Below are 57,671 nucleotides of genomic sequence, written 5' to 3'. Positions count from 1 at the left end.
ACTCGCAGCACTTCTCACCGCATAACCAATAGTTGAACAGGTCGGCGATCATCAGATAGGTGGCTGCAGACTCGAGCAGCGGCGACCTCTCCAGCACCATAGAGTAGACCTGAAACAGGGTGTTGTGCTGCATGAACTGGACGCCCGTCCGGTCATAGATATCCTCGCGCGGCATCTTCTGGAAGCACTTTTCCATCACGCCGTCGGTGCGGGGGTCTCGGTAGCTGTGCGGGTCCTCCACAAGTTCGCCGGTGGAATTCAGCAGGCAGAAGTCGTTGCCCCAGGCATCCAGGCCGACCGAAACCAGCCGGGCGGTACCGGCTGCCATGCCCAAACCCCACTTGACCTCCTCAAAGAGCCGGCGCACGTCCCAGTAGATATGCCGACCCGCCTGTATCGGGCCGTTGGGAAATCGGTAAATCTCCTCCAGTGTGATCCGGGAGCCGTCGAAGCGCCCCAGCATGACCTTGCCTCCCGAGGCGCCCAGGTCGACAGCGGCGCAGTTGACGGTCTTTTTCATGGTATGCCCAGGACAAATCGTATATTTAGTTCAGCGGAAGACGGCTTCACGTATGATCTTCATCGCTCTGGCCGGGTTGCCCTCCCGCATCATGTTTTCAATGGATGTGTCCCCGATACGCTCAAGCGCGCGGCGCATCGTCCGTATCCACTCGATGCTCTCCCGTATTGCCTCCACCGTATCCATGCGGGCCGGCCAGATATCCAGGGTATAATACCCGTCGTAACTCGTTTTGTCGGCCCAGTAGAGCCACTCCAGTGTATCCAGAAAGTGCACCGAGCCCACGTTGAGGTCCCAGTCCCAGTCGGGTCGCGTATCGTTGATATGCAGCAAAAACAGCCGGTCGCCGAACATCCTGGCCAGCGCCAGCGACTCGGCGGCATTCTCGTAGGCCAGTATAGCGTGACCGATATCCAGTATCACTCCCACATTGGGCCTGTCGACCGCCTGGCAAAGCAGCAGTGATTTGGCCACGGTGGAGATGTAGCTGTGAACGCGCGGCTCCTTGAACTTGTACTCCAGTCCCAGCCTGACCGCCGGATCGTAATCGGCCGCTTCCTGCAGCAACTCGATCATCAGCCCCCATGCCTTGAGATAATCGGACTCGAAAGGGTAATCGTAGCCGTCCTGCCCCGGCCAGATATTGACCAGGCTCCCGCCCAGTTTTTTAGTGATGTCGATGGTCCGGCGAATCTCGGCCGCCGCCGCCTTCGCCGTCGACTGGTCACGGCTGGATATCGACCCCTTGATAAACTCCTTGCGGCCGAAAAGGTTGGGCAATACATCGCAGCACTTAAGCCCATGCTTTTCCATATAGCCTTTTATCTCGTCGACATTCTCGTCCGTAACGTCCCTCCCGTAGACGAATTCCAGCCCGCTAATACCTGCTTCGGCGGCCAGGGCAAACATCTCAGCGGCGGAACGGTCCTCCTTATAGCCGGACATAAAACGGTCGCCGGGATTGCCCAGCGCAGAGATGGCGGCGGCGAATTTGATATCCTTTTTCATTTCTTCTCCAGGTGATTTAAGCCCGCGCCCTTTCGATCTCGGCCCTCTCCTTCAACTGGTTACGCAAGTCCTGAAGGTCTTTGGGCACCAGGTAAGCAGCAATGGAAATAAAGATGAAACACAGGGTCCACGCAGAAACACAGATGATCAGTATGGCGTTCTGCAAAGATGACATATCGGCGATGATACCTGCGGCCAGGGGCGCGATGGATGAGCCTATCTGCTCGAAGAAGTTCTGCAGCGCGTTGGCCGTGCTGCGCACCTCGGGCAGCGTCATATCATAGATTGTGGTCACCACGTTGGGCGAAGCGAAGGGCATAAAGATGCAGGTGAATGCCAGCAGGAATCCGAACAGGTAAATCTGGTTGTAGGGAACCATGATGGCGAATATCAGCAATACCAGGGCAATCAGTATGCCCGCCGCGCTGACCAACAGGCGTCCGCGCTGGTTGCGCTTGAAAAAATAGTCTCCCAGTATACCGCCGATGGGGTATCCCGCAGCCAGCATCAATACTGCCACCACCATAGTAATGAGCACCGTGGTGGAATCGTAGCCGCGCCCGGTCTCAAGATAGCGGAAGAACCAGAAGGTCAGCACCTGCCAGGGAAAGACACCTGTGAAACAGTTGAGAAAGATGAAGAGCAGTGATTTCTTCTTGAAAAGGCCCATCGCGGTCTTCCAGTTGAACTTGTAATCGCCCTTCTGGTCTATGCCTTGCAACTCGGGTTCGGTGCTGCCGCGCTGCGGTTCCTTTACACCGAAGAAAATTACGATGGCCAGCACAAAGCCCACCGCGCCGGTGACATAGAATACACCGCGCCAGCCTATTATGCTGCCCAGGATGAGCGCCAGTACCATGCCAACGAGGTAGCCCATCGGCTGCGCAATCTGCAGCAGCCCCATGATCTTGCCCCGCTCCTTGGGCACGAAATAATCATTGGTTATGTTGTAGAGGCCGGGATAGCTTGAGTCGGCGATACCCGTGGACGAGCGTGTTACCACGAAGAGCGGGAAAGTGCGCACGGCCGCGCTCAGCCACGTGGTTGCGCCCCAGATAAGGGCCGCCAGCGCCAGCAGCCTGGTACGGGCGAAGCGGTCATACAGATAGCCCCACACAGGGTAAAGTATGGCGCCCACCAGCAGTGCGCCGGAGAAGACCAGTCCCATCTGCGCCTGATTTATCTGGAACTCCTCCATAATAGGTGTGGTCAGCGGGCCGATAACCAGCCGTTCGGCCTGTTGGAACAACATGAAGGCAAAGAACGTCCCGAATACGAACCATGGATATTTAGACTTGGTCATGCAGGCGGTCCTCCTATTCCCACTGTATTTTTATCACGGCGCGTCCCCGGAAATCCAGGTCAAGCCTGTATATATCATCGTTTGCCTTTTCGAAGTTCGCGGCAGTGTTCCCGCAGCTTGCAGAAACGAGCCTGCCCGGCGTACTCAGCCAGAGAGAGCCGTGCGCTCTGCGCCCCATGTCGATCGTGCTTATCTCCAGGGCCTTGCCCGCAACTTGCCAGGACTCGATCTCGCAGCCCTGCGTGATATGAAGTGTATCTCCCACCAGCGTGGGAGCTTCCCCCTCGCGACAGATGCGCAGCATCCGGCAGCCGTGTGAGGGAATTGCCCCCAGCCCGATCCTGCCGGTCTGTTCCAGGCTGTGCTTCTTCCGCCAGAAATCAAAGACGTGCAGCCTCTGTCCGGTCTCGTATCCCAGACGGGTCAGGTCCAGGCTGCGCTCTGCCGCGCTCTTGCTCCAGTTGAAGACCGCAACGTCCTGCCATCTCATGCCGTTCTTGTTAAGAGGCAACCAGTACAGCTCTGCCATCTCCCTCTCAAGCAGGTCAAGCGGACGGCCGCTCACTCCCATCAGCGGTGTGAGCAGAGCCACCAGCTTCTGTCTCTCCACGGGCAGGCGGGTCAGGTCGTCGCTGCTTATCAGCAATCCGCCTGACAGCCCCACCAGGCTGAGGTTGCTGATAACCTCATCGTCGCTCAGTGTCGTATCGTAGTTGCGTACCATAAGGCAGTCGGGATCGTTCCACCACCATTGCTGGTGCAACGTGCTTAAATTGAGCGTGTGCCGGATATTATTGCACAGCGAACCGATGGATTTCTCGCTTTTTATGATGGGTGTTGCCCATTTGACGCTCCACAGGTAGGGAGTCCAGTTGGGAGCGGTATCGGGACCGATGCGCATGGCATCGACAATGCCCACCGCCGGCCCGAAGGGGCACCCGCAGCCCAGCAGAAAGGTATCTTCCCCAATGCCGGCCCTTACGGCCTCCATCCCTTTGCGGAAGGCCTGCGCGCGCGTAATCTTGGGATTTTGCCGAACACCCGGCAATGCGCCGGAGTAAACGAAATCGGTCTTGACGAAGCCGTAGCCCCACTTTCGGGCGATGGTCTCCAGCAGCGAACGCACGTGCTCCAGCACATCAGGCTGCGTCAGGTCCAGGGCATGCCCGTAAAAATCATAGAAATATCCGCTTACGATCGGCTTGCCTTTCTTATCCTTGACCAGCCATTCAGGATGCTCCTGCGCCGTCTTTGAGCGCGGATCAACCACGAACGGCGCCAGCCATAATCCTGAAGTGAACCCTTTCTTCTTGATATTGTCGGACAGATGCGCCAGTCCACGCGGGAATTTGACGTTGCAGGTGGTCCAGTCGCCCCAGGCCGATTGATAGCCGTCATCGAGTTGCACAATTTTAAAGGGGATGGTCTCCCTGATGCTGTCGATAGTGTTCAGGTTAGCGATAAAAAGGTCGGCAGTGATGGACTGGAAGAAATGGTACCAGTGCGTCCACTGCGCCGGCGGGGGAACGGCCGGGACGCGCGCCTTCATCTGCCTCGCCACAGCCTGAACGTAATCGGCCGCCGGGTCCGCACAGGGCAGATCGATGAATTGCAGATATCCCCATTCGGACTTGAATGTCTCGCCCGGCTCCAATAAAACGCCATCCGCCTGCGCCGTTAATGTCAGCTCCGCTGCGCCACTCCTGCAATTAACGTGCAGAACACCGAACTGATCGGCTGTTGAGGCGAACCCCGCCAGCAAGGCCGACCTCTGATCGGTCAGCAGACCCCAGCCGTCACCCCAGAATTCACCCTTCCTCCTGCCTATGGGCAGGGCCGGATTATACAGCTGCTTGCTGATAAACGGCCGCATAATCAGCAGCGAATTCACATCCCGTTCCTTACTCTGTCGTAAACCCGAGTACACCCAGTCATGCCATCCCACTTTAAAGAAATTCAATGTCCCGCCGCCTGCGAAATCCACTCTCCCACCGCAGGCTGTTTCAGCCTGCAGCAGATGCATATCGTGCAGGCAGATATCTGACCGGCTGCTGTTGGTTACCTCCAGTCGCATTAAAAGAAAAGGCCTGTCATCGTACAGATTGATCAGGTAACCCAGCTCCAGCCCATCCATGCGGCCGGAGCTGGTGAAACGGTATTGCCTGCCCCTGCCGTGGACGTCTTCCAGCGGCTGACCGGCGCTTTCGGTTTTCCCCCCGGCAAAGCCGGCAGTACGTTTATTTCCGTCCGGAGTGGCATAGCTGAGTCCGATGAGGGCGCCGGCAACCGAGAGGGCGGTATTATCACGACGGTCTGCGCTGATCCTGCCGCTTCTCATGTCGAAAGAGATACGCCAGAGCTGATTTTCGACTACTTGTCCTTTATCTTCCATCGCTGTCAACCTTAAGTCTTATTTTTATCACCATATATCATCGCCGCGGGATTATCCTCATGGTATGTATCTCGCGCTCTGCGCTATGTGTATATATAAGCAACTGGTTGTCGGCGTCTCTCACGATTGAGCCGTCCGACAGTTTGACATCGTAACCACCGGGATATTGATAATCGGGGACAAAGACCTCCGTCGGCTTAACAACTGTCGGATCGTGGCGGAACTCGAACTCGAAAATTCGCTTCTTTATATCGAAGGATATTCGCAGCGGCCGGCCGGTGGTAGCCCGTGGATAAGGCCTGACCACTGCCTGCAGCGCACGGCCTCCCGAATTGATATCGGAGGGATCCTTGCGCTGGTCCAGCCCGTAAATGGAAAAGTTTTCCAGGTTCCAGTGGTCGCCGTATTTGTTGTCGTTGAAAGCGTCATAGGTCCAGAGATTGTAGCTGAGCAGGTTGGCATCCAGCGCCTTAAACAGCCGGTCCCACTCCTTGATGTGCGCACTGTAATCCCCGGTCCCAAAGGCTTCCCTCTTATTCATGTCGTAACAGATGCCTATCTCTCCGATGACCGTCGGCACGCCCCCGCACAATCCGTTCCCCAACTCCTTGATACGCCGCATCTGATCGTTGAATGACCTTTGCACCATTCCGGGCGTCCCTATCACGGCTCTGCCGGTCAGCTTATCGTGGCCCACCAGCGCATTAGGGAAGAAGTGATATGCCTTTGTAATCCAGTGCACGTCGTCATACCAGTGCGGTTTATACACGATATGCCGGCTGTTGTCGGCGCCCATATTCGGCGGACGATAATCCACGTTGGGTGGAGTTATAAGTATCATAGCCCGGGGATCAACCGTGTGAATCGTGTCGGCAAAGCGTTCAAAATAAGGCTTCTGGTAGTCATCGGTAAAGTTCACTTTCCTGCCGTTTTTGATGGAGAAATAATCAGGTTGCAGCAGGACCGGTTTGCCTGATTTATCGATGTCCCAGACCCCGTTGGCTTTCCAGATGCAATCCCTGCCCTCTTTCCATGCCCTTACACCACGGGGATTAAGCATTCTAGTGCCGAGCAGCTTGGGCAAGAAAGACTTCCAGATTTCTACCTCCATCGAGATTCCGTCGGCCAGTAACATGCCCTGATACGCAGTGGGTGTATCGCCTTTCTTATATTGATACCAGTCTGTAGAATTCAGGTCACTGCAGGCGATATAGCCGCGATAGGGTTCGTTCATCGTATCATAGCCCAGCACAGCAGGCAGACCTTTCAACCTTTCAGCTACTTTTTTATAGGCGTTCAGCAGATGACCCTGCAGGTATTCCTGCACAGGCTGGCCGTCCACCTTTGTTGACGGCGCAAAATCGTCCCCGCCGAAGAAAAGTGTGAACATGGTGGCCGCCGCCATTTTGAATCCGTTGGTGGCCCAGATCTGGGGCGAGTAATCCGAGCCGTATTCCTGGTGTGTGATGGCAGCGCCGGTCTCCTTAAATTTGGTTATATCGAGGCCGACGACATCGAATGTCCATCCCGGCGCCCCGCAGCCCCCTGTAAAGCGGCTCCAGATGTCCTGGCGCGTCTCTATATACAGCAGCAGACCATGTTCACCCGCCTTTTCAACTATTTTATACAGGTAATCGAGATACTCCTCATCGTAAATGCCCGGACCGGCGTGCTCAAGGGCTTCCCAGGGCACCAGAAAACGATAGAAGGTCAGTCCCCAGCGCTTCAGTCTACTGAAATGCTCGTCTGCTTCAGCCAGAGGGAAGGGGCGTCCCACGAATGATACGTTGCGATGGTCGAAGAAACCTTCCCTGATATGTGTGGAGCCGTCCGGCTTAAACGGAACCTTGGCATCCAGGTTAACGCCGCGCAGTATGACCGTCCGGTCGAACTCATCCTTGAAGTTGACGCCTTCTATCCTGATCATTATTGCTTCTTGCCTCCCTGCATATCAGGTTGTACGTCCTGATCACATAATCAGGGTTCCTTATTTGTAAGGGATTTTTTCTCGATAGCCAGGAGCTTGTTAAGCCGGCGCTGATGTTTATCCTCACCGCCGAACTTAGCATTAAGAAAGGCTGTAACTATCTCTGCGGCCAGCTCGATGCCTATTATCCGGGCGCCCAGGCAGAGCACATTCATATCGACATGCTCCACGCCCTGGTGTGCCGAAAAAGTGTCATGGCATACGCAGGCTCGCACGCCCGCCACCTTATTGGCGGTGATACACACCCCTACGCCGCTGCCGCATATAAGAACGCCGCGCCAAACCTTTCCCGACGCTACAGCCTTTGCCGTCGCGCCGGCGTAATCAGGATAATCGTCGGCAGCATCATAGGCCAGCGGACCGACATCCATAATATCGTACCTGCCCCGCAGACGCCTGATAAGTTCACCCTTCATCTCAAAGCCGACATGGTCTGAACCAAAGGCAACAACCTGTTTCATCTTTGTTTTTCCTCCGCCGGCGTAAATTTATTTTGATTTCTCCAGTATCAGGGCCTCATAGGGAAATACTTCAAAACTCCCGCTGCCGATTGAAGTGCCGCCGCTGCGGTACGTACCCAGCAGCACGCTCCACTGGCCGGCCGGTGTACAGGTATGCGAGAGCCTGTTTGCCGAGAAATTCAGCATAACATAAACCTTATTGTTCCGGTAGGTCCTGCAATAGGACATTATATCTTTATGCGAGGGCGATTTCTCGAAGCTGCCCATTTGCAATACAGCCTTTTCCCGTCTGAGCGCCGTCAATCGCCTGTAAAAATTCAGCACCGAGGTGGGCTCCTGCAACTGAATATCTACGTTGATCTCCGCATAGTCGTCATTGAGGGGCAACCAGGGCTTGACTTCCGAGAACCCGGCGTGAGGACCCCCGTTCCACTGCATGGGATTTCGTTCGCCGTCTCTGCCTTTGACGATAGGCCAGTACATCTTGCCTATGGTGTCCATTACATCCTTTCTGGTGATCCGGCTGTTGGGCATGCCGATCTCCTCACCGTAATATAGAAAAGGCGTGCCCCATATGGTGAGCAGCATAGCCGCCAGCACTTTCGCTCGTTTAACAGTATCCTCGCCGGCGGCGTAGCGTGTCACCGCTCGCGGCCGGTCATGATTGGAGAGCACGTTGCAGGGCCAGCCCTTTGGCGGGATGAGTGAATACCAGTTCGTCAGGGCGTCCGAGAATCTGTGCGCGCCCCATTTCGAGAATACCATAGAGAACTCGAACGACAGGTGGGCGAGCTCACCTTCATCACCCAGGTAGGCGGCGGCCATGGACGGGCCTTCCTCGGCAACGAAGACCTCTCCCACCATCATGCGGTCCTGGTACTCATCCAGTACGGCACGCATCTCCTTGAGTATGTCATACATGCCGGGCTGGTTCCTGGTGTAAAGGTGCTTCTGAAAGCCGTTGAAGGGCCCTGCTGCCAGTGAGATCGGATTGTTACGCAACTCGTCGTCCTTGAGGAAATAATTGAGAATGTCGTAGCGGAAGCCGTCCACCCCTTTATCCAGCCAGAACCTCATAGTATCGTATATCTCTTTTTTAACCACCGGGTTACGCCAGTTAAGGTCGGGCTGCGTCTTGAGAAACGAATGCAGGTAATATTGCCCGGTGGTTTTATCCCACTCCCAGGTGCTGCCGCCCACCAGCGCCTTCCAGTTAGTTGGGGGCCCGCCCCCTTTTTTATCATGCCAGATATACCAGTCCCGCCTGGGGTTGTCCCTTGACGAGCGGGACTCTTTGAACCAGGCGTGCTGATCGGAAGTGTGGTTTACCACCAGGTCCATGATGATGCGTATACGGTGGTTATGAGCCTCACACAGCAGTTCCTCGAAATCCTTCATGCTTCCATAGAGAGGATTTATCGTGCGGTAATCGGCTACATCGTAGCCCGAATCGACCATGGGGGAGGCATTGATGGGACCCAGCCAGATGCCGTCGATGCCCAGATCGGCCAGGTAATCCAGCTTTGCAGTTATACCTTTTAAATCCCCTGAGCCATCTTTGTTGGTATCGTAATAGCTGCGCGGCCAGATTTCACACATGACGCCATGCTTCCACCAGACATAGCCGCCTTCACCCTGCATGCTTGCACCCCCTTAATAAAAATCATTTGATGTAAATATTGAATGTGGATCTTATATAAATTCACAGATAACGGCGCCGCGGAGGCTATTATTACACTGCGGGCCTTGGATACGCAACCCACAGCGGCGGCGGCAATTCAGACCGGAGAAGCAATAGGCCGATCGAAGGCTCCGCACCGCATGATTAATATAGAACATGATAGAATGTCCCATGCTCTCCGGAGGAGGCCATTACCAGACAGGGGGCTGGAAGGCACACTGGATACTAATAGTATGCCTGCTTCTATATACGCTCAGCTACATGGACCGCGTGGTGCTGACGGTGGTGCTGCAGCCTATGAAGCTCGAGATGGGGTGGAGCGATACGCAACTCGGCGCCATACAGACCGTCTATATGTTGAGCTACGGCGCACTGGCTATACCCACCGCTTACCTGGTCGACCGCTGGAGCAGAAAGAAGTCCATAGGTGTGCTGGCGCTCATGCTGAACGCCTTCAGCGGTCTGACCGGCCTGGCCTGGAATTTTTTGTCCGTGATAATACCCAGGATCTTTTGCGGCGCAGGCGCCAGCGGTGTGGTAACCGGCAGCATCGCCATGGTCACCGCAGCCTATCCCAAGATCAGGCACGGCAGGGCTATGGGCATTTTCAACATGGGAATACCCCTGGGCATTGCGCTCGGCGCCATCGTGGGGGGAGTAATGGCGCACCATTTCGGCTGGCGCTCCCCTTTCCTGTTGCTGGGCGGGATCGGCCTTTTATTATCGCTGGCCGCATTCTTCCTCAGGGACTATAAAACAGTTAAAGAAGGGGTAACGGTCAGCCTGGGAGGACTGTGGCAATCCATTGTAGCGTTGCTCAAGATCCCCACGCTGCGCTGGTATTATCTGGGGTATGCAATGATGCTGGTCACCAGCCTGGCCCAGATCAACTGGATGCCCACCTACCTGATCCGCCAGTTCAACATGGGCACCGATACCGCAGGTTACCTGACCTGCATCATCAGCCTGGTAGCCATCATCGGCGCTCCCCTGGGCGGTGTACTCTCCGACTTCTGGTATAAAAGAAACAGGAAGGGCAGGCTCTGGCTGCCTGCCTTATCTTCCTCAGTATCTGCTCTCATCATGGCGGCCTCGTTCCTGGCCTTCAGCATCAATTTTGCGCTCGGCCTGATCTTGATCTTCATTTTCGGCATCATAAACATGACCGCCATACCGGCATTAAGCGTTATATCACAGGACGTTGTGCCGGTGGCGCACAAGGGACTTTCCCACGGAGTCGCCGCGTTATGCATGTACGCCCTGGGCGGCGCCTGGGCGCCGGTGCTGGTCGGAAGCATCTCGGATGCCCTGGGGGGTGGCGCCGCCGGCCTGATGTGGGCTGTGGTCATCGCCTGCTCGGGGGGACTGCTGGCCTGCATTTGCTTCGTAATAGGAGCAAGACACTATATTGCGGATGAGGACAGGGTTAGAGGTTCTCTGCTCAGTTCGGACTAATAATCGACCTCCTGCGCGGCAGACCGTGCTCCGTTACAGTACTAAAGTCGTATAGCATTTATCACCTGACCATGTATAATGGTTTTAATACTATTGGGAAGCCCTGCCCCGGTTAAGTATCGTAACGGAGACTTTGATGTCTGCCAGAGATAAAGGCGAGAGTGCCAAAAAGAGCAAGAAGGCGACTGTCAAGAAAACCACTCGCAAAAAGGCCGGCGCCGGCAGTGCCGCACATCAGCTCGTATTTGTCTCGGCAGACGAGACACGCTACAGCGAACTCTTCAACCACATGAGCAGCGGGGTGGCCGTTTACGAGGCGGTGGATGACGGGGAAGACTTTATCATCAAAGACTTCAACCCTGCCGCCGAGAGAATCGAGCGCATAAGCCGCGATGAAGTGCTTGGCCAGCGCGTTACCGAGGTCTTCCCGGGCGTTAAAGACCTCGGTCTGCTGGAAGTATTACAGAAGGTCTGGCGCAAGGGCGAATCCCAGTATCTACCCGATAGTATATACCGCGATAGTCGCGATCCCGGCTCATGGCGCGAGCACTGGGTATACCGCATGCAAAGCGGCGAAATCGTTTCGATCTATAACGACATTACCGAGCGCAGGCTGGCCGAACACGCTCTGCGCCAGTCCGAGGTCAGGATGAACAGCATCCTCTCAGCCATGACTGAGCTGGTATTTGTCCTTGATGACGAGGGCAGGTTTGTGAGCTACCACGGCGCATCTCAGGAGCTTTACGCCGATCCCGACGCCTTCATGGGCAAAAAATACAGCGACATTATGCCTCCTCATTTCAATGAGCTAGCCGCTGATGCCATCGCCCGAAACAGGGCGGGAGAAACCTTACGTATGGAATACAGCCTCCAGATGCCGGTCGGCTTACAGCATTACGCCGCGACCATGTCTCCTATTATGATCGACGGCAGGTATAACGGATCCGTGCTGGTGGCGCGCAATGTAACGGAGAGCCGACTATCTTTAGAGGCGCTGAGCGCCAGCGAGGAGAAATTCCGCACGCTGGTTGAGAATATCAATGATTTAATGTACACGCTGGACGCTGAGGGTCATGTCACCTACGCCAGCCCAGCCGTTGAGCGCTTCACCAAGTATAAGGTCGCCGAGCTGATCGGGCAGCCGTTCATGCCCTTGATTCACCCGGATGATTTGCCGGGCCTGCTTGGAAGCTTCGACCGTTTGCTCTCGGGCCAGCTTGAGCCCTGGGAATTTCGTGTCCTGGATAAAGACGGCCGTATTATCTGGGTCCGCTCCTCCAGCCGTCCTGTCTATAACGAGGGCAAAATAGTTGAGATCAATGCTCTGATGACCGACATAACGGAACATAAGCAGACCGAATTTGCGTTGCGGGAGAGCGATGAGCGCCTCAAACTAACGCTGGAGGCGGTCAACGAAGGCGTGTTTGACTGGACCATCCCGGAAAACAAAGCAGTCTACAGCCCCAGCAACTATACCATGCTCGGCTACGAGCCGTACGAGTTCCCCCAGGATCCCCAGGCATGGAAGGACCTGGTCCACCCTGACGACGTCGATGAAGGGGAGAGGGAGGTCCGCGATCATATAGAGATCGGAGAGGGTTATTCGGTTGAGGTTCGCATGCGTGCCAAATCGGGTGAGTGGCACTGGATACTGATACGCGGCAGGGTGGTGGAAAAGGATGCGGGAGGAAAGGCCATCAGGATAGTAGGGACGCATTCAGACATAACCAGTCGCAAACAGGCGGAGCAACTGCTGAGCAGGCAGCGGGAGGAATACCGCACTATCCTGGACTCGGTGCCGCTGATAATAACCTATATTGACAGGAACGGACGCATTATCCGTATTAACAAAGCGGGCGCGGATGCTCTGGGAATGCCACCCAGAGAGGTGGTGGGCAAAACGTTTAAGGACTTCTTCCCCCCAGATCAGGCGGAGCGCTTCCTGACGCTCAGTCGCCAGGTAATGGAAACCAAAATACACTTGGTTGGCAGGGTGGGCAGCACCATACTGCCTTCACAGAAGGTTATCTGGACTCATACTGATATCGTGCCCTATCTTGACAGTAACGACAATGCGATAGGCAGTATCAATGTCGTGATGGATATCACCGGGCGTAAGCTGGCGGAAGATGCGCTTCAGGAGAGCGGGGAACGCTTCAGGAACATGGCCAACCTGCTGCCCCAGACGATTTTCGAGACCGACGAGAAAGGCAATTTCACCTTCGTCAGCAGCCAGGGATACCAGACATTCGGCTATACCGAGGCGGACGTCGCCGCAGGTATGCACGTGCTTCAGACCATTATTCCCGAGGACCACGCAAGGGCAGTAGAAAGTATAGCGAGGAGGATCGGCGGGGAAAAGTTCCCTCCCAACGAGTACACGGCCATAACAAAAGATGGAAGAACATTCCCGGTCCTTGTTTATGCGGACCCCATTCTTAAAGCAGGCGTCTATGCCGGCATGCGCGGTATGCTGATCGACATTACCGAGCGCAAGCAAATGGAGCAAAACCTCAAGGAGAGCATCGAAAGGCTGCACAAGACACTGGGTGACGCAGTAGTAACCATGGGCGCCATAGTCGAGATGAAAGACCCCTATACGGCCGGCCATCAGCTGCAAGTAGCCCGGCTGGCGGCAGCCATCGCGCAGGAGATGGGGCTGCAAGAGGAGCAGGTGAATATTATCCGGACCGCTGCAGCCATACACGACATCGGCAAAATCTATGTCCCCTCGGATATACTGGCCAAGCCCGGCAAGCTGGGCGCACTCGAGGTTTCCATCATCAGGACCCATGCCCAGGGCAGCTATGACATCTTGAAGAACATCGACTTCGGTGGTCCGGTTGCCCAGATAGCCCTGCAGCATCACGAGAGGCTGGACGGCTCGGGCTATCCGCACGGGCTGAAGGAGAGCGGGATCATGCTTGAGGCCAGAATCCTGGCCGTTGCCGACGTGGTGGAGGCCATTTCATCGCACCGCCCCTACCGGCCCTCTCTGGGCATCGAAAACGCCCTCGCGGAGATACAACAGAACAGGGGCAAGCTCTACGATCCCGGCGCAGTCGATGCCTGCCTCAGAATATTCAACGAGCACCGCTTTCAATTTGAGTGATACACACAAGTCATTGCCTTTATCCGATGCAACTGATATCCTGTTCCGCGAGGGGGTGGAACCGAAGAAATGAGATGGCCTGATCTTAACCGCCTGGATGGCTATCTTCCTCCGGAGCTTGAAAAGGCATATCGCCAGCAATATCTCAAAAGCGATGTCAAGGTGGCCGCTTTATCCATGCTGCTACTGGCGATCTTTCTCATTGGCTTTGCCTACAACGACTATGTGCTCTTCGGATTTACTTCCACATTTTATTTCCTCATCGCGTTGCGGGGCATCTATTTAATCTATTTCGGCATCCTGGTGTCTTACCTTTGGAGGAACCAGGATGCCGTGAAATACGACTGGAATATATTCCTGTGGCTGATGCTGAGCATGATACTGGTGATCATCATCAACCTGAGCCGTCCGGCCGGATACTCCGGGAATATTCCGGTCGATGTCATACTTATCCTCGTGGTCTATCTGGCCATGCCCATGCGGCTGCTGTTCAGGACGTTGGGCGCATTGATCTTTACCTTAAGCGATATATTTATATTTTTCATCCTTCGGCATGCGACATCGTCGGTGGGCGAATATGCCGCCATTTTTTCACTGGTGATGGCGAATGTGATCGGTATTTACGCATCGGCCCGCCTGTACTCCTTCAGGAGGAGTTCGTTTAAAGCCAGCCATGAAGAGCGAATCGCCCGCAATGAGATTAAAAAGGATGCCGAGATCTGGCAGGCGACCTTCGATTCAATCAGAGACCTGGTATCAATACAGGATTCTCAGTACCGCCTGGTGCGGGTCAATAAGGCCTACAGGGAAGCCTTCGGGCAAACACCGGGCGTGCCGATAGGAAGCCATTGCTACGAGGTGGTGCACGGCACTTCCGAACCTATCGCTACCTGCCCCCACCGGCAGGTGTTGCAGACAGGTAAGTCGGCAACTACCGAGATTTTCGAGCCGCGACTGGGCGTCTACCTCGAGATCTCATGTTCGCCTATCATCCGTGAGGACGGTACACTCGAAGGCACAGTGCACATTGCCAAAGACATCACCGCGCGTAAAAGGCTGGAGGAGAAGCTGACTCAGATGGCGACCATGGATAACCTGACCGGCCTGCCCAACAGGGCATTACTCAACGACCGCTTCGACATCGCCCTGGCCAATGCCCGGCGTAAGAATGAGTCTATGGCCTTTATGATACTGGACCTCGACCGCTTTAAAAATATCAACGACTCATTCGGGCATGCCGTCGGCGATATGCTGCTGGTGGCGGTCGCCGGCAGGCTGACCGCGCTGCTGCGTAAAGGCGATACGGTGGCCCGAATAGGCGGGGACGAGTTCGCCGTGCTGCTGCCCGAGATAAAAAGAGCAGAGGACGCCACCCAGCTCGCGCAGAAGATCATTGAAGCTTTCCATGAGCCCTTCAGCCTCGACGGCAGACAACTGTCGGTAACCACCAGTATAGGTATCGCCGGATATCCCGCCGACGGCGAGGACCTGGAGACCCTGGCAAAAAATGCCGATACCGCCATGTATCAGGCCAAGGAAAAAGGCCGCAATATCTATAAAATGTACGAAGGCTATTAGAAAGGGACGCGCCAAACGTTTCGTCTCTTTACCTGCTGACGAGCTCTAAATAGCAGCAGGGCGACCGCCAGCTTCACTTCATCAGGCCGTACCGGGCATAGGATAGTTCCCGTATTTACGGGCCGCCCTGACCAGGGCTACGTAGTTCTCCCCCTTGCAGCCCGGATGGATGGTGTTGGATGAGCTGATGATGTAACCTCCGCCGGGCGCGGCGACTGCAATAGTCTTTTTCACAGCCTCGTCCACCTCTTCTTCAGTTCCGAAAGGCAACAGTATCTCGCAATCGATATTGCCCAGCAGGCAGAAGCGATTGCCGTAGCGGGCTTTGGCCTCGGCTATATCCATGCACTGCGGCTGTATGGGGTGCATGCCATTGAAGCCGGCTTCAGCCATCCTGTCCATGATGCGCCACAGCTTGCCGTCCGAATGCTTGATCACCTTCAGGCCGCGCTTGTGCACGAAATCATTGATCTCTTTATGGTATGGATAGAGATACTCCTCATAATGCGCGGGGGACATCATGGTGGCATAATTATGCGCCAGGTCGCTCACCAGTGCTATGGCATCCGCCCCCAAACCAATGGCGCGATCTATTGCCTCCAAAATATAATCCGTGCAGATACGCGCCAGGTCCTTAACGAACGAAGGGTCCTCAACATAAAAATACAACAGCTTCTGCATACCACCCATCATCGCCCAGCTCTCGCGGAATGGCCCCGTCATGTGAAAAACATGGGCGATATCCGGTCCCAGCTTCTCCCGCGACAGCATCAGCATGAGAAATTCGGTGTCCTGCGGGTGGGCGATTTTCAGCTTTTTAAGGTCTCCGGGGCCGGCTACCGGTCCTTCGACGGGTATACCGTCACCCTCCCTGTCCACATAAAGTACCCTTCCCCAGGCGTCTTTGATATGCTTCTCGTCGATCGGCTCCCGCGTGTACAGGTGGATGGATGTCAGCGCGTCCAACTCCAGCCTGCGGGCAACCAGGTAAAGCAGGTTGAGCAGCCTTAGCTTCTCTTCCAGCGTCATCTGGTGCACCAGTTTCACAGGAGGAACGTCGTCGGTAAAGAGCCGCCCGATCTTGATGATGGACTCCTCATTGAAGGCCAGTTCCCATACGGGAACCCTGTCAGGTTGACCTCCCGATAGAGCCGTTAGAAAACGTTCTTTACCGTTCATAATCCGATAATAGACATTAAAGCGGATGTGTTATCTGCCTCGCTATTGCGAGGCCGCATGAAATATATACGGCAGGTAAGGCTTTGTCAAGGAATGCACTCGCTTCAGTTCCACGGGCATAAACTCATATCGGTTTCACTTTAATCCCCGGGCAGGCCGGAAATTGACCGGATATCAACCCACAACTATAATTCCTTAAGGCAGGGAGGTATTTGAGAATGCTTAAGCATACTGCCGGGCCGGTCTGCCTGGCGATCTTTTTATTGCTCACGGGATGTATCCAACCTGCAGGCACGGTAGAAACGGTGCTACTACAGCCGGGCGCGCCGCAGAAGGTTATTGCAGTGGTGGACCTGGAACAGGAGACCAACGCATTTTCGCCCGTCAAAACTACGCTTAAAGATTTTCAGGCGCGCGACCTTTATTACGGCGATGCCATGATAGCTCCCAGCCTGGAGCAGAGAGACCAGGTGGCGGGGTTCCTGCAGGCGGTCGAAGACTTTGGCAAAGGCAATATCAGAATTGTACCTATCATGGAAGCCAAGGCGGCGTCCGGCGGGCCCGTAGAAAAAGAGGTATATGCCGGCTTTAAAAACGAGATAATGTCGCGGCTGCGCGATGCTGGAAAGCTGGACGGCATCTATCTCTCTCTGCACGGCTCAATGGAGGTGGAGGGGCTGGTCGATCCCGAAGGCGATCTTCTGCAGGCCATCAGAGACGAGTTCGGCGATCAAATCCCCGTAGGTACCTCATATGACCAGCATGCCAATATGACAGAGAAAAAAGCCACGCTGGCCACGTTCATTGTGGGATACAAGACCAACCCGCACAGGGATTTCTTTAACACCGGATACACCAGCGGCAAAATCCTTGTGCAGACCGTTCTGGGGGAGGTAAGCCCCACCATGGTTGTGAACAAACTACGGCTGCTGCGAGGCGGCGGCACCATGATGGATTTCCTGGCCCCCATGGACCGCATCTTCGGCCGTATGAAGCAAATGGAGCAGTCTCCAAACGTGCTCTGCGTATCCAATTTCCTGGTTCACCCCTTCCTGGATGAGCCGGAACTGGGATGGAGCACGGTGGCGGTCACAAACAACAACCCGGAGCTGGCAAACAGGCTGGCGGATGAGATCGCCGACCTCGACTGGTCCGTACGCGGTTATAAAGTCACGCAGAAGATATTATCGCCATCTGAGGCGGTCAGGGCCGCGCGCGACAGCTGGCTGGAGCGGCTGCTGGGGACTACCATGTTCTGCGATCTTTCCGACACGGTGGGCACCGGAAGCCCGGGCGAGAATACCTGGATACTCAAAGCGCTGGCGGAAGAGGGCCCTGATCTGGTCTCCTATGTTACCGTACGGGACGCCGAAGTAGTGCAACAGCTCCGGGACACACCACTCAATCAAGAAGTCACGGTCTCGGTCGGGGGCAAGCTGGAAAAGGTGTACAACAGGCCTTACACATTTAGCGGACAGCTTATCTTCAGGGGAGAAAGCAGGGACGGCACCAAATCCAGCGGCAGGGCTGTCGTAATCAGGAACCGGGGCACGCACCTGATTGTAACCGAGGAGGCCCCCAATACTTACTTCCCCAGCTTCTTCACCAGCCTGGGCCTGGATTTGATGAAAGCGGACGTTGTCGTGGCCAAGAACCTTTTCCCCTTCCGCATCAGGTTCCTGCAATACAATCGCAAGACCTTCAACGTGGTCAGCGCCGGTACGACCAATATCGACGTTTTCCAGATCGACTATACAAAGATCACCCGTCCCATTTATCCGCTTGATGAAGTTGATTCCTGGCAGTGGAAGAAATGGGAAAATCCGCCGGCCAAATAAATAACAGTGAATTAAGAGGATATCATCATGACAGATATGAAAGTCGATGCAAAGGGGACCGCAGCGCCGGTCGCAACCGGGAGGTGGAACTGGGGCGCCTTCCTCATGACCTGGATCTGGGGCCTGTGCAACGGCACTTACATCGCCCTGCTGGCATTGCTACCCGTAGTGAACATTGTTATGGCCGTCATCCTGGGCATTAAAGGCGGAAGGTGGGCCTGGAAGAACAGGCGGTGGGAGAATGTCGAGCAATTCACCAGGGTGCAGGGGCTGTGGGCGGCATTCGGATTCGGGCTGCTGGCGGGATGTGTGCTCGTACTGGCTATCGTAGTTGTCCTGCTCATGGTAACCTTCAATAACGTTTTCATGTAGTAAAATAATGGTCGGGAAATGAACGATCGTGAAATGCCCGGTATGTAAGATAACCACGACTGCGGTCGAGTTCGATAAAATCGAGCTCGATTACTGTGCGGCCTGCCGCGGCATATGGTTCGATAGAGGTGAACTGGAGCTGTTGCTGGATACGCTGACCAGGGAAACTGCGCGGGACCTGGTAGACAGCCTGATGCAGAGGCCTGCGCTGAATGCATCGGAAAAAAGCAGGAGATGCCCTATCTGCCGGAGAACGATGAGAAAGATCGATATCGGATCAGGCCGGGAGATACTCATAGATGTATGTAATTACGGCCACGGGCTGTGGTTCGACGGCGGGGAATCGGGCGCCCTGATCGAGCAATTGAAAATTGATCAACCTGATACGGCGGATCCGCTGTATATGGCTCTTTTCTATATCAGGGATACTCTTCAGGGCAAATCATAAGATCGGAGGTAAAAATAATGCTGATTGCTATCTTCGTAATAATCGCCGTTGCCATTATCATAGTCCTGGTAATCGCAGGTATTTACAACGGGCTGGTGGGCGCGCGGAACCAGGTTAAAAACGCCTGGGCGCAGATCGATGTACAGCTCAAAAGGCGGCATGATCTCATACCCAACCTGACCGAGACGGTAAAGGGCTATATGCAGCACGAAAGAGGCACGCTTGAGGCAGTGACCAATGCCAGGAACATGGCCATCAAGGCAGTGGACAGCGGCGTGGCCGCGCAGGCCAGGGCGGAAGGCGTGCTGAGCCAGGCTCTGGGCAGGCTGTTTGCCGTGGCCGAGAATTATCCCGACCTCAAAGCCAGCCAGAATTTCCTGGCCCTGCAGGAGGAGCTGACCTCCACTGAGAACAAGATCAGCTTCTCGCGGCAGTTCTACAACGACTCCGTGATGCAATATAACAACAAGATAGAGATGTTCCCCTCCAATATCATAGCTTCCATGGGAAACTTCAAAGCAAGCGAGTCCTTTGAAGTCACCGATGCGGTCGAACGCGAGGCTCCCAAAGTAAGCTTCAGTTAAACGGTGCCGGCCATATCATGTGGGAACAGATCAGGGATAACCAGGTAAGGTCGGTTATTCTCGTTACAGCAATGGGCATCATGTTGCTGCTGCTGGGCAGCTTCCTGGGGCAGACTCTGCTCGGCGATTGGTCCTTCGGTCTCATTCTCGCCCTCCTGATCTGGATTGTTATGACGCTGGTGGGCTATTTCCAGGGGGACAGCATACTGCTTTCTTTAACCAAGGCCAGGAAAATCGGTCCCGATGACATGCCGCGCATTTATAACGTGGTGGAGGAGATGAAGATAGCCTCCGGCCTGGAGAAGATGCCCGATATCTATATTGTCGATGATCCGGCGATGAATGCCTTCGCCACCGGGAGGGATAAAAACCATGCTACGCTGGCCGTGACCTCCGGCCTGCTGCAAAAGCTGACCCGTGATGAGTTGCAGGGAGTCGTCGGCCATGAGATGGCCCATATCAGGAACCGGGACGTCCTGCTGATGGCGATGTGCAGCGTATTGCTGGGCACCATCGTCATAATTGCATGGTACGGCTCACGCGTGCTATTTTTCACGGGAGGCACCAGGCGGAGCTCTTCCGGCGGGGGAGGCGCGCAGATAATAATCCTGCTGGCAGCCATCGCCTTTATGATTCTGGCCCCGATCATGGCGCAGTTTATCTACCTGGCAATCTCTCGTAAAAGGGAATACCTGGCTGACGCGTCGTCAGCACTGTATACCAGGTATCCGGAAGGACTGGCCTCGGCACTGGAGAAGATCGCCCTTTCAACAGAGCAGCTTAAATCCGTTAATAGTGCCACTGCCCCCATGTTCATAATCAATCCTTTTCGGAAGAGAGGACGGGTGGCGGAAGATCTCTCAAGCACACATCCTCCCATCTCCGAGAGGATACGCATACTGCGTGCCATGGCCGGCAATGTATCACTGGCCGGTTACGAAGCCGCTTACAACCAGGCGCACAAAGGCGGAGGAAGTATCATCCCGAATTCGTCGCTGGTCTCAGGCGATGTTACAGCCCAACGCGACGAGGTCGGCGCAGCCGTTACTCCAGCAGAAAAAGAGAGGGCGCGCGAGGCCTCGGACGTATTATGGAAACTGCATAAATATCGCGAGCTCACCTGTAACTGCGGCTTGAAATTCAAGATACCACCCGATTTTCACGGCAACAGCTTCACCTGCCCCCGCTGTGACACCACGCATAGACTGTAGGCCGATTGCAGCCTGCCGGCTTATTGAACGGGTGCGCTAAATAATGGAACTATACACACGGTCTATTGCTGCAAGCCCGTTATCTCCCTGGCGATAAGGGCCGCAATCGAGTTATCTTCGCAGAATTTGGCAGCTGATTTAAAATCGGCGAATGCTCTATATTATTAATATGTCATTGCGGACCTGAAGGACCTGTCGATCTCAGCGACCGGCGTGATATTGTGAGACCGTATTATCGCTTCAGAGTCCGCAAAAACATCTCAAGGATTCGCCCGTCAGGGCATCTTCAGGAGCAGCTAATCGTTAATCTGAATTAGCCTTGCCTGATTCCAGATAGTAAAGTCGTTAACAGGGGAATTGCCAGCTTCCACACGGAGCAGGATAAAGGCCTTCTGCCCTTCATAATCACTCAGGTTGATGTCCCAGTTCTCAAGCGCTCCCGGTGTAGTAATTTTCTTGCTGGCTATCCAGGTCATGTTATCGTTGAGGTCCTTAAGCCCAAACTTGATAGTCACACCGTCGCTTCCCGTTGCGTTGCTCGTCAGGCCGACCCTGGCCACAAAATGCAACTTGGCAGGAATTTGAATGGCTGCCGTTTTGGCAGAGCTATTTATCCCGTCGGAATAAAAATAGCCATAGGTTCCCTGCATCCAACTCTGCGGCACCTGCGGTGGTATTATCTCCAGCTGTGGTGTCATCTCCATGTCAGCATTGGGCACCTGGAAATGAGCACCCGTCGTGCTCCTCTCGCTTCCCGGATCTGTGATGTCGCCATCATTGTTTCTCCACGTAGCCAGATTGGACACGCGAAGCAAGTCGTAATCCCACAGCATGCCAAACAGCATGACCCTGCAGTTGTTGGTCTCAATCGCTTCCCCGGCTTCATTATTGGCATCGGCGCATACTTTGACCTTGCTATTCTGAAGACGTAAATCGATATAGCCTGAGGGATTAACGTTGATCGCAAATTCAGGTGTTTTTAGACCTTGATCGTAAGGCCACTGATAGTTGGAGAATTCAAGCGCCTTCTCCTCTCCCGGCTTCAAAACATCGACAAAGCCGGAGCCGCCCATAGTCGGCATGAGGTCATTCACATATAGATACGTGTACGTTTGCGGCGTGTCCGCAGTTCCAATGTTTTTAATAGAATACTTGACCATCAATCCGTCGAGCCAGATTTTGGTGATAACCAGGTCAGAGGTACCGGTGACGGGCGCCGTCAGGGGAGCCGTGGTAACCGGCGTCGTGGACGGAACTGCAGGCTCGGCAGGTGTAGCAGGAGTTGTAGGTGCCGTGCTGCAGGCTGATGTAACCGCCAATGACATGACAACGAGTACTGCCAGAAATGAATACAAACGGAAATGTTGCATATTTAATACATCCTCCTTTTATTCGTTTGTAAGATTTAAAACGCATGGGCTGGTAAAAAGTTTAGGTGCTGATTGTCGGTATCAAGGGTCAGCTTCACAATCAGGTGAGGAGGCTTGCCCTATTAACGTCTCTTAAAATAAAACAACTAATTTGACGCGCGTTTATTGGCCGCCTTAAAAAATCTGGCCAGCTTCTGATCTTCCGAGGCCAGTATGAGGGCATCCCCTTTCTTGATGATTTCTTTCTCGCCCGGATGCAAAATAATCTCCTTGCCGCGCTGTATCAGCAGGACCGCTATTCCATTTTCTCCTTTTCTGCCGAATCCCAGTTCACCCAGGGACTTATTGTTAAATTGCGGCAGGGGATCGATTTTTGAGATCCCGTAGTCCGATGTAATAGACATATAATCCAGTACCTCTGTAAGCATCAGGCCATGGGCTATTCTTCTCCCCATATCACGTTGGGGAAACACAACCTGATCGGCACCGATCTTTTGCAGTATACTTCCATGAAGTTCGTTTATGGCTCTGGATATCACGTACTTAACTCCCAGCCGTTTGAGTAAAATAGTAGTTAAGACGCTGTTTTCAATGCTGGGCCCCACCGCCACAACGACTATTTCGAATTCGCTGATGTCCAGGTCCCTGAGCACGGACTCGTCTGTGGAATCGCCCTGCACGGCATGAGTGACGTGGGACGATATGGCCTGTACGCGTTTCAAGTCGATATCCATGACCATCACGTCATGGCCCATTTCATACAGCGTTTCAGCCAGGCTATAACCGAAACGCCCGATGCCTAAAACAGCGACCTGTCCTTTCATTTCGCCTCCTATACGATTCTGATCGATTCCTGCGGATAACGGTGCGTGCTGATTTTCTGGTGTTCCAGCAGGTATAAAGTCAGGAAAAGCGGCCCCAATCTCCCGATAAACATGGTGACGATCACTGTTAGCTTCCCTCCCAGGGATAAATCCGGTGTTATTCCGGCTGACAGCCCCGTATTGGAGAACGCAGATACGGCTTCGAAGAATATAGCCAGAAAATCAAATGTCTCAGTGACAGTCAGGATAAATGTGACCATTATGATCACTGTCAGCGAAAGAATCACAACTGCGATTGCTCTGTATATTTGTTGTGTAATGAACTCTTTTCCGTATATACCCGCATATTCCTTCCCTCTGAGCGAACTGAAAAACGTGGCCATCAGGATACCAAAGGTATTTACTTTTATACCGCCGGCAGTAGAACCTGCAGCGCCACCGATAAACATGAGGACCAATATGAAGAAAAGACAGTATGGCGTTATCTGAGCCATATTTATAGCCGTAAAACCTGCTGTGCGGGCATTAGTGGACTGAAAAAAAGCCACCAGCAGCTTGTCTCCCAGTGATAGACGGGCCAGTGTAGACGGATTGATATACTCGGCAACAAATATGACCGCTGTCCCGAACACCAGCAGGGTCAAACTGCCCATCAGGACTATCTTGGTGTCAAGCGTGAAATTGGAAAAGCGGCGCTTTATAAATATATCGGCCACCACCATATAGCTGATGCCGCCGAGGATAACCAAAGCAGCCGTTGTTAAAAGCAGCAATATGTCGCTCTGACGGCCCGTAAGGCTCTGAAAGTTGCCGAAGAGGTCAAACCCGGCATTATTGAATGCAGAAACAGATTGAAAGAGCGCCTGCCAGAGAGGCATATCGTAAGAATGCTGAGATGAGAAATGCATGTAGAAAATTATTGTACCTATGCCTTCCGATATCAAGGTAAAGACGGCTATTTTCTTAACCATACCGGTCACACCACCCAGCTTCGGTGCGCCCAGACTTTCACCGATCAGCAATTTTTCCCGCAGCCCTATCCTTCTTCCCAGCATCAGAACCAGCAGTGTGGCGCTGACCATGAAACCCAGACCGCCCAGTTGAATCATAGCCAGTAAAACTATCTGACCGAAAAGAGACCAGTGAGTAGCAGTGTCCTGCACAACCAATCCGGTTACGCACACCGCGGATGTGGCGGTGAAGAATGCGTCCACCGGCGACGTGACCTTGCCTGCTTTACTTGCTAACGGCAATAATAGCAGGAAGGTGCCCACTGCTATCAGAACGGCGAAACTGAGCACAACCACGATCGAAGAAAACTCGCCGCTCGTCCGTTTCAGAGGCTCGGTCAGGAATATACGCCATGTCCTGGCAAGCGCTTCGAGATTGTGTGCTCTTTTTTTAGGCATACGGATTTAACAGGCGTAGCTTTTTAGCCGAATTATACGGTGATAATATAGCACAGTGCGTGCGGGTCTTACACTTGTAGCGGATTCAAAGACTAATACACTTTTCGCCTGACAATCTGGATTAGTATGCTGAGTGAAACGAGAATTAAACCTGCTGCTACAGCGACTATTATACTCTGGTACGGCACCGGGTCCGCCAGCCTTTTTATCAGAATTCCGATCAATGCCCAGACAATAACCAGCCCGAAATATATATCCCTTTGCCGCAGTACGACCATCAGCGCGATAGCGATGCCGATTGAAATAACGGCTATCGTCCAGAATTGTCCGCCCGGCCCCAACATGTCCCAGCCGGACGCAGCAAGCAAAGCTGTTGCATTGGCAATCGTTGCTATGGTAATCCAACCCAGGTATACGCTGAAAGGCAGATGAACCAGGTATTTCTGCCGGGTGGATGCATCCGATTTGCCGATCGATAGACGGATGTAAATCGCGATCAGACAGGCCAGCAGCAATATCATCAGTATCATTGACAGAGGGAGTATTTCATAATGCCAGGCGAATATCCACCCAACATTGGCCACACAGGTAAGGAAGAAAAATATGCTTATGCTATTGATAAAAGAGCGCTTTGCGCCGGCTTTAAAAGCGACTATCAAGCTGTATACCACAAAGATAGCCAGCAGCAGATAGATAAGCCCCCAGATGGCAAAGGTCAACCCCGCCGGCACAAACAGGTTCGGGTACTGGTCGGACAGCTGCCCGGTAGTCTTATTGTTTATAGGGAGAGCATTGGCCAGGTAATTAACAGCCACGACGCCTGCAAATCCAGCCAGATTAAGCACCGATAGAATGATCGACAGACCCCTGTTACCCATGTTTCCTCCTTGCAGCTACATGCCGATGCATCACTGTTTGAAATCAACCGCGATAACCGTTGCATGGTCATCCAGAACCGAGTGCAACACATCTATTAGCAGATCACAGGTTATTTCTTTGTACCCATAATCTTCTATCACCTGATCGCCGACCGGCTACAGTATATTATAATCACACCGGCTTTATCCATGCATTTGGCAAAAATGTGGCGTTGCCGGTGTGGTTGGGTTAAAATTCTTGAAACCGAATTATTGCTCACTGAAGGGGGTAGTTCTTTTATTGGCTATGTAAGAAAAGTGTAATCTCATTCGCACGCTTCATCTTAATCAAGTAAATTCAGACATGGAGGTTGGAATCACAGTGAAAAGGTTTGCAGTTATCCTTTTGATATGCCTGGTAATTACGGCTTCAGTTGTAACACCCGCGTTCTTTAGCGCAGATACTCTGGCCTCGGATATACAGGAAGAAACGAACTATTATGATATAGCCATCAACAATGGCCGGGTGATCGACCCGCTTACCGGTTTTGACGGGCTGGCAAATGTTGGTATTAAAGATGGAATAATCACCGCCATCGTTCCCTCTGCCCAGAAGCTGAACGGCGCGAGGGAGATCGACGCAGCGGGCCTGGTGGTGGCGCCGGGATTCATAAATATTCACAGCCACATCTCGGACCTGGGTGACGGCGGTGCTCCTCTATACATTCAGGACGGCATAACCACCGAGGTCACCGGCAATTGCGGAATACTGAGGGACGTGACTTTTTCCAAATACGCGGAACGGGCGGAGCAGGAGGGGCTGTATGCCAATGTAGCAGTACTTATCGGCCATAACTCCATGCGTGAGGCGGTGGGCGTGCCCAATTACCGGACGCCGGCCACGCCCGAGCAGCTGGCAAAAATGGCTGACATGTTGCGGCAGGGAATGAAAGACGGCGCCGTCGGCGTCTCGTTCGGCCCGTTTTACGGCCCGGGCGCTACCTACAGCGAGATGTTGGCACTGGCAAAGGTAGCGGCTGAGTATGGAGGTTGCGCCGCCAGCCACGTCAGAGACGCCTACACGCCGGGAGGAGCCGTGAAAGCTGTCAATGAAGCTATAAGCACGGCAAGGGATGCGAACATACCTTATATAATCTCACATACAGGCGGCGGGCCGACGGTGGTACCGCGCAGCTCGGGACCGGTGCTGGAGGCCATATACGAGGGCATGGACGAAGGTTTGAGGCTTGGCATTGATTGGTACGGTTACGATGCTTTTCTGACCGAGCTGGGCGCCGCGATTTTCGACTATCCCCCCGAGATGCTGATGCAGTTGATGGAATCACAGGTCTCCGACCTTGAGGTACCGTCCACCGTGGTGATCGACGGCAAGGTATACATGCAGGCGGGAGAACGCTTCTCCAGCATCGAGCAGTTCCTGTATGTCAGAAAGAAGGTGAAGGACAAGGAGATCCCCGACCCCATGTTGGTGGGGCATCTTTACAAGCCAGCCAAACAGAAGTTCTGGATGAGCAATCCGTATGTAATGATAGAAAACGATTGCACCATGACGGTGGATAAAGTTACGGGCAAATACGCCGGTCATCCTAAGGATGCCGGCGCATTTGCGCACTTCCTTGGATATTGGGTAAGGCAGCAGGGAGTGTGTGACCTGCGCACCGCGCTGGCCCGTACCTCGGGCATGGCCGCCCACTGGCTCGGTCTGGATAAAAAGGGCAGGGTTCAGGTTGGTTGCGATGCCGATCTGGTGCTTTTTAATCCTGCAACTGTCATTGATAAATCCACCTATATCGAGCCGGGTCAGGCTTCCTACGGCATACCGTATGTCATCGTGAATGGGGTGCTGGCAGTCGACAACAGCGAGCTTACCGGCGACAAGGCAGGAAAGATAATCAAACGTACCTGGAATGTGCCCGGACTGTATCCGAACCTGTCGGGGCTGCCGCCGATGAGCATTTCGGCATTAAACCCGGTTAAGGAGGCAACTGAATGAACAAGACATGGAAACCTGTTACTGCGGGCATACTGGATATAATCGCGGGTGCTGCCGCGTTAATCCTGGGTTTCGGTTTAATGATCGGCGGGGCGCTCGTCGGTTTCGTTACCCAGATGCCCCTGTGGCTGAACACGTTGATACCTGTAATCTCAATCCCTTTGATCATACTGGGCCTGATCGATATAGCAGGAGGGATCTGCGCACTTATGCGGAAGGTCTGGGGACTGGCACTGGCCGGTTCCATTACCACGCTGATCACCTCGCAGGTCATCGGTATCATTTCCCTCGTCCTGACTGCGATATCTAAAAAAGAGTTTGCATAATACAAAATAGACTTAATCCCTATGATCCCATAACCGGGTTGTGGGTTCCCGGCATTTATTCTATGCAGATAGCTTATTAATCAAATAATATGATTTAAAAGGGGAAATTTTATGGGAAAAAGGATACTGCGAACAAAGCTCTGTGACATGCTGGGAATCGAATACCCTATCCTCTCGGCGGGGATGGGGCCCACGCTGATGGGGGAAACTACCGGGGCGCCGCCTGCCCTGGTAGTGGCCGTCTCGGAAGCAGGAGGGCTGGGGGTTCTCGGGGGCAGCGGTTATACGGTTGAAGAGCTGAGAGCGGCCATACGGGAGATCAAATCAAAAACCGGTAAACCCTACGGCGTTGACCTGCTGCTGCCTCAGAAGCTGGATATCGGCAGCGACCTGGGACAGCAGAGCGCCAAAGAGATGCCGATCAGCCAGATATTAAAGTTACTGCCGCAACCTTACCAGGACTGGGTAAAAAAGGTAAAACATGAACTTCAGGTCCCCGACGTGGAGATCATGGTGAAAATGGATACGACGACCCTTCGCCCCCAGGAGGCTATTGAGGTATGCATCGAAGAAAAGGTCCCGCTATTCTGCGCCGGTTTGGGCAATCCCGGCTTCATGGTAGCACAGGCTCACGCGGTGGGAATGAAAGTACTCGCTATCACCGGAAACGCCAAGAATGCCCGCCGCATGGCACAGTCTGGCATCGACCTCCTCGTTGCACAGGGGCATGAGGGAGGCGGGCACACGGGACGCATCGGCACCATGGCCCTGTTACCCCAGGCCATCGATGCCGCCGCACCGGTGCCGGTACTTGCTGCCGGGGGAATCGGCGATGGCCGGGCGTTGGCTGCGGCTCTGGCGATAGGATGCGTCGGTGTATGGGTGGGAACCCGTTTCCTGGCCACCACCGAGGGGGGAGCCCACCCGATCAATAAAAAACATATCCTGGACTCGACCGATGAAGACACCCGCGTGAGTAAAGCATACACCGGCAAGACGCTGCGGGCGAGCTATAACAGGTACCATGATTTGTGGGACGGCTCGGGTCTGGAGCCGCTTCCTTTCCCCATCCAGGCCATGATATCTTCAGCGCTGCTTGCGAGCTTTGTCGAGGGGCAGAAGGACGATTACGTGGGCGGCCTCGCCGGGCAGGTATCAGGTCTGATCAAGGAAATTAAACCCGCCAGGCAGGTCCTGGAGGAGATGGTGGAAGAAGCAGCAGATATACTCACGCGCAGGCTTGCGGAAACGGTCACGGTAAAATAAGGGGATTGATAAACGGAGGCACAGGAGGGCCAACTTTAATGGCTGATAATTTAAGTATTTACCATGAAATGGGCAGGAAAATTGAGCAGTATATACGTCCATCGACCTTTCCTCTCGCCGTGAAAACGATTCAGTCTGAAGATGAGATTAAGCCTGAATACAGAAGGCCCCTCAGAAAGCAGAATTTACAGAGCTTTGTATGCCAGAATTTTAAAATCGCCCGCTCATACGGTTGGACGGTAGCCATTACAAAGGAAGATATCAACTGTAAGGCGGCCCGTGTCATATATGGGTGGGACGAGATGACTGAGGAATATGCCGGCTGGGTTGACCGTTTCAACGTCGGGCTCTATGCTGCCGACATCGAGGCCTCCAGAAAAATGGCGCCGTATATGTATCGCCTGGACAAGCGTTTTGAAGGTCTTGTGATCTCTCCTTTAACTCGGACAAAAGTGATCCCGGAACTGGTCTTGATCTACTGTCTTCCTGCTCAGGCGATGCGCTTCATACAGAGCTATTTATATTACGAAGGAGGGGCACTCGAGTTCTCCGCGGCGGGCAGAGTCGGTTCCTGCCATGAGGGCATCGCCAAGACCTTAATAACCGGCAAGCCGCAGTTGGTCCTTCTGGGTAACGGCGACCGCGTCTGGGGCGGAGCTCAAGATTCCGAAGTCATGTTTTCCTGCCCGGCAAATAAACTGGATATGCTGGTCGCAGGACTGGAGGCCACCCATAAAGCCGGCTTGAGATATCCCGTCCCCACCTATATGAATTATTCTCCCGGTTTTCAGGAATCCTTTGAAAAAGAAGCCAGAGAAAGGGCCGGGGGAACCATTGCCAGGGAATAGCCGCTTTAAGCGCTCTATGCAAAACCCAGGAGGTGGCTTATCAGTATCCTGAGGCCGATGCCGATCAGGACGATGCCGCCGATAGTTTCTGCCCACCTGCCGATTAGATCTCCTGCCCTTTTACCAAGAAGGAAACCTATGATTGTAGCTATAAAGGCGACAACACCGATGGTGATGCCGGCTACTGCGATGTGCACCTCGATAAAAGCCAGTGACAGCCCCACAGCCAGTGCATCGATGCTGGTAGCAACCGCCAGGGTGAGCAACATCCAGCCTCTGGTAACATCTGTCTGTTTATCATGTTCCTTTTTATGATGGAACGATTCCCATATCATCCTGCCGCCAACGACCGCAAGCAGGGCAAAGGCCACGAAATGGTCGTAGCTGGCTATGAACTTTACTACAGTCTGACCAGCCAGCCAGCCCAGGACGGGCATCAGCGCCTGAAAGAGCCCGAACATCGCAGCCACCCGCAGGACCTGCAGCCTGGAGGGATTTTTAGCAGTGACGCTGGCGCTGAGAGCCACAGCAAAGCAGTCTGCGGATAGAGCTATGGCTATCAGGAAAACTGAAAGGAAGTCGGTGCCGTTCATCAGCAGGATAACTCGTAAGAACTCCCTATTTTAGCATTTGTAGTTGGAATTTCGTAATCGGAATTTGGTAAAGGCAATTGATTGTCGGTCCGCTCACTCCTTTTCAAGTTCCTTTATCTTGTTGACCAGATAGTTAAAGGTTCTGGGAGCAACTCTATCCAATCTTGCTATACCGGTACCCAATCCGTCAGACGGTATCACGACTGTTTTATCCGGCGGTATCTGTCTGAACGCCTCATCAATTATCCGCCTGTTCATATCATATTCGTCATCAGAAAAGAAAACACCGGGCTCTTTGAGCGTGGGGATACCGATGGCATTCGGCTCACCTCTCATTTCCCCCGCCTGTCCACCATAGCCTATATGAACCGTATTATCTCCGAAAAGATATATTTTATCCGGGTTTGCCCTCAAGTCCTCTCTTTTAATAAATTTCTGATACTCTATCTTCATTGGAATATCACCTTGAGTTTGATGCCATCCTGTTAAGGAGCTAAAGTAATCGTCCCGGGACTGATATAATTATATTCTATATAATTAAAAATAAAGATGCGTTAACATATAATCTATCGGGGCATTTCATGGCAACCAACAGCAAAAAAACCGAGCTTACACAAAAAAAGATCGAGTTACGCGAAAGCGAGGCTGCACTCGCGGCAATGTTCAATATAGTGGGAACAGGTATCCTGCTCATCGATGGTGAAACGCAAACAATACTTGATATCAATAAGATCGCTGCAACTATGATCGGCCGGGACAAAGAGACAATGATTGGACAGGTCTGCCACTCGTTTCTCTGCCCTGCGGAGAAGGGTAAGTGCCCGGTTAAAGATCTCGGGCAGACCATCGACAATTCTGAGTTCCAAATCATCTGTGCGGACGGGCAGCTAAAAAACGTTTTAAAAAGCGTATCAACCATTTTTGTCCGGGGACGGCCCTGTTACCTGGAAAGTTTTATCGACATCACGGAGCGCAAACAGAGTGCCGAAGCTCTGCGGCAGAGCGAGCTGAAATTCCGCTTTCTGGCCGATAATACGCATGATATCCTCTGGACGATGGATCTGAATTTGCACACCACCTACGTCAGCCCGTCTATCGAGTCGGCACTCGGATTTACACCGGAAGAAAGGATGAAGCAGGATGTCACCCAGCAACTGACTCCGGAATCTTTAGCCCTGACCCAGGAAACGCTGGTGCAGGAGCTTGAGTACGAGCAGTCAGGCCAGTCCGATCCCAACAGGGTTTTGATCATCGAATCAGAATACTATCACAAAGACGGATCCACCCTGTGGTTCGAGAATGCCATAACCAGCATCAGGGATGAAAAGGGCTTGCTCACGGGAGTACAGGGAGTGTCACGCAATATCATGGAACGCAAGCAGTTGGAGCAGAAGCTTAAGGAGATGGCAACCCACGACTACCTCACGGGACTTCCGAACAGGGCACTGCTCGATGACCGCTTCTCCATGGCCGCAGCCCTGGCCCAGCGAAATAAAGAAAAACTTGCCGTGATGTCGCTGGATCTGGACAAATTTAAAACGATCAATGACACATTCGGCCATGCAGCCGGTGATGAGGTACTCAAAGCTGTTAGCGCAGGGATCTCAAAAATAATACGCGCCAGCGACACGATAGCGCGCGTTGGCGGGGACGAGTTTGTACTGGTGATGCAGGAGACAGACCGGATAAAAGACGCCACCACTATCGCTCAAAAGATCTTGGATTCTTTTAGAGCGCCGCTGATAATAGAAAGCCATCGTGTGGATCTATCCACCAGCATTGGTATTGCCATCTACCCTGATGACGGGCTGGAACTGGAGACCTTGATAAAAAAATCCGATGCCGCCATGTACTACTCCAAGGGCCATGGCCGCAATCAGTTCAAGCTGTTCGGCGACGGCGACGTCAGCATAGGCTCAGATCACAAAAGCGTCTGATCAAACTTGGGGCAGGGGAACCGTGCGTGAAAACCCGCATATGCACTCAAGCTTATTTATTCCATGCCGGCTGCGTGCTCTTGAGCAGCACCACCACCGGATCCAGCAAGTATATCCGCACCATTGCCCTCAGCAACCCATTATTAGCGATTATCTCAGACAGAGGGGGGCTGCAGGCGTAATAGGTATCCACCAGCAGCTCGCCGGGCATATTTGTAAGCAGAACCCTGTCTCTGAAAGCCCGTAGCGTGTCAAGTTCGGCAGCGGTCTCGCTGCCGTAGGCGGCGGTGGCGATAAAGCAGCTCAAAGGCCCGATCCTGATCTTCTTTTTAGTACCACCGGCCTGACTATCGGAATTTGAAGGGGTATGGCTCTGTGTCGTGGCGCTGCCCAGTGTAACCAGGCCTTTAGCCGATGCCGGAGCCAGTGCCTGCCATTTGGCCTGCTCCTGATTGACATTAAAACCGGCCACATGGCCCAGGCCTGCAGAGGTGGCTGAGACCATTTTGCCGGCTGCCAAGTTAACCTGCTTGCCGGTGGTTTTGGAGGTCACGGTGACATCCCCGGCCAGGACTTTAACGGTGGATTTACTGCCCGTTTCCTCGCAGACCAGCGTTGTGCCCTTGATGCCGGCCACCGCCTGGTTCATCTCTATCTCCATGCTGCCTTCTTTGAACATCTTTTTTAGATTGGTCCACATACTTCCCTGGATTAGTTGCACGTCTGAATCCTTGTCCGGAGGCGACTTAAGGACGATTTCACCATTCGATTCCAGCACGAATGTTGACAGGTCGGCAAATGACATTACACAGGCGCTGTCATCTTCAGTCCTGATATGCGTCCCGACGGGAAGCACCATGTCCAGTTTTGCCGCCTTCCAGCCGCGGGGCGCATCCTGCGGCAACAGAATTTCCACCACGCCCGTGATGCCGGAGAACCTCGTCCCCGAATCGCGCAGACTCTCGTATACCTGGAAACCGGCCGCCCAGCTTTTCACGGAGAAATCGCTTTTATCGCCTTTCTCATCGGTCATGATGCCCGTGCCCGGACCGAAAGTGATCGTGTACGGCCCCGTTGCCAGGCCCCCTGGACCTATGAATGACCCTTTGAGCGAAATAAAGATGGTCTCGGTGCCTGCCTTGCGGCCGGTTACCGTATAATCGCAGTCGTACGTATAGTGTCCGCTCATGCCACCTTTGGAAGTGTAATCCCCGTACATGGTCAGCTTGACCTTGATGGTGGCCGGATACTCCCGGTGACCCAGGCTGTCCGTCTCCGACCAGGTGCTCGTGTCCGTGCCCGAATAATCGCACTTGACCGTGTTATTAAAGGTCGTGACCTTTATGTCCATATTGCCTACCGCGTAGTGCAGGCCTATCAGTCGGTGAAAGTCGTCGTAATCCGTGAGCATGCCGTCCTTCAATTCATACATGTATACATCAGCATAGACGGGCTCATCCAGGGGTTTTGCCAGACCGGCGGGGACAGCTATCAGGCAGACGACGATAAAGCAGAGGATCAGATCCAGGATGTATCTGCAGCAGCGGTTCACGGCGCACCTCCCCTCATCCAATTCTCCAGGACAACGCGTCCGACATTATATATCAGGCGGGCTACATCGCGCCATAGGTCAGGCCCCATAGTGCCGCAGTGTTTTCTCGCGCCACAGCCTAGTGGAGGCACACTGGTTGAAGTGTATTTGAAATCCGGCTGCAGCGAGGTTAGGGGGCACTGAATTTTATAACCCTGTCGTAAACAAGTTCCGTATTGATGGGTCCCACTCTGGTAGAGGGTTCCACATATGCCCTGAACCCGATAAAGGCAGGCTCATCAAGACCAACCCCGAAAGCGCCGGGGCCGGTTGGCACTGTCACGCAGTTCTTTTCGCTGCCGCAGTTGCGCGCGAAATTACAGACGTATAGATATTTAGCCAGCGGGTTATCCGGCAAATACTGCTCAGCGCTGCCGGCGTATTCGGTGCTGTAGATTCCGGCCACACCGTTCCAGCCAGCTTCGCCGTAGAAGTTGCAGTTGGCATAGGTGGCCTTGCCGGCGGCGGCATGATTAACACCGTAGGCAATAACAAACTCATCCTGGCCATCCCCCAGGGTCAAGGTGTCGCTGCGCAGATAAACGGTATCGCGGCTCTCCCCCGCTACATACGTCTCAGTTTGCACAGCATCGTAAGACTCTGTGAGCCAGACACAAGTGCCAAGCTCTTTTGCCTCCAGGCTGCTGTGCTTAGCAAATATGGCCGTGCGCAGATCATCGAGCGCAGGCTGTAAATCCCACTCCGTTACACCTGTACCCCTGACCCGCAACTTCGGCGCGGGGAATGGATCAAGTTTGTCCTGTGTGCCGGGTATAACCCTGATAGCTGCGGTGACCGCATTCACATATTCCTGGCCTGCTTTCTCATCCTTAAAAAGCGCCATTCGCTGTCCCAGGACGATGGTATCGTACTCCGGCCCAATGCCCAGTTTTACCATGGAACTCGGAATAACATACGTATTTATAATATCTTCCGTGTACCCTGCCGACAGCGCAGCATCACGTATAAGCCGGTCGGTTGCTTTATCAGCTGTTACGATGATGATGGTGTCCTTATTAAATGGATCCCCTTTCTCACCATTTGGTGTGCCGGAAGTTTTAATGGTTGAGTTATTCAAAGGATCGTTGAAGCTTGTCCAGACCCACTTTCGCTGTTTTTCCTTCTCGTAGTATTTGTAGAAAATAAAACCGCAATAGCTGAAATAGGTACATTGCGGAGGGGTTTTAGTTACTATAACCAGCGCCTCATCCGGATTTAACTGCCAGCCCTGTATCAGCCCGGGAGTGTTGTATAACCAGTTGTCTACCTGCGCCTGGGCACCGGCAATCTGATCTATATCTTTGATTACTATATTATCGGGAATTGCCCCAAATACAGCTCGATAAGGCGCATCCGCGTTGTTACCACCGGCGTTGGCAAGTTTTCCGGCCTGGTATAACTTGATTAAGTCCACATGTACAAATGGCGCCAGTTTCAAGGTGCACCCGTTCTTCTCCAACGCAGCATTAAGTGCTTTGACATCTCCGACCGATACTGCGGGAGTGGGGGCAGCAGGAGCACAGGATACCATGACAGCGATAATAACCAGTGAGACAATTACAGTTGCTGCAAATCGGAACGATCTACCCATAACCATTACCCTCCTATATTCATACTGAAGAACCTATATCAGTTACGTGGACAACAATCATGTCCAGAAGTATATTAACTATATTTCCGCGCCTGATCTGGAATCTGGTTGGAATAATCGACTACAACTTCTTATATTCATTATAACGCATAGTGATCGATAAGTTCATCCATGCCCAAAACCATTAAGTCCTGTATCGCTGTAAAGCCCTCTGTCGCCATTTTCTGATTGAGAGACACTGATTGAATGTATATATATGAAATCCGGCTACAGACCGGTCTTTAATTAATCCTGTGATTTTCTTCATCAGGTCATCCGGCTTGTACAAATCATTCTGCAATATTCTGGCTATCATACCCCAGTGGTTTTTTAAAAACCGTGTGGAATCACCAACACCCACCTTCAGCGATATCTCCAGCAGCCTGGAGCGCTTCAATATGCCTGGAATGCCGATGTATACAGGCAGTGTGATACCGTTTGCCCTAACGTCCGCCAGCCATTTGCCGATGGTCTGCGCATCGAAACAAATCTGCGTAACCATATAATTTACAAATGGCTGTTTGTCCTTAAGCGCCCGCATCAAGACTTCACGATTAATAAGCGGATGTCCCTCCGGATAAGCGGCCACACCTATACGTCGTGGGCGGTTGCCCATCTCAACCATGTCGGCTATCAGCGCGCTTGACGAATCATAGGTCCCCACCGGTTCGGTAATGTCACCGCCGATTATGAAGACATCCTTAAAGCCGCCCGCTGACAGTCTGTCCACAATATCCAGCAAGTGAGACTTATCACGTACCTGCCGCGCTGTGAGGTGGGGCACCACACGAAATCCCCGCGCCGCCAGTTCCTCAGAAAGCATAATAGTGGCTTCAATGCCCTTGCGGGGCGAGGCAGTCACTGTAATAACCGATCCGGCAGGTAGTGTCACTGCCTCCTCGATCACGCCTTTCATGGGGATGACTTCAAAGCGCGCGCTTTTGAGCATGTTTGTAATAGCTGCTACAGCATACTCCAATACAAGTTACCCTTTCAACAGTTAAATGCATGTTCCTTGTGTTTCTTTCTGCCGGTAGTTTTATGGCATTATGGAATTGGCTGCGTGGAAAAATTGGCGGCATAAGCAGATAATGAGAAGGCTGTGGTAAATATTGAAAAGTCAGGACCCCACCATGAGAGACTACGATGAAGATCGCCATCATCGCCCCCCCCTATCCCCTCGAGGAAGCCCCGTCTCCACCTCTGGGCGTCACATATGTCGCTGCCGCCTGTGAGCAGGCCGGTTGCGAGGTCAGGATATTCGATTATATCGTGCGTCGTTACACGAAGGAAAAGCTCGCAGCCGAACTCGACGAATTCGCACCTGATGTGGTAGGCGCCACCTCGGTAACGATGAACTTCAAAGGCGCTGCGGCAATTATCAAGGACGTCAAGCGCCACAATCCAGCTATTATCACTATGATGGGCGGACCGCATATATCCTACGATTGGGCTAATACCCTGATAAATTACCCGGAAATCGATTTAATCGTCGTGGGCGAAGGCGAAGATACCTTACTTGAACTCCTGCCGGTCATCCGGGATCATGTAGCCTGGGATAAGGTTAAGGGTATTGCCTTCCGCAAGGATGGACGGGCACATTTCACCGGTGCACGTGGCTTTATCGAGGATCTCGATACATTGCCGGTGCCGGCGCGCCACCTGTTGCCTGTATCCCGTTACCTGGCACTGGGCTTCCCGGTCAGCATCATCACATCGCGAGGCTGTCCAAACCGGTGCATCTTCTGTTTGGGCCGGCGCATGGTCGGCCATAAGGTTCGCTACCGCACTCCGCGACTAATCGTGGATGAGATCGAGGACATCATCGCCTACGGATTCACACGCATCAACATTGCAGATGACCTATTCACCTCCAACAAGGTCCGCGTGCAGGCCTTCTGCGATGAACTCAAACTCCGCGGCATTAAGATTGCCTGGAGCGCCTTCGCTCGTGTGAACACAGTGGATGTTGAGGTACTCTCCATTATGCGCGAGGCGGGCTGCGATACCGTGAGCTTCGGGATCGAGTCCGGCAACGCCGAGATGCTCAAACGCGTGAAAAAAGGAATCACCCTGGAACAGGCTGTTAAAGCAGTGCAAGCCTGCAAGAAAAGCGGTATCAACGCATTTGCCTCGTTCGTGATCGGCCTGCCCGGCGAGAGCCCGCAGACCATGGCTGATACCCGTACCTTTGCCGAGGGACTGGGCATCGATTGCGGCTTTCACCTTCTTGCGCCGTTTCCCGGGACCACCATCAGGGAGGAGCAGGAAAAATACGACATCGAGATCCTCACAGACGACTGGGATCTGTATGATGCCAATGTCCCCATCGTGCGCACTTCCCGGATGAGTGAAACCTATGCCGCCGATTTCATGGATGCTTATGAAGCCCCGCACCGTGATCTTTGGGACTATGTAGTCAAAAGGTATGAAAAGGGAATATGTACTGATGACGAAGGCCTGCGCGTGGCCGGCCATAACCGCATGCACCTAATCTTCAAACTGCTGAGTACCGATCTCATCGAGCGACATGGCGTTTTCAACAATGGCGATTCCAGCGTGCAGGTCCTGGCCGAACGGATTACACAGCAGACCGGAGCACAGCCAAAACTCGTACGAGACACCCTGCAGCAGCTCAGCGATGCCGGTTACATAAAGTCCCTGGCCGAGGCCGCAACCACACGCTGGTACTGGACACATAACAACCGTTCTGACGGGGAATATTGAGCTTCAGCATTCTGAGCGCCTGATCATGCGCAAATTAATATATGAAATATATTAGCGTTATAACCCGCCTGTTATAAACTGTCAGCGACCTATCACCTACCTGTTAACCAATAGTCAAGCAATTGCCTCTCTGCTCCTATATATTTGAGTAAAAGGAGGCAACAATGAATTTAAAAATGACGACCTTTACCCTGGCAGCAGTGTTACTGATCGGTTCGGCAATGCTGCTCCAATCCACGCCGGCGCTGGCTGACGATAACGTGACCGTTAATGTGGTCGTAGAGCAAACTGTGATCGTAGAACAATCAGCAGATATTCTACCGCCATTGCCACCGCCACCGCCACCGCCGCCGCCCGCACCCCCGGCGCCGGTTGTACTTCCTGCTCCCCCGCTTCCGCCTGCACCACCGCCCCCGTATCCGCCTATGCCGCCGATGTATCCTCCGGCGCCCGCCCCGGCGTACTACAACCCGTATCCTTACTACAACACATATCCATACTGCTGTGAATACAGGTGGTCCAGATACGTAGTGCCTGAAGTTATAGTGGTTACACAGCCCCTGCCCCAGGTTCAAGTTCAACCTGTGGTCCAACCCCAGGTAAACTATGACCCTCCGCCGGTCATAAACTCCTTCGCTGCAGATCCGAGTTACATACAACCGGGGCAGACGGTCAGCCTGACCTGGACCGTTAGCGATGTCCTGGAGAGAGCGATCGAAGTCACTATTACGCCTGACATAGGTACGGTTTCCAGTTCCGGCTCATATACCGTGAGCCCGGCTGAAACAACCACTTATACGCTTACCGCCACCAATGTCGACGGCAGCGTGAGCGCCAACGCCACCGTGACCGTCGCGCCCCTGGTTGCAGCTTCCACATTTACCACCGGCACGGAGGCCGCCGCCGGCCAAAGCGGATTGATAGGCGGTTCATGGCTGCTGTACGTCCTGCTGTTCGGACTTTTATCCGCGGCTGCCGTTGTAGCTATTGTGCTCATTTCCAGAAAGCCGCGCCCGGCATATGCAGGAACTCACACAAACTATCAGACCCAGGCTGCAACGGGAATTGAGACGGGTACATCTCATGCTAAAACTGCTGCCGGGGCGAAATTCATGACAACCGATGGGGAATCCGTTTCAGTAACCGGCAAGGCCGGATTCATGGGAAGGAATGATTTCCTCTCCATGTTAAAACCGGCCAAGGCAGACCTCATCTCCAGGCAGCACCTGCATATCGAGCGTAAAGATAACGAGTACTACATTGAAGATCACGGCAGCACCAACGGCACCAGGTTAAACGGATCCAGTATTACAGGCAAAGGTAGCCACCTGTTGAAGAATAACGACATTATCGATCTCGGTGGCGCCCTTTCACTCACTTTCAAAGCGTAACGCTCAAACATAGGTAAGAGCCGGCATCTGTGGTCACAGATGCCGGCTCCTAATTTTTACACAACACCCCTAAAGGTCTGCCGTACCCGGCAGCCTTACCCGATCCTACCAGAGTAAGGGGAAGGTAATTACTATTTCTTTTCCAGCAGTGTGATGATGCCCCAGACGATCAGGAAGATGCCAACGATCCACTGCAGAGCGGAGAACCAGAAGAGGCAGAGAAGACCGGCGACGATGGCGATAACACCCAGGACCCACTTGCTCACACCTAATGACATTTTAGATACCTCCTGAAGTTAATCCTCTACATTGTAATAAGCCAGTTGCATTATTAATATGGGATCAGTACTTATTTTTTATTCACCATGTTCTGAATTGCCGTCATCAAGGTGTTGGCTACCACCTCGCCGGACTGTGACCTGTAGGAATCACTCATGGGACTTTTATTGACCACACCCTTGACTATCGAGTCCAGATTGCCTTCGCCCCCCGATTTGCCGCCCATAAAAGCCTTGCCGGCGTTAAACAGGTCCCCGATGTCAAAACCGCCCTTTGCTTGCTGGCCCTGTGCCTGCTGCTGTCCTTTGCGGATGAGTGAGCCGATGGCATCGCCGATCCCTTCGGTCGGCTGCGCGGCCGGCTTGCCCTTACGGATCACCTGCCCTATGGCATCGCCGAAACCCTCGGTCTGAGGCTTAGCCGGCTTGCCCTTACGGATCGCCTGGCCTATGACATCGCCGAAACCCTCGGTCTGGGGCAGCGGTTTTTGTTGCTGCGCCTGCTGGGGCTGGGATTGCGGCTCGGCGGCGGTGCCGCTGGTGAAGGTCCAGTAGACAGCCGATTTATCCGAGGCCGGATTCTTGTCCGCACCGACGCTCCACCTGTACTCGGTGCCGTCGTCGGGGAAGCCGGGCTCATCGGAGAAGAGCACATTGCCCAGGTCCTTGCTGATGCGGGTCGAGTTATCTTTGGCCTTCTTGACGCTCAGCCAGTATTTAGTTGCACCGGGCGAAGCTTTCCACTGGAATTTGATGTTGTTCCCGTTGACATAGCTGAGGTTGGCGGGTGAGACCATTAACTGAGCGGATTGTTGTACCGGTGTCTCTTCTACTCCCAATAAACTCTGGACCAGCACCATGGCATTGTCGGAAGTGACCTGCTGACCCTGAAATTGCCGGGAAGCCTGCGAAAGGCCTTTGGCATATAGCTGCGCCGACCCGCTTTTCTGCTGGCTTAGTAGCTGTGCGGCGTGTGCCAGCTGGTCGGCCGGATTTGCGCCCTTCTTTTCCTGCATGGCCTTGGTGATGAGCTCGAAGGCATTAACCATGTTATTGCCATGATCGTGATTGTTTGTATCGGCGCTATTCAGGCTGTCTTTGTTCTGGGCAAGAGCGCCCGTGACTGTTTGAAACAGTTTACCCAGATCGATTGGACTTGATGGATTGGCCATTTAATAACCCTCCCCCGTCTTATTTACTTCGATCCTCTCCCAAATCGAAAAACAACTATTATAGCCTATCGTATTTTCTATCTTAATTATAGCAGAATAATGCTCTGCCACGTACAGCTGCAGTGTATACTTGTGAAGCTAAAGAGATAGGTAGGGGTTCGTTACTTTATCCACGTCACCCTGTTGTAAACTCCATCCCAGAACATGTATTCCAGCTTCATAGCAATCACAAAGGCATTCACCATTTTAAGCCTGGTTTCATCATTGGCGGCCTGCACGTATTCCTCGGCCAGGTCCACGACTTTTTTTACCTCGCTCTTCTCCCAGGGCGTTGTCCCATACTGGTCAATCCATGCCTGATATTTGTTTCCCGTCACCTGTTCCGCCTTCTTCATGTCGATGCCGACCTGGTAGTAGACCCAATGGCAGGGTAAAGTTGCCATTAAACCCACCTCAAACGGCTCAAGTGTTGCAGTCTTGACCAGGTATGCGTTGTAGAGCTCCGTGCTGGGAAGTTCCGTCGGATCTGTAAGCTCCTTTTCGGTTATCCCGTATGTCTTAAAGTAGGTTGCGTGAAGCGATTCAATCTCGAAATCTATCAGCTTAATATAATTGAGCATTAATTTCGCTGCCTTCTCGTCAGGAGCTTTGGCAAGCAGAATTGCGTGAACCTTTTTATAGTTTTGGCAGAAATGATAATCCTGGATGATGTATTCACGGAATACCGCTTCATCGAGTTTGCCGCTGAGTAGCTCCTGATTATATGGAAGGGCCAGGATTTTTTGATATAAAGGATCATTCTCCTCCCAGATTTGCTGCATAAGGGACCTGGGAGGCTCAGGATTGTCCATCACGCTGGAGGCGACCGTCTTACCCGTATCAGCAGGGGCGGGGGCACTGCAGCCGGTCAGCACAACGAACAGCAGGCACAATAGAATCCGTACAACAGCAATAATTTTCAGGTTTTTCATACTGTACACACCTATGATTTCATGCTTTGCCGGCTAATATCATATATATTGGCAGCCCGTTATTGTTTAACACGTAATGCTTTTTTATTAATCTTCATCAGCGATGTCAGAGGCATCTGCTGGATAAACTCAACCGTAGCCGGCACTTTATAGTGAGCCAGGTTACTCTTACAGTGTTCCGTGATCTCGCCGGCCAGTTCGTTTGAATCCCGGGTAAGATATTCCGGCCGTAGTTGAATGACTGCCCTGACTAAATTGGTACCTTCACGCTTGGGATCGGGTGCGCCTACCACAGCGCATACCTCGACCGCCGGATGTTGGTAAAGGACGTCTTCCACTTCCCTGGAAAAGACGTTGAAACCGCGTACGTCTATCATATCTTTGACACGGTCGACAACGTACAAATAACCCTCCTCATCCATCCGCACTATATCTCCGGTGAATAACCATTGCCCGTCCTGAAGGGTCCTGAGTGTTTGTGCAGTTTCATCGGGCCTATTCCAGTAACCTTTCATCACACCGGCGCCCTGTACGATCAACTCACCCTCTTTACCGATATCCACCTCATTCTCTCCGGTTTCAAGATCTACCACCTTGATCCGGTATTGCGGCCAGGGTAAACCGACAGAGCCGATCTTCTTTTTCTTTTTAGGCTGGTCCATGGCGGTTACCATGGTCTCAGTCATGCCAAACAATTCCAGCACCTTGCCTTTACCCACAACCGCTTCAAGGTCATACAGAAGCTGTTCGGGAAGAGGAGACGCGGCGGATATAAAGGCCTTACATCTTGAATGGTCGGCGTTCCTGAATGCGGGTGTATTCAAGAGGGTCATGTAAATAGTTGGGACATTGGCACTGCCTGTAGGATGGTATTTGCTGTACTCCGAGCAAAAATGCTTGGGATTCCTGGGGTCCGGGATGAGGATCTGAGGATTTCCCATTATTAAATTAATCATACCGACAAATAAGCCGGCTATATGAAAGAAGGGGAAAGCAGAGCAGTAAACTTCATCCCTCTCCTTGAGGTCCAGCCAGTTTTTCATAACAACAAGGCAACAGACGAGGTTGCGGTGAGTTATCTCTGCTCCTTTTGGCACTCCCGTGGTGCCGCCAGTATATTGAATCAGGCAGGTGTCTTCGGGTTTAACTTCAACCCGGGGTCTCCGGGGCAGGTGGTTAGCGAGCATTTCCTTGAAGCCCTGCACTGTTTTGGAGGGAACGGGAACAACCTTCCCTTTGGGTAGCTTTTTAAGCAGGTTACCCAGTACTCGTTTAACCGGGGGAAGATAATCATCGAGAGAACAGACGACAATATGTTTAAGATCGGGTACCTGCTCGGCAATTTGCAGGAATTTCTGCTCGAATATCACATCCCAGATGACCAGTACTCTGGCGCCGGACTGATTTAACTGGTATGCCATCTCCTTGGGAGTAAGAAGAATTGAAATTCCCTGAGCGATGCAGCCGGCGAGAGCAGTCCCGACATTGGCAATCTGATTCTGAGGGATGTTGGGAGTCAGGATGGAAACAACATCCCCGGGTCCATAACCCAGCCGGGACAAAAAATTAGCGAAGCGGCTTGATAAATCATCCAGTTCTTTAAATGTAATTGTCTTCCCCATAAAGTACATCGCCGGACGGTCCGGATTATTCTTGAAGCTTTCCTCCAGAAAATCTTTATAGGTCTTATCTGGAATAACCGGATCCTTCACCACCCAATCGTTGTATTCTTTGGTCCACGGCCTGTCACTGTATTTCACTCCTGCTACCTCCTTAATAAATCTGGCCCCCGCTTGTTACAACTTCCTCGCAACTGCACATTCACTATCGACGCCTCTGTTCCCGAATCCTGAAATCCCATTAAAAGAAAGCTGATAGGATGATAGTTGGTTTTCAATACTAACGCACCATACTTATCCTGTCAATGAGGGTGAATAAGTGGTGTTACATTCTCCCAGTATACAGCGGCCACAGGTAACATGATTCTCCCTGTGATCCTCTCCTTGGTAGCTAATAGATTTGCCCCCGGCGCTTGGGAATAAACTACCCTGCTGCTGAGGGAAGAGAGAAGCCATGATTCAAGCAATAAAAGCGCCGGGAGAGACCAAATTATTGTAATAGACTGCTGATATTAACTTTCTGCCAGTCGAAATTGCCGGGTGCTTTCAGCCAGAGTGTGAGATCTTTGGGCACTGCAATAATCTGGTAGATGGTGCCTATTGAGTCGGTAGCGCCGCCTTTCTCGATGGTCGTGTCCAGCACCTGTTGCATCTTCTCTACATCGAACTGACCTTTATACTTATCCGCCAGTGTCAGCAGATTGTTTCGCCTCGTTACCGTATACGCAGTACTTGCATTATCAGGTAATTCTGCAAGGTTCCAGCAGGGATCGACAAAATGATTGGTGGCAGCTATCAGCCCGGCCTTATCCGGTTCCCTGCGCGTAGCGTTATCCGTCGGCAATTCAAAGCTGTATGCAATATCTTTATCGGCTACGTTTACAATAGACGATAGATTGACCCGGACGGATTGAAAAGCCGCGCTCATCTCTTTTATAGAAGGATAGTCCTGCAGAAATGAAAATAAGGTCACGAAGATAGATGTCCTCTCGGCATGAAATCCCATCCCGTTGCCGCTGTTAAGCTCCAGGAAAATGCCTTCGCTGTTTATCCCATTGGCTGCATATATGACGCCTGCATAATTGATCAGAGCAGTATTGATAGATGAATCATTTGCCTTAAAAATCGCCACCACCATATACTTCCCGAATTCCTTGAAGAAAGCAGTATCGTCATTATTCCTGCCGAATATCAGACTGCCGTCCTTGGTGTAACTGCCCCAAACCCCTATGCCTGAGCATTTATGGGCGCCGGTACCCAGCTTGGGGTGCCACTCAATGGCATTCAGGATCAACTGTTTGTCAAGGCCCAGCCCGGATGTCTCTGCCATTCCATAGAGGATCTCCTTGTATTTCTGCGGATAGAAGGCGAAGAGAAATTCCCCGATATACTTCATCCTTTCATATGTAAATCCCTGCTTCCGGATATACTCTTTATTGGCTGAGATATCGTATAATTCATTTAATTCACTTTTTAACAGCTGTCCGTATTGCCTGCCCATCTGGCGGTAGTTGCCCTTTAACTCCAGTACGCTGACCTCCCCGGCTTTGTACAGTTTTCCGCCTTCAAATTCAGCAATGAATTTTAGGTCTTTGTCGCTACCTATGGTCCCTGCGGATGAGGTGCAAGCAGCACCGATAAAAATGAAAACAAGTAAGATTACTAATAATACGCTCTTCAAAACCTTACTCCTTTATACTTAATAGTATTTCAAAGGGGCCATACAAAGGTATAGCACTTAAGTCCTGGGACTTAAGTGCTATTTGTGATTACAAAGGATAGCCAGTTACTTTTTATCATGAGAAACATATGCTAAGCTAACTTGACTGCGATATTAAGTGTTTATTCACTACATACGCATACATTTTATCGGGGGTGTACAGGCATTATGATTAAGCTTAGCAAGGTTATGACGTCTGTTCTTGCAGTAGCAATGGCTTTGCAAGTAGTGTTATCCGGTTGTGCTGCTGATACCGTTGCTCAGAACACCTATGAGAAGGCAAGGATTACCGCACGCACAGAAATCTGGAAGGATATCAATTCCGGCAAGGCCGGAAGCGCCACCGTAGCCATCATGGAAAACGGCAAAATCGTCTATTCCGAAGGCTTCGGCATGGCGGATAGGGAGAAGAGCATATCGGTTGATCATAAGACCCTGCTTAATATCGGCTCGATAAGCAAAGTGTACGTCGCCACCGCCATCATGCTGCTTGTCGATGATGGCAAGGTGAAACTGGACGCCCCGGTCACCCAATATCTGCCGGATTTCACCATGTTGGACCCCAGGTATAAAGATATAACCGTGAGGATGCTGCTGAACCATACAGGGGGCTTTCCTGGCGGTACGATGGCCAATTCATTTGGATATGATAATAACGCGGACACGTTCAGCGATACGCTGAAAAACCTGTCACGCTCCTATCTTAAACATGCTCCGGGTGCGATGTCGCCATACTGTAATGAAGGTTTTACCCTGGCTGAAATGATCGTCGAGAGGGTAAGCGGCAAGAAATACATTGATTTTCTCTCCGAACGAGTATTCGAACCGCTGTCTCTGAATAATACTGGTCTGAGCGTGGGAGAGGAATCAGATAAAACGTGCGCAGCCTATTACAGGGTCAGCACTGCACAACGGGAGCCGCTGGAAGTGGTGTCGGTCCTGGGAGCGGGTGGGCTGGCAGCAACCGCTGAGGACCTATGTCGCTTCATGGACACTTTTTCGGGTGAAGGAAAGCAGATATTCTCCAAATCATCTCTGGAGGAGATGAAAAAAGGGCAACCGGCCTTGTTTGCAGGAAAACTGAGAAGCCCTGATATGCCTTATGGACTGGGATGGGATATGACAGACCTTCCCAGATACCAGGCCCGCGGCATCCAGGTATTGGGGAAAAGTGGGGGCACCGGAAATTATACCTCGATGGTTTATACCGTTCCGGCGCAGCGGCTCTCGGTAGCTGTAATTTGCACCGGGTCCGGAAGCAGTGCCATGACGATGGCACTGGACATTCTGGACGCAGTGCTGGTAGAAAAGGGGCTGATTCAGGAGGAAAAAGCGGCTGTTACCAAACCTCTGGAACATCAGGCAATGCCGCCTGAAGATACACGTTATAGTGGGTACTATTCAACCGGTGATAACATCGTGAGAATCTCATTTAATACAGAGAATAACACAGTTACCGGAAATACCCTGAAGTATGGTGTGGAAACACCTACGCTTTCCCTGTTCTATAACAACGGATACTACGTCAATCCATCGGGCAGCCGCAGTTATTTCATCACCATCGATGGTAAAGACTACCTGGTAGGGAACCAATCTAAATACGGCCTGGATATGGTAGCGGTGCAAAAGTTGGCTGAACAGGAGAACCCGCAGAAGCTGAGAATAGATATCGACGGCAAGCAGTGGCTGAGACGAAATGTCAAACCATTCGAGGCGGCGATGCTGAACATAGCGCATGTGGTCAAATCCGGTACTATTGAAGAATTACCTGGATACGTCGACTTTTATGGGCCGAAGATAGTTAAATCACCCGATTTTGCCGGCATGCCTGTCAATAACCTCCGCGATCTAACTGAACTGACATTGTTCGATAAGGAAGGGCGGACATGGGCATATTTATCGGACTTTTTGTTCAGTCCTGCCGAATTAGCCGGTACCATCAAACCCGGCGATAACAGTGTTAAGATCGGTGATAGCGGCTATAATGAGTGGCTCAAAGCTGATGAGGGTCTGATCTTGAGCTTCGTAAAGCCCGACAACGGCAGGATAATAGCTTTCTCACCAGATGGCACTGCGATCTATGACAGTGCAGTTGATAAAGGAGATATGTATATTCCACAGGGTGGTTTTGTCGAATTGGTCGGCACGGTTGGAGATATCTTCAGGGTTACGGCTGGAGACAACGCCAAATAAGTGTAATATTATATCGTAATTATCAAACATATTATTGAACAGCGTAAAATCGCTGCCATGTTTCCAGGTAATGCTGTTTTGCTGTCAAGAGCGCGATGTTGATACTGGCGCAACCAGTGGCTTAAAGGCCGAGATTTCCAACTCGACAAACGGGTTTGACAACATAGCCTGACGAGTGTACTGTGGTTTGTAAGGTTCTGTTTTTTCGAAATGTCCATTATTGCAATCGATCAAAAAACGTGTAACAAATGCGGCATCTGCGCGGCTGAATGCCCCCGCCGCATCATTATCATGCCGGAAGGAGACTTCCCACAAACACTGGCAACAGCCGAAGCCACCTGCAATGTCTGCGGGCATTGCGTTGCGGTCTGCCCCAAGGGAAGCCTGTCCCATCGTGACTCGCCGCTGGAATCGTCTCCCAGGATGGAAAAGGGCCTTATTGTCACTCCTGAACAGGTCGAGCAGCTTTTGAAGGGCCGCCGGTCGGCAAGGGTCTTCAAGGACAGGCCGGTATCACGCGAAATAATCACCCGGCTGATAGAGGATGCCCGCTACGCGCCGACAGGGCATAACCTTCAAGAGGTGGAATGGCTGGTAATCGATGATAGGAAGGAGCTGGAGCGTATTGAAGAGCTCGGCATCGAGTGGCTGGAGTGGGTTATCAAGAATCTGCCGCAGGTGGCGGCGGATTCCAACATGCAGGAAAAGCTGGAGAGACAGAAGCTGAAACACGACGCATTTTTACGCGGCGCCCCGGTATTGATTATTGCCCATGCCAACAAAAATAGCCTGGCCTCTCTGGCAGGCATCGATAGCGCCAACGCCCTGAGTTACCTGGACCTGGCGGCCAACAGCCTGGGACTGTCCACCTGCTGGGCGGGATACGTATACATTATGGCCAACACCTTCCCTCCGGTTAAGGAGGCACTGGCGCTGCCTGAAGACCATGCGGCTTACGGCTGTATGATGCTGGGATATAATAAATTCAAGTACCACAGAATACCCTGCCGAAAAGAACCCAGGATTATCTGGCGCTGACCGAAGGCCAATCTGCTTCAGCAACATGAACGAAATAAAGTTAAGCTGCCTTGATGGAGATCTGAAATGAAAGATAATGTCTTGAAAGTGAATCCTCTGGATAATGTCGTAGTGGCAATCCGCGATATTGAGCAGGGGGAACAGCTTATGTTGGACGGGAAGCAGCTTTGCAAAGCGGCGGAGAACATAAAAATGGGTTATAAAATTGCGCTCGGTACTATCGAAGCCGGCATGCCTGTTATACGGTATGGTGAGACTATTATCAAAGCGAGTTGCGACATTCAACCGGGCATGAGTGTGCATGTGCATAATACCAGCGCGTAACTGGACCCGGCGCACTAGTCAGATACATCAGGATACGACTGAATATTAAGGAGATACCAATGGAATTTAAATGCTATAAGCGGCAGAACGGTGAGTTCGGCGTGCGTAACCATATCCTTGTGATATCGTCCGTCTCATGCGCCAACGGAGTCGTGGCGGCGCTTGGAAGGCAGTTCCCGGACGTTATCGCGGTGCAAAACGCCTACGGCTGCGGCACGGGGCTGGACGATGCGTCCACCGGATGGCTGGTTATCGCCGGCCTCATGAACAATCCGAATGTAGGCGCGGCGCTCATCATAGGGCTGGGATGCGAGATCATTCAGGCCCAGCTTTTCGCCGACGCCGTTAAAAGCAAGCCGGTAGAGGTGTTGAAGATCCAGGGGATGGGCAGCGAGGCAACCACCCAAAAAGGCGCCGAGATCATTAAAAAATTCCAGAAGGAGTTACGAGCGCAGAAAAGGGTCCCGGCTCCCTTCAGCGAATTGCTGATAGGTCTTAAGTGCGGCGGCTCGGATGCGCTGTCCGGGGTGACTGCCAACCCGGCCGTTGGGGCGGCAGCCGACCTGTTTGTTGCTGAAGGCGCCGGGGCGATGATAACCGAAGTGACGGAAATGATCGGCACCGCCCACATTTTGAAGAGGCGCTGCGTAACCCCGGAGCTGGGTGAAAAAATCGAGAATCTGATCATCGAACATGAAAAGAAGATCAAAGAACTGCTTGGCCCGCTGGCAGGGATGGTCATTTCGCCGGGGAATATGGATGGCGGGCTTTCCTCCATCGTGGAGAAATCGCTCGGTTGCATAACCAAGGCCGGTTCCACCCCTATAGTGGACTGCGTCGGCTATGGCCATAAGGCTGCGAAAAAAGGAATGATGATCATGGATGGTCCGGGGTACGACATTGAATCCATGGTAGGACTGGCGGCAAGCGGCGCTCAGATAATCATCTTTACAACGGGCAGGGGAACTCCCGCAGGCACCCCCGCCGTCCCGGTTATCAAGGTTTCCACCAACACCAGTACCTTCCTGGAAATGAAAGGGGATATCGACATCAACGCCGGTACCGTCATCGACGAAGGCAAATCCATTCCCGATGCAGGTAGAGAGATTTTTGATTTTACGCTCGCTGTTGCCAACGGCAAGCTGACATGCGCCGAGATTAATAAGTCGGAGCCGTTCAGCTACTTAAAGCAGCATATGAGCGTTTAGCCCTGGTAGGATATTCATCCGGCAGTCACGGTCCCGATCGGACCTTAACGTGAAAGGAGGGGCAGGTCATGGATAAATCTACGCCGGACGGCAGCAACGGTTACCTGTTTGGCAAAGGCCAGGCCGTTTTTATTCTCGTCGTTATCGCAATACTCAATATGATCAACATGATGGACCGGTCTGTCTTTGCCGTTGCCCAGGAGCCGATGAGAATTGCACTGGGACTGAACGACACCCAGGTAGGCTGGTTCCAGACGGTTTTTTGGCTTGGGCTGTCGCTCATGACCCTCCCCGTCGCATTTATTTGCGACAGGTGGTCCAGAAGGAAAATGCTGGGAATCCTGGCGATCTCCTTCAGCACATTTACTTTCCTGACCGGCCTGGGCAGGAGTTTTATCGGAATATTCATACCGCGCATGCTTGTGGGTGTGGGGGAATCAGGGTTCACCTCGGGTGGACAGGCTCTGATCGTCAGGGCCTGGCCTGAGAGATTACGCGGGACGATCCTTGCCGTATTCCTGGTCGTATCACAGCTTGGGCAACCACTGGGCATGGCCTTGGGCGGAATGCTGATTGTCAAGTTCAATAGTTGGAGCTCACCCTTCCTCTTCTTCGCCATACCGGGGATACTGTTCGGCATTGTGGCTTTTTTCCTCAGGGATTATGAAAATGCTCCGGCGCCGGCCAAGTCAGACGGTGTGACAGGGGAAAGCCTTTTCACATCCGTATGGACACTGTTTAAGACCCGCACCCTGTTGAGTTCCTATATAGGATATGTAGCTTATAACATCGTGGCGGCGGCGCTGATGGCCTGGACACCAACGTTTTTAATGAGGTCTCAGGGAATAAACGCCGGCCAGGCCGGAATGCTGGTAGGGATCATAGGGTTTATCGGCCTGATAGGCGCAATTCTGGGCGGAATTATATCCGACAAATGGCAGAGGAGAAATCCCAAGGCACGGATGCATGTATGTGCCATATCCACCTCAATAGGTACACTGGCCCTGCTTGGCGCGGTGCTGCTGGACATGCAGGGGATTGGATACGCTCTTGCCTGCGTGTGGGCATTCGGCTGGCTTATGCTTCAGGCGCCTAATGCCGCCGTGACGCAGGATTGTTCCACTCTGGACAAGAGGGGACAGGCGTGGGGTGTGAATAATTTTCTCGGCTTTATTACCGCCTGGGCGCCGCTTGCCGTCGGGGCGTTATCGGATTCACTGGGGGCCGGGACAACTGGATTAAAAATTGCGCTACTGTGCGCAGGCGCCTTCGGCTTTTTAACGTTCACCGCCTATTTCATCGGCGCCAATTATTATCCGGCTGACGTTGCCAGGGCCAACGAAGCCAACAGGCTGGCGGGGCACAGGGAGTAGCCTGCTAAAAAACGATCCGTCAAACCACTCCCTGAAACGGCGGAAAGCCAAACGCCCATAATACTGCTATCGCGATCAATGCGGACATGGTTGCACCGACTACAGTTTGCCAGAAGTTGTGCCCCTCAGCGGCCAGCCGCGCCCAGATTATCAGCGGCAACAAAAGCAGCAATGGTATAGCGGCAACGCCGAAAATATAAATCACTGCAGCTATCGGCCCGCAGACGCCGGCGGCATGGCCGCTGGCTTTATAGCGGAGCAGCAAATTGAAGACCAATAGGCCGAGAGTTACAAATGTATATATAGCGGCCAATGCCGTGAAGATAAGCGGGACGCCGGTCGACGCCAGGACCAACCAACCGACCGGGTAGCTGATCAGCATAATGACAAAACTTGCTATCCTTTGCCGTCGCGCAGTTGCATGCTTGTCTTCGTCCTTGGCCGGAATATAAAAGAAAAGGCTGCAGAGAGGAATTACACACAGGAAAAGCATGGCCCAGGAATATCCGGAAAAGCGGTTGGGTTCCGATTCGGGAAGCTGGAAGAATAAATAAGTCACCAGAGCACCGGCTAACACCGGAACATTCAATACCTGTGAAATGATCTCCCCGACAACCTTCTGAGTATTCTTCTTGTTTTCCATGTTGCCTTCCTAAATCATATATTTCACAAAGGTTAATATTTTAATCATTGTTTGAAACTGACCGCAATAACCGTCGCATAATTGTCTAAGGATGAATACGGTATCTCGATTATCAGGTCGCCCAGCGGATCTGTTAATCCTAATCCTTCCATAATCTGGTCGTTTGCACCCAGGTGTTTCGAGTAATTCAGGTTCGTGCCTTTTCCCAGTGTGCGCACCGATTCCACTTTATTCACATGCACGTTTCGCAGGGTAACGGTCTCATACGGTTTCATCAACAGGTGCAAGTAAATAGTGTCTCCTTTCTGGGTGGTCGGGCCGTAAAACTGGTAGGGCTCCAGCCCTGCACTCGTGCACCTGATGCTTTCGCCGTTACGGGACATCCATCTCCCGATAGCGGATAGCCGTTCAGTCTGCTCAGGCGGCAGCGTGCCGTCGCCCATCGGGCTTACGTTCAACAGAAAATGTCCACCACGCCCGGCCACCTCGCAAAGAGTGTGTATTAGCTGTATGGCCGACTTGTATTCCTTATCGTCCTTGTTGTAGCCCCAACTCGTGTTCATCGTCATACAGGTTTCCCACGGCCGGTCAGCCGGTTTGGGAGGTATGAACTGTTCGGGTGTGTCGAAATCGTTGTTCACAGGCAGGCGGTCATTAATGACAATGCCGGGTTGCAGTGAGCGAATCATATTTCCCAGTTCGACCGATTTCCATTGTTCAGCTGTGTGCTCCCAATACCCGTCGAACCAGATCAGGTCGACCTTGCCATAGTTGCTGAGCACTTCCCTCACCTGCCCGAACAGTAAATCAAGGAATCGCTGCCATTGCTGCGGCTCCGGCTGCGGGCCGCCGCCGAAATAATGGTAAGGTTTGTCGGCATCGGTGAAAGCAGGGTAGTCGGGGTGGTGCCAGTCCGGAAGCGTAAAATAAATCCCCACGCCCATCCCTTCCGCCCTCACAGCATCGGTGAACTGGCGCAGGATATCTTTCCCGTAAGGCGAATGCATGATGGAGAAATCCGACAGTCTGGTGTCATACATGGCATAGCCGTCGTGGTGCTTGGCCGTGATAACAGCATATTGCGCCCCGGCTTTCCGCAGGGTTCGCGCCAGGGCTCGTGCGTTCCATTTTTGGGGATTGAAAGTGGCTGCGCTGGAGTGGTATTGCTCTACGGGGATGTCCTGGGCCAATGGGAACATCGGCACTTTGCCAGTTAAAGGCCATGATATCTCAACACCCTGCTGCGATATATGCGACCAGTGTACAAATATGCCGAAACGTGCGCTTTTCCAGTCATTGAAGTTCTGATACATCTTAGTCTATCCTCACACATCTATTGATCAGCGCGCAACTTAAAAGGGAAGAAGAGGAACTGGAAGCTAATGTTAACAAGCTCCCCAGGTCAGTATAGCAAAAGATCGACCTGAAATCAGCCGGATAGAGGAGACAGGGATATTCAACAGGGTCAGGGATAATCTAAATGGGAATACGTACCGGGGAAAGAGACAGGCTTTAGATGCTCTCGATGCTCAGCGGTAATACTGGAAACGATGAAAATCTGTAGTGCGGTGACTTTGGAATGTACTAACACTGCACAAACATCGGTATTTATGTTCATCCATGACAAAAATATAGGTCTAATATTAATACTGGACTGATTCGCTATGGCATGTCATAATTTAGCCAACTTCTTGGGGTAGGAGGCTGATATGACTGAGCGGGAAGTTATAAACTATTGGAAGGGACGCTGTTTTGGCTGTTCAACAACGAATGAACATGGCTTGAAACTTCGCTTCTGGTTCTCCCAGCAAGGTTGCGTTACCAAGTGCGTGATTCCTGATTACCTGTGTGGAATTGGAGGCCTGGTTCACGGGGGGATGATTTACCTTCTTATGGACGAAGTGTGTGAATGGACAATTATCTCTCATCTTGGGCGGTTTGGAGTAACCCTTGAGATGACAGTTCGCTACTTGAGCCCGGCAGAAGTTAATACCGAAATCGTTGTGGAAGGGCAGATTGTCAGTCATGATGACAGAAATGCTGTCATGCGCGCTACTGTCCATTCGTTAAACGGTAAGCTCTTGGCAGAGAGTCAAAGCAAGTGGATGTTTCCCAGCCTTTCCAGCCTGGCGAAAATTGGAAAAGTGGATGAATCGATGTTGCGTGAATTTATGACTCATTACCCTCAGATATAATGAACTATCCCAAATACATGTAACACTTTCATCGTTAATCACCCCTGCCAAATGAAGTGGGCATCGGTATGTATGTTCATCCATAATAAAAATCATAGGACTAAAGTTATAAAAGCGGTGTCAGTAAGATAGATTCCAACTAACCATACATTGACAACCGAGTTGCATTTACATAACATAGTTTTGCAGGAATAATCATCGGGGAAGAGGCACAGGCAGTGGAGCCACAAATAGGATTTTGCACCACGCCAGATGGCGCCCGCATTGCGTACACCACCCTTGGACACGGGTCAGCACTGGTAATACCACCAAGTTATTTCATTGTACTCAACGCTTATAAGTCGGTACCAGAAGTCCGTCATTATCTGAATAGACTTGCACTTTATCATACCGTGGTGATCTATGACCAGCGAGGAGCCGGGTTATCCGATCGAAACCGGGCCGTCTTTACCCTGGAATCAGAGCTTGCAGATCTTGAAACTGTCATTAACCATCTGAAGCTGGATAAGGTGATATTGTCGGCTGCCTCCCAGGCTGGGCCTATAGCCATTGCGTATGCTGCCAAGTACCCCGAGCGCGTTACCCACCTTGTTCTTTACGGGACTTATGCAAACTACGGAAAATTTTTGTCTGAGGAAATCAAGACATCCTTAATATCATTGATCCGTCAACCTCATAATTGGGTCGGTACACGAACAGTTGCCAGCATTATGACACCACAAATCAACATTAATGAGCTCGAGTTATTCGTCAACCTACAAAGGGAAAGCGTTACACCTGAAGTCAATGCCCGGCTTATTGAAATGCAGTTTGAGCTTGATGTAACCAACCTTTGCTCGAGCGTTAAGACTCCCACACTCGTTATGCACCGCAAGGGAGACAAGTTTATTTTATTCAAGGCTGGCCTGGAGCTAGCATCTCTGATACCGAATGCGCGCTTTGTCCCGTTGGAAGGTAACGAACATTACAGCTTCCTTGGTGATGTGGAAACCGGTCTGAGAAATACATTTCAGTTTCTGGGTGATCCTGTCCCAGATAAATCTGCTGATAATGCAGGCAAGACAGAGTCATTAAGCAATCCACCCGAGCCTAAAACAGAGCAGAAGAAAGGGAACTGGCTGCGCATGAGCAACCCACTAGTAAAAATACTAATCACAATACTGGCATCAGTTATTGCTGGCGTTATTCTCTTGCTTATTAAATCTCTGTTTCCATAAAGTTTCAATAACTATGGATTATCCCTATCCTACTGGGGCACAAGATAGATCTGAAATTAGCCAGGGAAAGGATACAGCAATATTGCAGCAGGCTCAGATATAATCTGAATAATTATACGTACCAGGAGAAAAGACAGGCTTTGGATGCCCTTGAAGTTCAACTGACAGCTACGCATAAAATGGCTGAAATTAGGATCGCTGTCCCCTTAGAATTTATCACCACTGGACGAACATCGGTATGTATGTTCATCCATGAATAAAAATCATAGGCGCAAAGCTATAACTGAATTATCAATTACATAGCCGTGTTTCATATTCTTTCCTTCAGCTATTTTGCTACCTCAATTTGCGATTCGCCTTAATGATGAGAATTACGACACCTTCCGTGTTATGGTTTGACAAGTTATTCATAATCGATATATATTGGGCTCGTTGTTTTTGCAGGTGGTAGGGTGTTTAGATTCAAATTAGGGATGTTGTGTAACTATAGATACCTTACAATTTGGTTTTGTTTAGTACTGATTGTTATTCCCTCATTTTTGTCTCCACTGTTTTTCCAACAACCTGTTAATGCTGCTTCAGGTACGTGGGTTTGGCAAAATCCTTTACCTCAAGGAAATTCACTCAATGGCGTCTGGGGTAGCTCAGGAAGCAACATATATGCTGTCGGTCAAAGTGGCACTATCCTCCATTACGATGGAAGTCATTGGAGTTCTATAACCAGTGAAACTCAAAATCATCTAAATGAAGTATGGGGAAATTCAGAGAACAATATATTCGTAGTGGGCAATTGGGGGACGGTACTTCATTGGAATGGCATCAGTTGGAGTTCCATGACCAGTGGCACATCTCAGTGGCTCTATGGTATTTGGGGTAGTTCAGGTACCGATGTTTTTGCCGTGGGTAACAATGGCGTCATCTTACACTTTGATGGCAGTACCTGGAGTTCCATGACCAGTGGTACTGCACAACACCTATTGAGTGTTTGGGGAAGCTCTAGTAACGATGTCTTTGCCGTAGGCAATAATGACACTATCCTTCATTATGATGGTACAAGCTGGAGTCCTATTGGCAGCGGATTTGCAGTATCTCTCTTGAGTGTTTGGGGCAATTCCAGTAGTGATGTATTTGCCGTAGGATGGAATGGTGTCATCCTCCATTATAATGGAAGTACCTGGAGCTCTATGACCAGTGGCATAGGACAAAACATCACTTGCATATGGGGCAGTTCGGGAACAAATGTCTTCGCAGTGGCTGAAAGTGGTTTCATTCTTCATTATGACGGCATTTCTTGGCATCAAGAAACAAGTGGCACCGTATTTAATCTGTTTCATGTGTGGGGAAGCTCATCCAATGATATTTTTGTGGTTGGAGACCACGACGCAATACTCCGCTATAACGGCACTAATTGGGGTGCAATGACAAGTAGCCTCACTTACAATCATCTTAATAGCATCTGGGGCAGCTCATCAAACGATGTTTTCACGGTTGGTAATGTGGGCACTATACTCCATTATAATGGGACAAGCTGGAGTTTGATGAATAGCGGCACATTGAATTGGCTCAACGGTGTTTGGGGTAGTTCAGGTAATGATGTTTTCGCTGTGGGAAGCGATGGCATTATTCTTCACTATAATGGAAGTACATGGAATTCAATGACAAGCGGAGTTTCAAACCATTTAAGAAGTATATGGGGAAGCTCTGGAACCGATATATTTGCCGGAGGAGATGGGGGGGTTATTCTACATTTTAACGGTAGCACTTGGACACCCATGACCAGTGGTACTACAAACCATCTATATGGTATA

General features: G+C 52.1%; 47 protein-coding genes (2 of these 47 cut by a window edge). 23 read left to right on the top strand and 24 right to left on the bottom strand.

Features of this window, described 5'->3' with window-relative positions; genetic code table 11:
• The 7 genes in view from WC359_08935 to WC359_08905 are tightly spaced (at most 50 nt apart) and all read right to left on the bottom strand, a layout consistent with a single transcriptional unit that may run on beyond the window.
• Positions 1–520, bottom strand: the 5' portion of a protein-coding gene (locus WC359_08935) for a rhamnulokinase family protein (protein MFA5400550.1). It extends 1,007 nt beyond the left edge of the window; only the first 520 of its 1,527 coding nucleotides appear in the window; its start codon is at positions 518–520; its stop codon lies beyond the left edge, outside the window.
• A 30-nt stretch (positions 521–550) separates the two neighbouring features.
• Positions 551–1,528, bottom strand: coding sequence for a sugar phosphate isomerase/epimerase family protein (locus WC359_08930; protein ID MFA5400549.1), 978 nt, complete (start codon positions 1,526–1,528; stop codon positions 551–553).
• 16 nt (positions 1,529–1,544) lie between these two features.
• Complete coding sequence (locus WC359_08925) at positions 1,545–2,831, bottom strand: MFS transporter (GenBank protein MFA5400548.1); 1,287 nt, start codon at positions 2,829–2,831, stop codon at positions 1,545–1,547.
• A 13-nt stretch (positions 2,832–2,844) separates the two neighbouring features.
• A complete protein-coding gene (locus tag WC359_08920; protein MFA5400547.1) occupies positions 2,845–5,223 on the bottom strand; it encodes an alpha-galactosidase in 2,379 nt (792 codons plus the stop codon).
• 37 nt (positions 5,224–5,260) lie between these two features.
• Positions 5,261–7,150: a hypothetical protein gene (locus tag WC359_08915; GenBank protein MFA5400546.1), complete on the bottom strand. Its 1,890-nt coding sequence runs from the start codon at positions 7,148–7,150 to the stop codon at positions 5,261–5,263.
• A gap of 50 nt (positions 7,151–7,200) precedes the next feature.
• Complete coding sequence (rpiB, locus tag WC359_08910) at positions 7,201–7,671, bottom strand: ribose 5-phosphate isomerase B (protein MFA5400545.1); 471 nt, start codon at positions 7,669–7,671, stop codon at positions 7,201–7,203.
• 27 nt (positions 7,672–7,698) lie between these two features.
• Positions 7,699–9,312, bottom strand: a complete 1,614-nt coding sequence (locus tag WC359_08905; GenBank protein ID MFA5400544.1) for an alpha-glucosidase — start codon at positions 9,310–9,312, stop codon at positions 7,699–7,701.
• 196 nt (positions 9,313–9,508) lie between these two features.
• Between WC359_08905 and WC359_08900 the strand changes: the two genes are divergently transcribed.
• From WC359_08900 to WC359_08890, 3 genes are all read left to right on the top strand, one after another.
• Complete coding sequence (locus WC359_08900; protein MFA5400543.1) at positions 9,509–10,807, top strand: MFS transporter; 1,299 nt, start codon at positions 9,509–9,511, stop codon at positions 10,805–10,807.
• A gap of 136 nt (positions 10,808–10,943) precedes the next feature.
• Entirely contained in the window at positions 10,944–13,919 is a 2,976-nt protein-coding gene (locus WC359_08895; protein ID MFA5400542.1) for a PAS domain S-box protein, read from the top strand.
• A 69-nt stretch (positions 13,920–13,988) separates the two neighbouring features.
• Positions 13,989–15,497: a GGDEF domain-containing protein gene (locus WC359_08890; GenBank protein ID MFA5400541.1), complete on the top strand. Its 1,509-nt coding sequence runs from the start codon at positions 13,989–13,991 to the stop codon at positions 15,495–15,497.
• Between the two features lie 81 nt (positions 15,498–15,578).
• On the opposite strand, the gene WC359_08885 is transcribed toward WC359_08890, so the two are convergent.
• Positions 15,579–16,676: a uroporphyrinogen decarboxylase family protein gene (locus WC359_08885; protein MFA5400540.1), complete on the bottom strand. Its 1,098-nt coding sequence runs from the start codon at positions 16,674–16,676 to the stop codon at positions 15,579–15,581.
• A gap of 218 nt (positions 16,677–16,894) precedes the next feature.
• On the opposite strand from WC359_08885, the gene WC359_08880 reads away from it, so the two are divergent.
• From WC359_08880 to WC359_08860, 5 genes are read left to right on the top strand one after another with little or no spacing between them, the layout of a single operon-like run.
• A complete protein-coding gene (locus WC359_08880; GenBank protein MFA5400539.1) occupies positions 16,895–18,514 on the top strand; it encodes a M81 family metallopeptidase in 1,620 nt (539 codons plus the stop codon).
• 27 nt (positions 18,515–18,541) lie between these two features.
• On the top strand, positions 18,542–18,886 hold the full coding sequence (locus tag WC359_08875; protein ID MFA5400538.1) for a ribonuclease G: 345 nt from the start codon (positions 18,542–18,544) through the stop codon (positions 18,884–18,886).
• Between the two features lie 28 nt (positions 18,887–18,914).
• A complete protein-coding gene (locus WC359_08870; protein MFA5400537.1) occupies positions 18,915–19,334 on the top strand; it encodes a zf-TFIIB domain-containing protein in 420 nt (139 codons plus the stop codon).
• A gap of 17 nt (positions 19,335–19,351) precedes the next feature.
• Positions 19,352–19,918, top strand: a complete 567-nt coding sequence (locus WC359_08865) for a LemA family protein (protein ID MFA5400536.1) — start codon at positions 19,352–19,354, stop codon at positions 19,916–19,918.
• 17 nt (positions 19,919–19,935) lie between these two features.
• Positions 19,936–21,129: a M48 family metallopeptidase gene (locus tag WC359_08860; protein MFA5400535.1), complete on the top strand. Its 1,194-nt coding sequence runs from the start codon at positions 19,936–19,938 to the stop codon at positions 21,127–21,129.
• 296 nt (positions 21,130–21,425) lie between these two features.
• Here WC359_08860 and WC359_08855 read toward each other — a convergent pair whose 3' ends face one another.
• The 4 genes from WC359_08855 to WC359_08840 all read right to left on the bottom strand — a co-directional run bounded on the left by WC359_08855 (position 21,426) and on the right by WC359_08840 (position 25,610).
• Positions 21,426–22,499: a CARDB domain-containing protein gene (locus tag WC359_08855; protein ID MFA5400534.1), complete on the bottom strand. Its 1,074-nt coding sequence runs from the start codon at positions 22,497–22,499 to the stop codon at positions 21,426–21,428.
• Positions 22,500–22,645: 146 nt separating this feature from the next.
• A complete protein-coding gene (locus tag WC359_08850; GenBank protein MFA5400533.1) occupies positions 22,646–23,323 on the bottom strand; it encodes a TrkA family potassium uptake protein in 678 nt (225 codons plus the stop codon).
• Between the two features lie 8 nt (positions 23,324–23,331).
• The gene (locus WC359_08845) at positions 23,332–24,732 is read right to left on the bottom strand and encodes a TrkH family potassium uptake protein (GenBank protein ID MFA5400532.1); all 1,401 of its coding nucleotides are present in this window, start codon (positions 24,730–24,732) and stop codon (positions 23,332–23,334) included.
• 92 nt (positions 24,733–24,824) lie between these two features.
• Positions 24,825–25,610: a hypothetical protein gene (locus WC359_08840; protein ID MFA5400531.1), complete on the bottom strand. Its 786-nt coding sequence runs from the start codon at positions 25,608–25,610 to the stop codon at positions 24,825–24,827.
• A 361-nt stretch (positions 25,611–25,971) separates the two neighbouring features.
• Between WC359_08840 and WC359_08835 the strand changes: the two genes are divergently transcribed.
• From WC359_08835 to WC359_08820, 4 genes are all read left to right on the top strand, one after another.
• Positions 25,972–27,603: an amidohydrolase family protein gene (locus tag WC359_08835; protein MFA5400530.1), complete on the top strand. Its 1,632-nt coding sequence runs from the start codon at positions 25,972–25,974 to the stop codon at positions 27,601–27,603.
• Positions 27,600–27,929: a hypothetical protein gene (locus WC359_08830; protein ID MFA5400529.1), complete on the top strand. Its 330-nt coding sequence runs from the start codon at positions 27,600–27,602 to the stop codon at positions 27,927–27,929. The genes WC359_08835 and WC359_08830 overlap by 4 nt, the downstream gene beginning before the upstream one ends.
• A 111-nt stretch (positions 27,930–28,040) precedes the next feature.
• Positions 28,041–29,195, top strand: a complete 1,155-nt coding sequence (locus WC359_08825) for a nitronate monooxygenase (GenBank protein ID MFA5400528.1) — start codon at positions 28,041–28,043, stop codon at positions 29,193–29,195.
• Between the two features lie 38 nt (positions 29,196–29,233).
• Entirely contained in the window at positions 29,234–30,043 is an 810-nt protein-coding gene (locus tag WC359_08820; protein ID MFA5400527.1) for a DUF169 domain-containing protein, read from the top strand.
• Positions 30,044–30,057: 14 nt separating this feature from the next.
• Here WC359_08820 and WC359_08815 read toward each other — a convergent pair whose 3' ends face one another.
• Positions 30,058–30,636 carry a manganese efflux pump MntP family protein gene (locus WC359_08815; GenBank protein MFA5400526.1) on the bottom strand — a complete coding sequence of 193 codons (579 nt, stop codon included), beginning with the start codon at positions 30,634–30,636 and terminating at the stop codon, positions 30,058–30,060.
• Between the two features lie 93 nt (positions 30,637–30,729).
• Positions 30,730–31,089 (bottom strand): hypothetical protein, encoded by a 360-nt coding sequence (locus tag WC359_08810; protein ID MFA5400525.1) that lies wholly within the window; start codon positions 31,087–31,089, stop codon positions 30,730–30,732.
• A gap of 128 nt (positions 31,090–31,217) precedes the next feature.
• On the opposite strand from WC359_08810, the gene WC359_08805 reads away from it, so the two are divergent.
• Positions 31,218–32,573, top strand: a complete 1,356-nt coding sequence (locus tag WC359_08805; protein MFA5400524.1) for a sensor domain-containing diguanylate cyclase — start codon at positions 31,218–31,220, stop codon at positions 32,571–32,573.
• Between the two features lie 52 nt (positions 32,574–32,625).
• Here the strand turns inward: WC359_08805 and WC359_08800 are convergent, their stop codons facing one another.
• The 3 genes from WC359_08800 to WC359_08790 form a co-directional block, all read right to left on the bottom strand.
• Positions 32,626–34,125, bottom strand: coding sequence for a FecR family protein (locus tag WC359_08800; GenBank protein MFA5400523.1), 1,500 nt, complete (start codon positions 34,123–34,125; stop codon positions 32,626–32,628).
• A gap of 169 nt (positions 34,126–34,294) precedes the next feature.
• Positions 34,295–35,755 carry a hypothetical protein gene (locus tag WC359_08795; protein ID MFA5400522.1) on the bottom strand — a complete coding sequence of 487 codons (1,461 nt, stop codon included), beginning with the start codon at positions 35,753–35,755 and terminating at the stop codon, positions 34,295–34,297.
• A gap of 184 nt (positions 35,756–35,939) precedes the next feature.
• Positions 35,940–36,743, bottom strand: coding sequence for a methylenetetrahydrofolate reductase (locus WC359_08790; protein MFA5400521.1), 804 nt, complete (start codon positions 36,741–36,743; stop codon positions 35,940–35,942).
• A gap of 197 nt (positions 36,744–36,940) precedes the next feature.
• Here WC359_08790 and WC359_08785 point away from each other — a divergent pair, with 197 nt between their 5' ends.
• Positions 36,941–38,521, top strand: a complete 1,581-nt coding sequence (locus WC359_08785; GenBank protein MFA5400520.1) for a radical SAM protein — start codon at positions 36,941–36,943, stop codon at positions 38,519–38,521.
• 164 nt (positions 38,522–38,685) lie between these two features.
• Positions 38,686–39,912, top strand: coding sequence for an FHA domain-containing protein (locus WC359_08780; GenBank protein MFA5400519.1), 1,227 nt, complete (start codon positions 38,686–38,688; stop codon positions 39,910–39,912).
• 131 nt (positions 39,913–40,043) lie between these two features.
• Here WC359_08780 and WC359_08775 read toward each other — a convergent pair whose 3' ends face one another.
• The 5 genes from WC359_08775 to WC359_08755 form a co-directional block, all read right to left on the bottom strand.
• The gene (locus tag WC359_08775) at positions 40,044–40,190 is read right to left on the bottom strand and encodes a DUF3096 domain-containing protein (GenBank protein ID MFA5400518.1); all 147 of its coding nucleotides are present in this window, start codon (positions 40,188–40,190) and stop codon (positions 40,044–40,046) included.
• 71 nt (positions 40,191–40,261) lie between these two features.
• Positions 40,262–41,362, bottom strand: a complete 1,101-nt coding sequence (locus tag WC359_08770) for a hypothetical protein (protein MFA5400517.1) — start codon at positions 41,360–41,362, stop codon at positions 40,262–40,264.
• A gap of 161 nt (positions 41,363–41,523) precedes the next feature.
• Entirely contained in the window at positions 41,524–42,333 is an 810-nt protein-coding gene (locus WC359_08765) for a TenA family protein (GenBank protein ID MFA5400516.1), read from the bottom strand.
• A 59-nt stretch (positions 42,334–42,392) separates the two neighbouring features.
• Positions 42,393–44,093, bottom strand: coding sequence for an AMP-binding protein (locus WC359_08760; GenBank protein MFA5400515.1), 1,701 nt, complete (start codon positions 44,091–44,093; stop codon positions 42,393–42,395).
• 349 nt (positions 44,094–44,442) lie between these two features.
• Positions 44,443–45,633: a C45 family peptidase gene (locus WC359_08755; protein ID MFA5400514.1), complete on the bottom strand. Its 1,191-nt coding sequence runs from the start codon at positions 45,631–45,633 to the stop codon at positions 44,443–44,445.
• Between the two features lie 252 nt (positions 45,634–45,885).
• Here WC359_08755 and WC359_08750 point away from each other — a divergent pair, with 252 nt between their 5' ends.
• The 5 genes from WC359_08750 (at position 45,886) to WC359_08730 (ending at position 51,808) form a co-directional block, all read left to right on the top strand.
• Complete coding sequence (locus WC359_08750) at positions 45,886–47,865, top strand: serine hydrolase domain-containing protein (protein MFA5400513.1); 1,980 nt, start codon at positions 45,886–45,888, stop codon at positions 47,863–47,865.
• Positions 47,866–48,075: 210 nt separating this feature from the next.
• Positions 48,076–48,903 (top strand): nitroreductase family protein, encoded by an 828-nt coding sequence (locus WC359_08745; GenBank protein MFA5400512.1) that lies wholly within the window; start codon positions 48,076–48,078, stop codon positions 48,901–48,903.
• 66 nt (positions 48,904–48,969) lie between these two features.
• Positions 48,970–49,227, top strand: coding sequence for a UxaA family hydrolase (locus tag WC359_08740; GenBank protein ID MFA5400511.1), 258 nt, complete (start codon positions 48,970–48,972; stop codon positions 49,225–49,227).
• Positions 49,228–49,286: 59 nt separating this feature from the next.
• On the top strand, positions 49,287–50,435 hold the full coding sequence (locus WC359_08735) for a UxaA family hydrolase (GenBank protein MFA5400510.1): 1,149 nt from the start codon (positions 49,287–49,289) through the stop codon (positions 50,433–50,435).
• Between the two features lie 68 nt (positions 50,436–50,503).
• Positions 50,504–51,808 (top strand): MFS transporter, encoded by a 1,305-nt coding sequence (locus WC359_08730; protein ID MFA5400509.1) that lies wholly within the window; start codon positions 50,504–50,506, stop codon positions 51,806–51,808.
• Positions 51,809–51,827: 19 nt separating this feature from the next.
• Here the strand turns inward: WC359_08730 and WC359_08725 are convergent, their stop codons facing one another.
• The gene (locus WC359_08725) at positions 51,828–52,451 is read right to left on the bottom strand and encodes a hypothetical protein (GenBank protein ID MFA5400508.1); all 624 of its coding nucleotides are present in this window, start codon (positions 52,449–52,451) and stop codon (positions 51,828–51,830) included.
• A gap of 44 nt (positions 52,452–52,495) precedes the next feature.
• Positions 52,496–53,764: an alpha-L-fucosidase gene (locus tag WC359_08720; protein ID MFA5400507.1), complete on the bottom strand. Its 1,269-nt coding sequence runs from the start codon at positions 53,762–53,764 to the stop codon at positions 52,496–52,498.
• 396 nt (positions 53,765–54,160) lie between these two features.
• On the opposite strand from WC359_08720, the gene WC359_08715 reads away from it, so the two are divergent.
• The 3 genes from WC359_08715 to WC359_08705 all read left to right on the top strand — a co-directional run.
• A complete protein-coding gene (locus tag WC359_08715) occupies positions 54,161–54,646 on the top strand; it encodes a PaaI family thioesterase (GenBank protein MFA5400506.1) in 486 nt (161 codons plus the stop codon).
• A 218-nt stretch (positions 54,647–54,864) separates the two neighbouring features.
• Positions 54,865–55,863, top strand: coding sequence for an alpha/beta hydrolase (locus WC359_08710; protein ID MFA5400505.1), 999 nt, complete (start codon positions 54,865–54,867; stop codon positions 55,861–55,863).
• Positions 55,864–56,315: 452 nt separating this feature from the next.
• On the top strand, positions 56,316–57,671 hold the 5' end (the start) of the coding sequence (locus tag WC359_08705) for a choice-of-anchor U domain-containing protein (GenBank protein ID MFA5400504.1). The gene runs 3,939 nt beyond the window's last position; only the first 1,356 of its 5,295 coding nucleotides appear in the window; its start codon is at positions 56,316–56,318; its stop codon lies off the right edge, out of view.

The sequence above is a fragment of the Dehalococcoidia bacterium genome (genome assembly GCA_041653995.1).
Classification (GTDB): Bacteria; Chloroflexota; Dehalococcoidia; order GIF9; family UBA5629; genus CAIMUM01.
Note: the sequence above shows the minus strand (reverse complement) of the source record. Positions and strands in the feature narration are given on the sequence as shown.

Excerpts from the sequence above, each read along its gene's own strand:
- WC359_08930 (MFA5400549.1), bottom strand. The coding sequence starts at position 1,528 with ATGAAAAAGGATATCAAATTCGCCGCCGCCATCTCTGCGCTGGGCAAT.
- WC359_08925 (MFA5400548.1), bottom strand. The coding sequence starts at position 2,831 with ATGACCAAGTCTAAATATCCATGGTTCGTATTCGGGACGTTCTTTGCC.
- WC359_08920 (MFA5400547.1), bottom strand. The coding sequence starts at position 5,223 with ATGGAAGATAAAGGACAAGTAGTCGAAAATCAGCTCTGGCGTATCTCT.
- WC359_08915 (MFA5400546.1), bottom strand. The coding sequence starts at position 7,150 with ATGATCAGGATAGAAGGCGTCAACTTCAAGGATGAGTTCGACCGGACG.
- rpiB (MFA5400545.1), bottom strand. The coding sequence starts at position 7,671 with ATGAAACAGGTTGTTGCCTTTGGTTCAGACCATGTCGGCTTTGAGATG.
- WC359_08905 (MFA5400544.1), bottom strand. The coding sequence starts at position 9,312 with ATGCAGGGTGAAGGCGGCTATGTCTGGTGGAAGCATGGCGTCATGTGT.
- WC359_08900 (MFA5400543.1), top strand. The coding sequence starts at position 9,509 with ATGATAGAATGTCCCATGCTCTCCGGAGGAGGCCATTACCAGACAGGG.
- WC359_08895 (MFA5400542.1), top strand. The coding sequence starts at position 10,944 with ATGTCTGCCAGAGATAAAGGCGAGAGTGCCAAAAAGAGCAAGAAGGCG.
- WC359_08890 (MFA5400541.1), top strand. The coding sequence starts at position 13,989 with ATGAGATGGCCTGATCTTAACCGCCTGGATGGCTATCTTCCTCCGGAG.
- WC359_08885 (MFA5400540.1), bottom strand. The coding sequence starts at position 16,676 with ATGAACGGTAAAGAACGTTTTCTAACGGCTCTATCGGGAGGTCAACCT.
- WC359_08880 (MFA5400539.1), top strand. The coding sequence starts at position 16,895 with ATGCTTAAGCATACTGCCGGGCCGGTCTGCCTGGCGATCTTTTTATTG.
- WC359_08875 (MFA5400538.1), top strand. The coding sequence starts at position 18,542 with ATGACAGATATGAAAGTCGATGCAAAGGGGACCGCAGCGCCGGTCGCA.
- WC359_08865 (MFA5400536.1), top strand. The coding sequence starts at position 19,352 with ATGCTGATTGCTATCTTCGTAATAATCGCCGTTGCCATTATCATAGTC.
- WC359_08860 (MFA5400535.1), top strand. The coding sequence starts at position 19,936 with ATGTGGGAACAGATCAGGGATAACCAGGTAAGGTCGGTTATTCTCGTT.
- WC359_08855 (MFA5400534.1), bottom strand. The coding sequence starts at position 22,499 with ATGCAACATTTCCGTTTGTATTCATTTCTGGCAGTACTCGTTGTCATG.
- WC359_08850 (MFA5400533.1), bottom strand. The coding sequence starts at position 23,323 with ATGAAAGGACAGGTCGCTGTTTTAGGCATCGGGCGTTTCGGTTATAGC.
- WC359_08845 (MFA5400532.1), bottom strand. The coding sequence starts at position 24,732 with ATGCCTAAAAAAAGAGCACACAATCTCGAAGCGCTTGCCAGGACATGG.
- WC359_08840 (MFA5400531.1), bottom strand. The coding sequence starts at position 25,610 with ATGGGTAACAGGGGTCTGTCGATCATTCTATCGGTGCTTAATCTGGCT.
- WC359_08830 (MFA5400529.1), top strand. The coding sequence starts at position 27,600 with ATGAACAAGACATGGAAACCTGTTACTGCGGGCATACTGGATATAATC.
- WC359_08825 (MFA5400528.1), top strand. The coding sequence starts at position 28,041 with ATGGGAAAAAGGATACTGCGAACAAAGCTCTGTGACATGCTGGGAATC.
- WC359_08820 (MFA5400527.1), top strand. The coding sequence starts at position 29,234 with ATGGCTGATAATTTAAGTATTTACCATGAAATGGGCAGGAAAATTGAG.
- WC359_08815 (MFA5400526.1), bottom strand. The coding sequence starts at position 30,636 with ATGAACGGCACCGACTTCCTTTCAGTTTTCCTGATAGCCATAGCTCTA.
- WC359_08810 (MFA5400525.1), bottom strand. The coding sequence starts at position 31,089 with ATGAAGATAGAGTATCAGAAATTTATTAAAAGAGAGGACTTGAGGGCA.
- WC359_08805 (MFA5400524.1), top strand. The coding sequence starts at position 31,218 with ATGGCAACCAACAGCAAAAAAACCGAGCTTACACAAAAAAAGATCGAG.
- WC359_08795 (MFA5400522.1), bottom strand. The coding sequence starts at position 35,755 with ATGGGTAGATCGTTCCGATTTGCAGCAACTGTAATTGTCTCACTGGTT.
- WC359_08790 (MFA5400521.1), bottom strand. The coding sequence starts at position 36,743 with ATGCTCAAAAGCGCGCGCTTTGAAGTCATCCCCATGAAAGGCGTGATC.
- WC359_08785 (MFA5400520.1), top strand. The coding sequence starts at position 36,941 with ATGAAGATCGCCATCATCGCCCCCCCCTATCCCCTCGAGGAAGCCCCG.
- WC359_08780 (MFA5400519.1), top strand. The coding sequence starts at position 38,686 with ATGAATTTAAAAATGACGACCTTTACCCTGGCAGCAGTGTTACTGATC.
- WC359_08775 (MFA5400518.1), bottom strand. The coding sequence starts at position 40,190 with ATGTCATTAGGTGTGAGCAAGTGGGTCCTGGGTGTTATCGCCATCGTC.
- WC359_08770 (MFA5400517.1), bottom strand. The coding sequence starts at position 41,362 with ATGGCCAATCCATCAAGTCCAATCGATCTGGGTAAACTGTTTCAAACA.
- WC359_08765 (MFA5400516.1), bottom strand. The coding sequence starts at position 42,333 with ATGAAAAACCTGAAAATTATTGCTGTTGTACGGATTCTATTGTGCCTG.
- WC359_08750 (MFA5400513.1), top strand. The coding sequence starts at position 45,886 with ATGGCTTTGCAAGTAGTGTTATCCGGTTGTGCTGCTGATACCGTTGCT.
- WC359_08745 (MFA5400512.1), top strand. The coding sequence starts at position 48,076 with ATGTCCATTATTGCAATCGATCAAAAAACGTGTAACAAATGCGGCATC.
- WC359_08740 (MFA5400511.1), top strand. The coding sequence starts at position 48,970 with ATGAAAGATAATGTCTTGAAAGTGAATCCTCTGGATAATGTCGTAGTG.
- WC359_08735 (MFA5400510.1), top strand. The coding sequence starts at position 49,287 with ATGGAATTTAAATGCTATAAGCGGCAGAACGGTGAGTTCGGCGTGCGT.
- WC359_08730 (MFA5400509.1), top strand. The coding sequence starts at position 50,504 with ATGGATAAATCTACGCCGGACGGCAGCAACGGTTACCTGTTTGGCAAA.
- WC359_08725 (MFA5400508.1), bottom strand. The coding sequence starts at position 52,451 with ATGGAAAACAAGAAGAATACTCAGAAGGTTGTCGGGGAGATCATTTCA.
- WC359_08720 (MFA5400507.1), bottom strand. The coding sequence starts at position 53,764 with ATGTATCAGAACTTCAATGACTGGAAAAGCGCACGTTTCGGCATATTT.
- WC359_08715 (MFA5400506.1), top strand. The coding sequence starts at position 54,161 with ATGACTGAGCGGGAAGTTATAAACTATTGGAAGGGACGCTGTTTTGGC.